At 69.5% G+C, this 56,205-nt stretch carries 58 protein-coding genes, 1 tRNA gene and 1 pseudogene (1 of these 60 only partly in view); 13 read left to right on the top strand and 47 right to left on the bottom strand.

The window, feature by feature from the left end; genetic code table 11:
- The 7 genes from dhaM to nucS all read right to left on the bottom strand — a co-directional run.
- Nucleotides 1–482 carry the 5' portion of a dihydroxyacetone kinase phosphoryl donor subunit DhaM gene (dhaM, locus tag AB0878_RS42435; RefSeq protein WP_366587606.1) on the bottom strand. The gene continues 193 nt to the left of window position 1, outside the view, so 482 of the gene's 675 nt are visible here — the first part of the coding sequence; the start codon lies at nt 480–482; the stop codon falls past the left edge of the window.
- A complete protein-coding gene (dhaL, locus tag AB0878_RS42430; RefSeq protein WP_366587604.1) occupies nt 479–1,105 on the bottom strand; it encodes a dihydroxyacetone kinase subunit DhaL in 627 nt (208 codons plus the stop codon). Before dhaL ends, dhaM begins: the two co-directional genes overlap by 4 nt.
- Nucleotides 1,105–2,106 carry a dihydroxyacetone kinase subunit DhaK gene (dhaK, locus tag AB0878_RS42425; RefSeq protein WP_366587602.1) on the bottom strand — a complete coding sequence of 334 codons (1,002 nt, stop codon included), beginning with the start codon at nt 2,104–2,106 and terminating at the stop codon, nt 1,105–1,107. Before dhaK ends, dhaL begins: the two co-directional genes overlap by 1 nt.
- A gap of 71 nt (nt 2,107–2,177) precedes the next feature.
- Nucleotides 2,178–3,158, bottom strand: coding sequence for a hypothetical protein (locus tag AB0878_RS42420; protein ID WP_366587600.1), 981 nt, complete (start codon nt 3,156–3,158; stop codon nt 2,178–2,180).
- Between the two features lie 47 nt (nt 3,159–3,205).
- A complete protein-coding gene (locus AB0878_RS42415) occupies nt 3,206–3,502 on the bottom strand; it encodes a hypothetical protein (RefSeq protein ID WP_366587598.1) in 297 nt (98 codons plus the stop codon).
- 13 nt (nt 3,503–3,515) lie between these two features.
- A complete protein-coding gene (locus AB0878_RS42410; protein WP_366587596.1) occupies nt 3,516–5,216 on the bottom strand; it encodes a sodium:solute symporter family protein in 1,701 nt (566 codons plus the stop codon).
- Nucleotides 5,217–5,492: 276 nt separating this feature from the next.
- Nucleotides 5,493–6,152 (bottom strand): endonuclease NucS, encoded by a 660-nt coding sequence (gene nucS / locus AB0878_RS42405; protein ID WP_360594697.1) that lies wholly within the window; start codon nt 6,150–6,152, stop codon nt 5,493–5,495.
- A gap of 37 nt (nt 6,153–6,189) precedes the next feature.
- Here nucS and AB0878_RS42400 point away from each other — a divergent pair, with 37 nt between their 5' ends.
- Complete coding sequence (locus AB0878_RS42400) at nt 6,190–6,729, top strand: NUDIX hydrolase (protein WP_366587593.1); 540 nt, start codon at nt 6,190–6,192, stop codon at nt 6,727–6,729.
- A 6-nt stretch (nt 6,730–6,735) separates the two neighbouring features.
- Here the strand turns inward: AB0878_RS42400 and AB0878_RS42395 are convergent, their stop codons facing one another.
- Both AB0878_RS42395 and AB0878_RS42390 read right to left on the bottom strand, forming a co-directional pair.
- Nucleotides 6,736–7,509: an enoyl-CoA hydratase-related protein gene (locus AB0878_RS42395; RefSeq protein WP_366587591.1), complete on the bottom strand. Its 774-nt coding sequence runs from the start codon at nt 7,507–7,509 to the stop codon at nt 6,736–6,738.
- The gene (locus tag AB0878_RS42390; RefSeq protein WP_366587588.1) at nt 7,482–8,480 is read right to left on the bottom strand and encodes a helix-turn-helix domain-containing protein; all 999 of its coding nucleotides are present in this window, start codon (nt 8,478–8,480) and stop codon (nt 7,482–7,484) included. Before AB0878_RS42390 ends, AB0878_RS42395 begins: the two co-directional genes overlap by 28 nt.
- Nucleotides 8,481–8,551: 71 nt before the next feature.
- Here AB0878_RS42390 and AB0878_RS42385 point away from each other — a divergent pair.
- Nucleotides 8,552–9,093: pseudogene (locus AB0878_RS42385) on the top strand (cysteine hydrolase family protein).
- Here AB0878_RS42385 and ehuA read toward each other — a convergent pair.
- The 7 genes from ehuA to AB0878_RS42350 form a co-directional block, all read right to left on the bottom strand.
- Entirely contained in the window at nt 9,090–9,854 is a 765-nt protein-coding gene (ehuA, locus tag AB0878_RS42380; RefSeq protein ID WP_366587674.1) for an ectoine/hydroxyectoine ABC transporter ATP-binding protein EhuA, read from the bottom strand. The pseudogene AB0878_RS42385 and the gene ehuA sit on opposite strands and share 4 nt — an antisense overlap.
- Before the next feature lie 4 nt (nt 9,855–9,858).
- Nucleotides 9,859–10,515: an ectoine/hydroxyectoine ABC transporter permease subunit EhuD gene (gene ehuD / locus AB0878_RS42375; RefSeq protein ID WP_366587586.1), complete on the bottom strand. Its 657-nt coding sequence runs from the start codon at nt 10,513–10,515 to the stop codon at nt 9,859–9,861.
- The gene (gene ehuC / locus AB0878_RS42370; RefSeq protein ID WP_366587584.1) at nt 10,512–11,222 is read right to left on the bottom strand and encodes an ectoine/hydroxyectoine ABC transporter permease subunit EhuC; all 711 of its coding nucleotides are present in this window, start codon (nt 11,220–11,222) and stop codon (nt 10,512–10,514) included. The genes ehuD and ehuC overlap by 4 nt, the downstream gene beginning before the upstream one ends.
- A gap of 13 nt (nt 11,223–11,235) precedes the next feature.
- A complete protein-coding gene (ehuB, locus tag AB0878_RS42365) occupies nt 11,236–12,129 on the bottom strand; it encodes an ectoine/hydroxyectoine ABC transporter substrate-binding protein EhuB (RefSeq protein ID WP_366587582.1) in 894 nt (297 codons plus the stop codon).
- A gap of 137 nt (nt 12,130–12,266) precedes the next feature.
- The gene (locus AB0878_RS42360) at nt 12,267–12,557 is read right to left on the bottom strand and encodes a DUF6191 domain-containing protein (RefSeq protein ID WP_354883461.1); all 291 of its coding nucleotides are present in this window, start codon (nt 12,555–12,557) and stop codon (nt 12,267–12,269) included.
- A gap of 15 nt (nt 12,558–12,572) precedes the next feature.
- Nucleotides 12,573–13,106, bottom strand: a complete 534-nt coding sequence (locus AB0878_RS42355; protein ID WP_366587580.1) for a hypothetical protein — start codon at nt 13,104–13,106, stop codon at nt 12,573–12,575.
- 65 nt (nt 13,107–13,171) lie between these two features.
- Complete coding sequence (locus tag AB0878_RS42350; RefSeq protein ID WP_366587577.1) at nt 13,172–13,702, bottom strand: hypothetical protein; 531 nt, start codon at nt 13,700–13,702, stop codon at nt 13,172–13,174.
- Between the two features lie 124 nt (nt 13,703–13,826).
- Here AB0878_RS42350 and AB0878_RS42345 point away from each other — a divergent pair, with 124 nt between their 5' ends.
- Together AB0878_RS42345 and AB0878_RS42340 are read left to right on the top strand one after the other, a co-directional pair.
- Entirely contained in the window at nt 13,827–14,453 is a 627-nt protein-coding gene (locus AB0878_RS42345) for a LysE family translocator (protein WP_366587575.1), read from the top strand.
- Between the two features lie 19 nt (nt 14,454–14,472).
- Nucleotides 14,473–15,099 carry a LysE family translocator gene (locus tag AB0878_RS42340; RefSeq protein ID WP_220243804.1) on the top strand — a complete coding sequence of 209 codons (627 nt, stop codon included), beginning with the start codon at nt 14,473–14,475 and terminating at the stop codon, nt 15,097–15,099.
- Here AB0878_RS42340 and AB0878_RS42335 read toward each other — a convergent pair.
- Nucleotides 15,096–16,304, bottom strand: a complete 1,209-nt coding sequence (locus AB0878_RS42335; RefSeq protein ID WP_366587573.1) for an alpha/beta fold hydrolase — start codon at nt 16,302–16,304, stop codon at nt 15,096–15,098. The genes AB0878_RS42340 and AB0878_RS42335 overlap by 4 nt on opposite strands.
- Before the next feature lie 92 nt (nt 16,305–16,396).
- Between AB0878_RS42335 and AB0878_RS42330 the strand changes: the two genes are divergently transcribed.
- Nucleotides 16,397–16,999: a TetR/AcrR family transcriptional regulator gene (locus AB0878_RS42330; protein WP_366587571.1), complete on the top strand. Its 603-nt coding sequence runs from the start codon at nt 16,397–16,399 to the stop codon at nt 16,997–16,999.
- Nucleotides 17,000–17,015: 16 nt separating this feature from the next.
- Here the strand turns inward: AB0878_RS42330 and murA are convergent, their stop codons facing one another.
- On the bottom strand, nt 17,016–18,290 hold the full coding sequence (gene murA, locus AB0878_RS42325) for a UDP-N-acetylglucosamine 1-carboxyvinyltransferase (protein WP_366587569.1): 1,275 nt from the start codon (nt 18,288–18,290) through the stop codon (nt 17,016–17,018).
- A 61-nt stretch (nt 18,291–18,351) separates the two neighbouring features.
- Here murA and AB0878_RS42320 point away from each other — a divergent pair, with 61 nt between their 5' ends.
- Nucleotides 18,352–18,918 (top strand): cob(I)yrinic acid a,c-diamide adenosyltransferase, encoded by a 567-nt coding sequence (locus AB0878_RS42320; protein ID WP_360594672.1) that lies wholly within the window; start codon nt 18,352–18,354, stop codon nt 18,916–18,918.
- Here AB0878_RS42320 and AB0878_RS42315 read toward each other — a convergent pair whose 3' ends face one another.
- From AB0878_RS42315 to prmC, 16 genes are all read right to left on the bottom strand, one after another.
- Nucleotides 18,919–19,353, bottom strand: coding sequence for a DUF2550 domain-containing protein (locus AB0878_RS42315; RefSeq protein WP_220243810.1), 435 nt, complete (start codon nt 19,351–19,353; stop codon nt 18,919–18,921). It abuts the gene before it with no gap.
- Between the two features lie 25 nt (nt 19,354–19,378).
- Complete coding sequence (locus AB0878_RS42310; protein ID WP_366587566.1) at nt 19,379–19,744, bottom strand: F0F1 ATP synthase subunit epsilon; 366 nt, start codon at nt 19,742–19,744, stop codon at nt 19,379–19,381.
- Between the two features lie 114 nt (nt 19,745–19,858).
- Entirely contained in the window at nt 19,859–21,286 is a 1,428-nt protein-coding gene (gene atpD, locus AB0878_RS42305; protein ID WP_360594667.1) for a F0F1 ATP synthase subunit beta, read from the bottom strand.
- The gene (locus tag AB0878_RS42300; protein WP_366587564.1) at nt 21,286–22,221 is read right to left on the bottom strand and encodes a F0F1 ATP synthase subunit gamma; all 936 of its coding nucleotides are present in this window, start codon (nt 22,219–22,221) and stop codon (nt 21,286–21,288) included. Before AB0878_RS42300 ends, atpD begins: the two co-directional genes overlap by 1 nt.
- 11 nt (nt 22,222–22,232) lie before the next feature.
- Entirely contained in the window at nt 22,233–23,870 is a 1,638-nt protein-coding gene (atpA, locus tag AB0878_RS42295; protein WP_366587561.1) for a F0F1 ATP synthase subunit alpha, read from the bottom strand.
- Between the two features lie 62 nt (nt 23,871–23,932).
- Nucleotides 23,933–24,757 (bottom strand): F0F1 ATP synthase subunit delta, encoded by an 825-nt coding sequence (locus tag AB0878_RS42290; RefSeq protein ID WP_366587559.1) that lies wholly within the window; start codon nt 24,755–24,757, stop codon nt 23,933–23,935.
- Nucleotides 24,758–24,764: 7 nt separating this feature from the next.
- A complete protein-coding gene (locus tag AB0878_RS42285) occupies nt 24,765–25,313 on the bottom strand; it encodes a F0F1 ATP synthase subunit B (RefSeq protein WP_366587557.1) in 549 nt (182 codons plus the stop codon).
- A 40-nt stretch (nt 25,314–25,353) separates the two neighbouring features.
- Nucleotides 25,354–25,608 carry an ATP F0F1 synthase subunit C gene (locus AB0878_RS42280; protein ID WP_366587555.1) on the bottom strand — a complete coding sequence of 85 codons (255 nt, stop codon included), beginning with the start codon at nt 25,606–25,608 and terminating at the stop codon, nt 25,354–25,356.
- Nucleotides 25,609–25,666: 58 nt separating this feature from the next.
- Nucleotides 25,667–26,464: a F0F1 ATP synthase subunit A gene (atpB, locus tag AB0878_RS42275; protein WP_366587552.1), complete on the bottom strand. Its 798-nt coding sequence runs from the start codon at nt 26,462–26,464 to the stop codon at nt 25,667–25,669.
- 522 nt (nt 26,465–26,986) lie between these two features.
- Complete coding sequence (locus tag AB0878_RS42270; protein ID WP_366587550.1) at nt 26,987–27,436, bottom strand: hypothetical protein; 450 nt, start codon at nt 27,434–27,436, stop codon at nt 26,987–26,989.
- Nucleotides 27,437–27,655: 219 nt separating this feature from the next.
- Nucleotides 27,656–28,024 (bottom strand): hypothetical protein, encoded by a 369-nt coding sequence (locus AB0878_RS42265; RefSeq protein WP_366587548.1) that lies wholly within the window; start codon nt 28,022–28,024, stop codon nt 27,656–27,658.
- A gap of 213 nt (nt 28,025–28,237) precedes the next feature.
- Nucleotides 28,238–29,395, bottom strand: a complete 1,158-nt coding sequence (locus AB0878_RS42260; RefSeq protein ID WP_364056465.1) for an MraY family glycosyltransferase — start codon at nt 29,393–29,395, stop codon at nt 28,238–28,240.
- A 107-nt stretch (nt 29,396–29,502) separates the two neighbouring features.
- Entirely contained in the window at nt 29,503–30,153 is a 651-nt protein-coding gene (locus AB0878_RS42255; protein WP_366587546.1) for an L-threonylcarbamoyladenylate synthase, read from the bottom strand.
- A 64-nt stretch (nt 30,154–30,217) separates the two neighbouring features.
- Nucleotides 30,218–32,224, bottom strand: coding sequence for a M6 family metalloprotease domain-containing protein (locus AB0878_RS42250; protein ID WP_366587543.1), 2,007 nt, complete (start codon nt 32,222–32,224; stop codon nt 30,218–30,220).
- 199 nt (nt 32,225–32,423) lie between these two features.
- Nucleotides 32,424–32,816: a VOC family protein gene (locus AB0878_RS42245; RefSeq protein WP_366587540.1), complete on the bottom strand. Its 393-nt coding sequence runs from the start codon at nt 32,814–32,816 to the stop codon at nt 32,424–32,426.
- 41 nt (nt 32,817–32,857) lie between these two features.
- Complete coding sequence (prmC, locus tag AB0878_RS42240; protein ID WP_366587538.1) at nt 32,858–33,724, bottom strand: peptide chain release factor N(5)-glutamine methyltransferase; 867 nt, start codon at nt 33,722–33,724, stop codon at nt 32,858–32,860.
- Between the two features lie 153 nt (nt 33,725–33,877).
- On the opposite strand from prmC, the gene AB0878_RS42235 reads away from it, so the two are divergent.
- Nucleotides 33,878–35,320 carry a hypothetical protein gene (locus AB0878_RS42235; protein ID WP_366587536.1) on the top strand — a complete coding sequence of 481 codons (1,443 nt, stop codon included), beginning with the start codon at nt 33,878–33,880 and terminating at the stop codon, nt 35,318–35,320.
- A gap of 15 nt (nt 35,321–35,335) precedes the next feature.
- Here AB0878_RS42235 and prfA read toward each other — a convergent pair whose 3' ends face one another.
- The 8 genes from prfA to argS form a co-directional block, all read right to left on the bottom strand.
- A complete protein-coding gene (prfA, locus tag AB0878_RS42230; protein ID WP_366587533.1) occupies nt 35,336–36,406 on the bottom strand; it encodes a peptide chain release factor 1 in 1,071 nt (356 codons plus the stop codon).
- A 102-nt stretch (nt 36,407–36,508) separates the two neighbouring features.
- Nucleotides 36,509–36,733 (bottom strand): 50S ribosomal protein L31, encoded by a 225-nt coding sequence (gene rpmE / locus AB0878_RS42225; protein ID WP_220243829.1) that lies wholly within the window; start codon nt 36,731–36,733, stop codon nt 36,509–36,511.
- Between the two features lie 218 nt (nt 36,734–36,951).
- Entirely contained in the window at nt 36,952–38,976 is a 2,025-nt protein-coding gene (rho, locus tag AB0878_RS42220; RefSeq protein ID WP_366587531.1) for a transcription termination factor Rho, read from the bottom strand.
- 418 nt (nt 38,977–39,394) lie between these two features.
- The gene (gene thrB / locus AB0878_RS42215) at nt 39,395–40,303 is read right to left on the bottom strand and encodes a homoserine kinase (protein ID WP_366587529.1); all 909 of its coding nucleotides are present in this window, start codon (nt 40,301–40,303) and stop codon (nt 39,395–39,397) included.
- Nucleotides 40,300–41,355 carry a threonine synthase gene (gene thrC / locus AB0878_RS42210; protein WP_366587527.1) on the bottom strand — a complete coding sequence of 352 codons (1,056 nt, stop codon included), beginning with the start codon at nt 41,353–41,355 and terminating at the stop codon, nt 40,300–40,302. Before thrC ends, thrB begins: the two co-directional genes overlap by 4 nt.
- On the bottom strand, nt 41,352–42,662 hold the full coding sequence (locus AB0878_RS42205; RefSeq protein WP_366587525.1) for a homoserine dehydrogenase: 1,311 nt from the start codon (nt 42,660–42,662) through the stop codon (nt 41,352–41,354). Before AB0878_RS42205 ends, thrC begins: the two co-directional genes overlap by 4 nt.
- Nucleotides 42,663–42,704: 42 nt before the next feature.
- A complete protein-coding gene (gene lysA, locus AB0878_RS42200) occupies nt 42,705–44,135 on the bottom strand; it encodes a diaminopimelate decarboxylase (protein WP_366587523.1) in 1,431 nt (476 codons plus the stop codon).
- Nucleotides 44,136–44,138: 3 nt separating this feature from the next.
- Nucleotides 44,139–45,803 (bottom strand): arginine--tRNA ligase, encoded by a 1,665-nt coding sequence (gene argS / locus AB0878_RS42195; protein WP_366587521.1) that lies wholly within the window; start codon nt 45,801–45,803, stop codon nt 44,139–44,141.
- Nucleotides 45,804–46,055: 252 nt separating this feature from the next.
- Between argS and AB0878_RS42190 the strand changes: the two genes are divergently transcribed.
- Both AB0878_RS42190 and AB0878_RS42185 read left to right on the top strand, forming a co-directional pair.
- Nucleotides 46,056–46,883 (top strand): DUF3105 domain-containing protein, encoded by an 828-nt coding sequence (locus AB0878_RS42190; protein WP_366587671.1) that lies wholly within the window; start codon nt 46,056–46,058, stop codon nt 46,881–46,883.
- A 7-nt stretch (nt 46,884–46,890) separates the two neighbouring features.
- Nucleotides 46,891–47,610: a DUF305 domain-containing protein gene (locus AB0878_RS42185; protein ID WP_366587519.1), complete on the top strand. Its 720-nt coding sequence runs from the start codon at nt 46,891–46,893 to the stop codon at nt 47,608–47,610.
- A 63-nt stretch (nt 47,611–47,673) separates the two neighbouring features.
- Here the strand turns inward: AB0878_RS42185 and AB0878_RS42180 are convergent, their stop codons facing one another.
- The 4 genes from AB0878_RS42180 to AB0878_RS42165 all read right to left on the bottom strand — a co-directional run bounded on the left by AB0878_RS42180 (nt 47,674) and on the right by AB0878_RS42165 (nt 51,581).
- Nucleotides 47,674–48,276 carry a flavin reductase family protein gene (locus AB0878_RS42180; RefSeq protein WP_366587516.1) on the bottom strand — a complete coding sequence of 201 codons (603 nt, stop codon included), beginning with the start codon at nt 48,274–48,276 and terminating at the stop codon, nt 47,674–47,676.
- Between the two features lie 82 nt (nt 48,277–48,358).
- Nucleotides 48,359–49,174: an MBL fold metallo-hydrolase gene (locus tag AB0878_RS42175; RefSeq protein WP_366587514.1), complete on the bottom strand. Its 816-nt coding sequence runs from the start codon at nt 49,172–49,174 to the stop codon at nt 48,359–48,361.
- 175 nt (nt 49,175–49,349) lie between these two features.
- Nucleotides 49,350–50,270 carry a cation diffusion facilitator family transporter gene (locus tag AB0878_RS42170; protein ID WP_366587512.1) on the bottom strand — a complete coding sequence of 307 codons (921 nt, stop codon included), beginning with the start codon at nt 50,268–50,270 and terminating at the stop codon, nt 49,350–49,352.
- Between the two features lie 186 nt (nt 50,271–50,456).
- Complete coding sequence (locus AB0878_RS42165) at nt 50,457–51,581, bottom strand: epoxide hydrolase family protein (protein WP_366587511.1); 1,125 nt, start codon at nt 51,579–51,581, stop codon at nt 50,457–50,459.
- Between the two features lie 115 nt (nt 51,582–51,696).
- On the opposite strand from AB0878_RS42165, the gene AB0878_RS42160 reads away from it, so the two are divergent.
- Nucleotides 51,697–51,769 (top strand) — tRNA-Arg (locus AB0878_RS42160).
- Nucleotides 51,770–51,845: 76 nt separating this feature from the next.
- Nucleotides 51,846–53,645 (top strand): tyrosine-type recombinase/integrase, encoded by a 1,800-nt coding sequence (locus AB0878_RS42155; RefSeq protein ID WP_366587509.1) that lies wholly within the window; start codon nt 51,846–51,848, stop codon nt 53,643–53,645.
- A gap of 526 nt (nt 53,646–54,171) precedes the next feature.
- On the opposite strand, the gene AB0878_RS42150 is transcribed toward AB0878_RS42155, so the two are convergent.
- Nucleotides 54,172–54,693: a hypothetical protein gene (locus AB0878_RS42150; RefSeq protein WP_366587507.1), complete on the bottom strand. Its 522-nt coding sequence runs from the start codon at nt 54,691–54,693 to the stop codon at nt 54,172–54,174.
- Nucleotides 54,694–54,934: 241 nt separating this feature from the next.
- Between AB0878_RS42150 and AB0878_RS42145 the strand changes: the two genes are divergently transcribed.
- Both AB0878_RS42145 and AB0878_RS42140 read left to right on the top strand, forming a co-directional pair.
- The gene (locus AB0878_RS42145; protein WP_366587505.1) at nt 54,935–55,315 is read left to right on the top strand and encodes a hypothetical protein; all 381 of its coding nucleotides are present in this window, start codon (nt 54,935–54,937) and stop codon (nt 55,313–55,315) included.
- A gap of 533 nt (nt 55,316–55,848) precedes the next feature.
- A complete protein-coding gene (locus AB0878_RS42140; RefSeq protein WP_366587503.1) occupies nt 55,849–56,175 on the top strand; it encodes a helix-turn-helix domain-containing protein in 327 nt (108 codons plus the stop codon).
- Nucleotides 56,176–56,205 lie beyond the last annotated feature (30 nt).

The raw sequence follows: 56,205 nt of genomic DNA, 5'->3' as shown, positions 1-56,205 counted from the left end.
CGGACCAGGACGGCCGCGGGGCGGGCGTGGAGGCCGACCTCGTTCGTCAGGGTGAGTTCCTTCTCCTGGGAATCACCCGGAGCGTCCACTGCGGCGAGGTCCGGGGACAGGCCGGCGCCGGCGGCGGCCGAGGCCACCGCCTTGCGGTCGGCGCCGGACTGGGCGGCGACGGCGGCCGCGATGGCGCCTTCCACCAGGGGGCCGTCGGCGACGACGGCGGCGGGGCCGCCCGACAGGGACTCCACCGCGAGCTCCGCCGTCATCTGCGCGCTGCCCAGGTCGTAGAGCAGCACCACGCCGTCGCCGGAGTCGGCGCGCTGGGTGGCGGCCACGACTTCGTCGTAGTCGGTGCCGATGCCGCCGCCGTCGGGGAGGCCGCCGGCGGGGATGATGCGGACGTCGGGGGCCATCTGGGCGGCCAGGTCGGCCAGGCCCTCGGCCAGTTTGGCGCTGTGCGAGACGAGCACGATCCCCACGGTCACCGGGCGGCCTCCGCGAACGCGCGCAGCAGCAGCGCCGTGGAGCGGGCGCCGGGGTCCATGTGGCCAACGGCGCGTTCGCCCAGGTACGAAGCGCGGCCCTTGCGGGGCACCAGGTCCACTGTGGACTCGGCACCGCGGTCGGCCGCGTCGGCCGCCGCGGTCAGCACGTCCGCGATCGAGGCGTCCGCGGGGCAGGCGGCGGCCGCGGAGACGGCCGGGATCAGGGCGTCGACCATCGTCGCGTCGCCGCCCACCGCCTTGCCGCGGGCCTGCACACCGTCCAAAGCGGCCTGCAGCGCGGCCACCAGCAGCGGCACGTCGACCGAAGCCGCGTCCCCGAGGCGGGTCGACGCACGCAGGAAAGCCGTGCCGTACAAGGGTCCCGCCGCGCCGCCGACCTTCGAGATCAACGTGGTGGCCGCCAGCTTCGCGACGCCCGCCGGGGTGGCGGGCACCTCCGTCTCCAGTGCGGACACGATCGCGGTGAACCCACGGGTCATGTTCTCGCCGTGGTCGCCGTCGCCGATGGCGCGGTCGAGCTCCACCAGCTCGGAGCGGTGCTCGGCCACGACTTCGGCCGCGGCTCGCAGCGCGGCCGCGACTCCTTCGGAAGAACAACCCATCAGATCCCCCACCGCAGCGCGGGCGTCCACACGGGCGCGTCCCACAGCTCGGTCAGCTCGTCGTCCAGCTTCAGCAGCGTCAGGCTCATCCCCTGCATCTCGAGACTCGTGATGTACGGGCCGACCAGCCTGCGCTCGACCACGATCCCACGCTCGGCCAGCAGCCGCTCGGCGATGCCGTGCGCGAGGTAGAGCTCCACCAACGGTGTGGCGCCCATGGAGTTCGTGAACAGCAGCACCTTGTCGCCCGACTCGTACGGCAGGTCCGAGACGACGGCCTCGACCATCCGCGCCACCAGCGCGTCGGCGGGCTCGGCCGGGATGCGCTCGCGGCCCGGCTCGCCGTGGATGCCGATGCCGAACTCGATCTCGTCCGGCCCCAGGTCGAAGCTCGGCTCGCCGACGTGCGGCACGATCGGCGCGCTCAACGCCACCCCGATCGACCGCACCTGCCCGATGACCTTGCGCGCCAGCGCCTCCACCGTGTCGAGCGAGTCGCCCCGCTCCGCGGCCGCGCCCACGATCTTCTCCAGCAGCACGGTCCCGCCGACGCCGCGGCGGCCGGCGGTGTACGTGGAGTCCTTGACCGCGACGTCGTCGTCGATCACGACGCTGCGCACGTCGAGGTCCTCGGCCGCGGCCAGCTCGGCGGCGGTCTCGAAGTTCAGCACGTCACCCGTATAGTTCTTGACGATCAGCAACGCACCGGACGGCCCGGTCGTCGCGGCAACCGCGGCCTGCACCCCGTCCGGCGTCGGCGACGTGAACACCGCGCCGGGGACGGCCGCGTCGAGCATGCCGCGCCCGACGAACCCGCCGTGCAGCGGCTCGTGGCCGGAGCCGCCACCCGAGATGACGGCGACCTTGCGCGGCACCGGCGCGTCGGCCCGCACCACGACGGCCGGGTCGTCCCGGACACGAAGGATGTCGGCGTGGGCGACGGCGAGACCTCTCAAGGACTCCGCGACCACGGTCGCCGGATCGTTGATGATCTTCTTCATGGCGGGCCTCCGACACATCGGCGTGGTGGATGCCCCCAACCTAGCCGCCGAACCCGGCCCGCCGCCAAGGTTCAGGGCCGCGGCAGGTTCCCGGCGACGCTTTTGGCCAGCGTGGTCGCCGTCGCACACGGGTCACCCATGCCCGGCTTGAGGTCGTAGTCGGTGAATCCCACCTGGACGACTTCCACGTGGTCGCCCTGCCACGGCCGGTGCTGCCACTCGACCTTGCAGTCCGTGCCGGCCGTGCCCTTCTTCGCGTACGCCTGGTTCGCGCCACCGACATCGGCCTTCAGCCAGCCGTCACCCTCCAGCGGCGGAAGGGCCGGGAAGAACATCACCGTGATGTTCGGGCTGTTGCCCCACTGGCAGCTGTGCAGCCCGGTCGCGCCGCCCTTCGTGCCCTTGAGCACGGTGTCCACGGCGGACTGGTCCAGCACCGCGCACGCGTCGGCCGTGAGCACGGATCCCTTGACGTCCGGGTATTTCTGTGGCGAGTTGTGCAGCTTGTCCACGGCGGGCGCGAGCAAGGTTCGTCCCGCACGACACGGATCGCCACCCGGGTAATCGATCTCGAACGCGACGCCGAGGCTCGGGTCACGCGAGGTGAGGGCGCTGACCTCGCACGAACCGCCGGTGGTGTCGGGCACCTCGACCTGCGGCAGTCCGCCGACCTGGCCGGTGGTCTTGTCCGAGGCGAACAGCACGATCGCACCGAGCTGCACGTCGACCGAAAGCTCCTTGCCGCCGGCGTCGCGCACCTTGGTGCTGCACTCGTCGAACCGCACGCTCGACGCCGCCGGCTCACCCTCGGGTGTGCCGAGTGCGGAGAGCGACGCGGTGTCGAGGAACTGGCACGGCAGCACCGGACGCAGCGCGCCGGTGGTGACCGCCGCGTCGGTGATCGGGCCACTGCCACCGTCCCCGCTCGCGGCGGGGACGGTGGTGCGGGGGAAGTTCTCCTTGCCCAGCTGCGGGCCACCGCAGGCCGTCAGGACGAGAACACCGGCCGCCACCAGGGCAAACAACCGGCCGAGTTTGAGAACGTGCGCCACGCGGAGCACGGTAGCGGCAGCCGGCCCCGGCTGTCCGGACAACCCGCCTATCCGGCGGACGGCGGTTCGGTGGTCTCGTCCTCGTCCGGCTGGTCCGTCTGCTCCGGCACGACGATCGGCCGCAGCCGTGCCCACAGGACGAACAGCGCCGTGAAAATCAGCAGGGCGATGCCGGCCCACAGGTTGATGTTCACCCCGGCCGCCTTCACCCGGTCGGCCTCGGTGTCGAACGCGGCGCCCATGACCGTGAGGATGATGCCGTACACGCCGGTCAGCAGCGCGATGATCAGGCGGATGTCGAACGCGCCGGCCTTGCGCGAGCGCGGCGTGGATTCCGTTGCCATGACGTCATCCTCCCTAGAAGGCGAAGTTCAGGATGATGGTGATCACCGCTGCGATCCCGGCCAGCAGCACCGGCTTGCGGTACCAGCCCGCGTCTTCGCCGGTGGTCTCGTGCTTCAGCGAATCGCGCGGCGTGAGCGAGTAGACCAGGCCCACCAGCTCCGACTCCGGCTTGGGCGGCGTCAAGTAGGTGACACCCACGCTCACCACGATGTCGACGACGAACGCCGCGATCGCGGCCACGAAGCTCACACCCTGCCCCGGCAGCGTGAACACCTCGAGCTTGCTCATCACGAAGATCGCGATGGCCGCGAGTGTGCCGAGCACCAGGCCCGACCAGCCGGCCGCCTTCGACATCCGCTTCCAGAACATGCCGAGGATGAATGTGGCGAACAGCGGCGCGTTGAAGAACGAGAACAGGGTCTGCAGGTAGTCCATCAGGTTCGAGTACGTCGACGCGATGAACGCCGTGCCGATCGCCAGGACCGTCGCGACCATGGTCACCACGCGGCCGGTGTTCAGGTAGAACTTGTCCGGCCGGTTCTTCACGATGTAGGTCTGGAAGACGTCGTAGGTGAACACCGTGTTGAACGAGCTCAGGTTCGCCGCCATACCGGCCATGAACGACGCGAGCAGGCCCGCGATCGCCACGCCGAGGATGCCGTTCGGCAGCACGTCGCGCATCAGCAGCAGGAGCGCGTCGTTGAACGTCGCGCCGCTGGGCGCCGGCTTGCCGTCGAGCAGCGCCTGCTTGTTCGCGCCCTGCAGCTCGGTCACGGTGATCGCGGCGACCATGCCCGGGATGATCACCACGAACGGGATGAACATCTTCGGGAACGAGCCGATGATCGGCGTCCGCCGCGCGGCCGACATGCTCTTCGACGCCATCGCGCGCTGGACCTCGACGAAGTTCGTGGTCCAGTAACCGAACGAGAGCACGAACCCGAGGCCGAACACGAGACCCAGCACCGACAGGAAGTTGCTGCCGAAGCCGGTCAGCTGGTTGCCGGGCCACGAGTGCGTCTGCGCGACGCCACCGGGGCTGTTGGTCACCTTCTCGATGAGGCCGTTCCAGCCGCCGACCTTGTACAGGCCGACGATCGTGAGCGGGATCAGCGCCGCGAGGATGACGAAGAACTGCAGCACCTCGTTGTAGATGGCCGCCGAGAGGCCACCGAGCGCGGTGTAGGTGAGCACGATGACGGCCGCGATGATGATCGAGACCCAGATCGGCCAGCCCAGCAGCAGGTTCACGACGCTGGCCAGCAGGTACAGGTTCGCGCCGGCGATGAGGATCTGCGCGAGCGCGAAGCTGGCGCCGTTGACCCAGTGGGCCGCCGGGCCGAAGCGGCGGAGCATGAATTCGGGAACGCTGCGCACCTTGGAGCCGTAGTAGAACGGCATCATCACGACGCCGAGGAACAGCATCGCGGGGATCGCGCCGATCCAGAAGTAGTGCGCCGTCGGCAGGCCGTACTCGGCGCCGTTGGCGGACATGCCCATGACCTCGATCGCGCCGAGGTTGGCCGAGATGAACGCCAGGCCGGTCACCCACGCCGGGAGCGAGCGCCCGGACAGGAAGAAGTCGAGACTGCTCGACACCTGCCTGCGGGCGAGATAGCCGATGCCCAGCACCAGCACGAAATAGAACGCCAGCTCGATGTAGTCGATCGCACTCGCGTCGAGCCGCAGGTTCGCGTCGGCAAGGACCTCCACGCGAGCCACCTCCGAATCAAACAATTTCCCACAGGAAACACCAGCGTCCTGTTAGATCCGGACAGTACTGCATGGATTCCGAGGCGGCACCCCGACACGGGAGATCAGCGAGAAGCCCTTCGGCTCACGGCGGTGACCTGGGCAAACGCGGACACCCGGCGAGTGTGATCTTGACGGCTCGCGCGCCGCTGACCGGCACCTCACGAACGCGCAGGGGCGATCACCAGCCGGCGAGCGCGTCCACTGAGGACGGTCGCCGGCCGTGGCCCCGGTGGCTCAGAACAGGCGGAACTCGTCCGATTCGATGCCGCGCAGCGCGTCGTAGTCCAGGGTCAGGCAGCGGATGCCGCGGTCTTCCGCGAGGGTACGGGCCTGGGGCTTGATGATCTGCGCGGCGAAGACGCCCTGCACGGGGGCCAGCAGCGGGTCGCGGTTGAGGAGCTCGAGGTAGCGCGTGAGCTGCTCGACGCCGTCGATCTCGCCGCGGCGCTTGATCTCCACGGCCACCGACTTGCCGTCGGCGTCACGGGCCATGATGTCGACCGGGCCGATGGCGGTGGGGAACTCGCGGCGCACGAGGGTGTAGCCGTCGCCGAGGGTCTTGATGTGCTCGGCGAGCAGTTCTTGCAGGTGCGCTTCCACGCCGTCCTTCTGCAGGCCCGGTTCGGCGCCGAGCTCCTGCTCGTGGTCGTGGTAGATCTCGTCGATCGAGATCACGAGCTTCTCGCCCTGCTTGTTCTCGACGATCCACAGCTTGCCGTCCTCGATGAGCCAGCAAGGCGGGCTCATCCAGTTCAGGGGCTTGTACGCGCGGTCGTCCGAGTGCACGGACACCGAACCGTCCGACTTGACGAGGAGCAGGCGCGTGGCCATCGGCAGGTGGGCGGTGAGGCGGCCGGCGTAGTCGACCTGGCAGCGAGCGATCACGAGACGCACCCGCCGAGGGTAGGACAGGCTCGGCGATACTGGGCGAGTGGACCCCATTCAGCGTGTCGCGACCCGTGAGGTGTACCGGAACAACTGGATGACGGTGCGCGAGGACGCCATCCGCCGCGCCGACGGCAGTGAAGGCATCTACGGCGTGGTCGACAAACCGACCTACGCCCTGATCATCCCGATGGACGGCGACCGCATGCTGCTCGTCGACCAGTTCCGCTACCCCGTCGGTGAGCGCCGCTGGGAGTTCTGCCAGGGCACGGCCCCCGACCTCGCCGAGACACCGCCCGCCGAACTCGCCTGCCGTGAGCTGCGCGAGGAAACGGGCCTGCGCGCCGAGACCGTGACGGAGATCGGCCTGCTGGAAGTCGCGCCCGGCATGTCGAGCCAGCGCGGCCACGTCTACCTCGCCACGGACCTGACCGAGGGCGAGCCGGAACGCGAGCTCGAGGAACAGGACATGACCACGGCGTGGTTCACCCGCGCCGACGTCGAGAAGATGATCTCGACGGGCGGTATCACCGACGCGCAGTCGATCGCCGCGTACACGCTCTTGCTGCTGCACGAGCGTCGCTGAGCCCTCTCAGTCGGGCCACTCCGCCTTGCGCTTCTCCAGGAACGCCGCCATGCCTTCCCGCGCGCCCGGCAGCTGCGACGCCGAGGCCATGACCTCCAGCGCGATGGCGTAGGCGTCGGCTTCCGGGCGGTCGAGCTGGGCGTACAGCGTCTGCTTGCCCATGGCCTTGCTCGCCCGGCTGCCGCGCGTGGCCCGTGCAAGCAGGGCGGCGACGGCGTCGTCCAGCTCCTCGTCCGGGACGACGGAGTTGACCAGACCCCAGTCGTGCGCGGTGGCGGCGTCGACGACGTCGCCCGTCAGAGCCAGCTCCATCAGGCGCTTGCGGCCGATCGAGCGCGCCACCGGGACGGCCGGGGTGTGGCAGAACCAGCCGCCCTTGCCGCCGGGCAGGGCGAACCCCGCGGACGACGCGGCGACGGCGAGGTCGCACGAGGCCACGAGCTGGCAGCCCGCCGCGGTGGCCAGGCCGTGCACGCGAGCGACCACCACCTGCGGCAGCGACTGCATCGTGCGCATCAGCTCGGTGCACAGCGTCAGCAGCTCGCGCACGCCCATGAGGTCGCGCGCGGCGACGTCGCCGAAGTCGTGGCCCGCGGAGAAGACCGGGCCGGCCCCGGCGAGGACGATGCCCGTCGCGTCGGTGGTGCCGGCTTCGCGGAACGCCGCGAGCAGCTCGGTCAGGTGGTCGGCGGACAGCGAATTGCGCCGCGCGGCGCGGTTCATCGTGATGGTGATCGTGTCGCCGTCGCGCTTCACGAGGAGGTGCTCGTACTCGGCCATACCCCGACCGTAACGCCGCCGGGCGCGGAACGGAACGTGCGCCGGTACGAATCGGGCCCGACGCCGATCTCCGCGCGCAGCCGGCGGCGCAGGTTGGACGCCGTGCCCAGCCCCGACCGCTGCGCGACGCGCTCCACCGGCAGCTCGGTGGTCTCCAGCAGGCGCTGCGCCAGCCGCACCCGTTGCCCGCGCAGCCACCGGCCCGGCGTGACGCCCGTGGCCGCGGCGAACTCGCGGTGGAATGTCCGCTCGCTCATCCCGGCGTGGCCGCACAGGTCGGCCACGCCGATCTCGTCGGCCAGCCGGGCCAGCGCCCAGTCCATAGTGGACGAAAGACCCGGCCGGGACGGATCCGTGGGCAACGGATTCTCGACGTACTGACGCTGGCCGCCTTCCCTCGCGGGCGGCATCACCAGGCGCCGCGCGAGTTTCGCCGCCACGTCCGCGCCGTGGTCGCGGCGCACGAGGTACAGGCAGAGGTCGAGACCGCCGGCCACGCCCGCCGAGGTGAGCACGCCGTCGGAATCGGTGTACAGCACATCGCGCTGCAGCTCGGCCCTCGGCGCCGCGACGGCGAGCGCGTCGAGGTCCCACCAGTGCGTCGTCGCGGGGCGGCCGTCGAGCAGGCCCGCGGCCGCGAGCGTGAACGCGCCGGAGCACAGGCCCGCCACCGTCGCGCCCGAGCTGTGGGCTCGGCGCAACGCGGCCGACGCGGCGGGCGCCACCGGGGCGTGCGGATCGTCGCGGCCCGGCGCAACGACGAGGTCGCAGCCGTCGAGGCCGGACAGTCCGTTTGTCGGCGTGACCTCGCCGAAGGGGGACAACGGGATGCGCCGCCGGCCCGCCCCGCACAGCCGCACCGTGAACGGGCCGATCCCGCTCGCGCTGCGGTCCTGCGCCCAGACCTCGGCGATCACCCCGAGGTCGAACACGCGTGTCCCTGGCAGGAGCAGCACCCCGATCGTCCGCATGGCAGAAAAGTACCGGATCGCGCGCCTTCTGCCACTCCCTCGACGCCGGCGGCCCGGCAAGACTCGACGGCATGACCGCACTCATCCTCATCGACGTCCAGCGCGGGTTCTCCGACGAGCAGTACTGGGGCCCGCGCAACAACCCCGGCGCGGAGGCCAACATCAAGGCCCTGCTCGACGCGTGGCAGGAGCGCCGCCTGCCCGTGGTCCTCGTGCACCACGACTCCGTGCACGCCGATTCGCCGCTGCGGCCCGGCCAGCCGGGCAACGACTTCCTGCCCGAGCTCGACGGCGCCCGCCCCGACCTGGTCTTCGGCAAGAAGGTGAACTCGGCCTTCCTCGGCGACGTCGACCTCGACGCCTGGCTCAAGACCCACGGCATCACGAGCTTCGTCCTCGCCGGGATCCAGCCAACTTCTGCTGCGAGACCACGGCCCGCATGGGCGGCAACCTCGGCTACGACGTGACCTTCGCGCTCGACGCGACCTTCACGTTCGACCTGCCCGCCCTCGACGGCACCACCGTGACGGCCGACGAGCTCACCCGCGTCACCGCGGCGAACCTGCACAACCAGTTCGCCACGGTGAAGTCCACCAAAGAAATCCTGGGCTAGCGCCGGTCGATCACGGCACGGAGGAACTCCTTCGTGCGTTCGTGTTCGGGCGCGGTGAACAGCTTCTCCGGTGGCGCCTCCTCCAGCACCCGGCCGTGGTCGAACATCATCACCCGGTCCGAGACGTCCTGGGCGAACTGCATTTCGTGCGTCACGCACAGGATGGTGATGTCCGTGGTCGACGCGATGTTCCGCAGCACCCGCAGGACGTCGGCGACGAGCTCCGGGTCGAGTGCCGACGTGACCTCGTCGAGCAGCAGCACGTCGGGTCGCATCGCGAGCGCCCGGGCGATCGCGACCCGCTGCTGCTGCCCGCCGGAGAGCCGCGTCGGGTGCGCGTCCGCCTTGTCCTCGAGCCCGACGAGGCCGAGCAGCTCACGGGCCCGCTGCTCGGCTTCGGCCGGCGCCACGCCGAGCGATCGGACGGGTGCCTCGGTGATGTTGCGCAGCACGTTCATGTTGGGGAACAGGTTGAACTGCTGGAACACCATCCCGATCCGGCGCCGCATCACCCGCAGGTGCTTCTCGTCGGCCGGCACCAGCCGGTCGCCGCGGCGCACGTGGCTCAGGCACTCGCCGCCGACGTCGATGGTGCCGCCGTTCACCCGCTCCAGGGTCATCAGCAGACGCAGGATCGTCGTCTTGCCGGATCCGCTCGGGCCGATCAGCGAGACGAACTCCCCCGGCGCCACGGTGAAATCGAGCTCGTCGAGCACCACGTGGTCCCCGAACTTCTTGACCACACCCGAGAACCGGATCATCGCGTCAGACTCGTTCGGCACGGCGTTCCCATCGTCGGACCAGCACGGAGGCCGGCAGGCTCACCAGCAGGAACAGCACCCCGGCCAGGGTGTAGGGCTCGACGACGCGGAAGGTCTCCGCGCCGACCTCCTTGGCGCGGTTGAGCACGTCCAGCACGCCGATCGCCAGCAGCAGCGGCGTTTCCTTGAACATCGAGATGGTGTAGTTGCCCAGTGCGGGCAGCACCCGCGGGATCGCCTGGGGCAGCACGACGGCCGTCCACACCCGCGACCGCGGCAGGTTCAGGGCGGTCGCTGCCTCCCACTGTCCTTTCGGGACGGCTTCGATCCCGGCCCGGTACACCTCGGCGGTGTAGGTCGCGTAGTGGACACCGAGGGCCACGACACCCGTGACGAACGCCGACATCTTGAACCCGGTCAACGGCGGCACCAGCCAGTACAGCACGAAGACCTGGATCAGCAACGGGGTGCTGCGGACGAACTCGATGAACAGCCACACCAGCCGCGACAGCACCGGGATCCGGGCCCGGCGCAGCAACGCCAGCACCAGGCCGAGCGCGTACGCAAGGGCCGACCCGAGCAGCGTGAGCTCGACCGTGACCAGCAACCCCTCCAGCAGCAAGGGGATCGCGTCGGCGGCGGCCTGCCAGTCCCAGTTCACCCGGCACCCCCGCCGCCCACGGTGAGGTCCAGCTCCGTGCGCCGCACCGGCGCCCGGCCGAGCCGGCGCGCCGCCCAGCGCTCCAGTGCCCGCATGCCGGTCGTGATCACGACGGCGAGCAGGAGGTAGAGCACCAGTTCGGTGCCGTAGATCCAGCCGATGTCCGCGCCGAACACCGGGCGCAGCAGCTCACCGCGTTCGGTGATCTCGCCCGCGGAGATGAACGACAGCAGCGCGGTGCTCTTGAGCAGCTGGATGAACAGGTTGTTGAACGGCGGCAGCATCTCGGCGAACGCCTGCGGCAGGAGCACCCGCACCATCCGCTGCGCCGGTGACAGGTTGAGCGCGACCGCCCCTTCGTACTGCGCCCTCGGCACGGACCGCACGGCGCCGCGCACGACCTCGGCGCCGTACGCCCCGTGGTTCAGACCCAGCACCAGGATGCCGGCGAACAACGGCACCAGCTGGAACCCGACCAGCACCGGCAGCACGAAGAACAGCCAGAACAGCTGCACGGCCTCGGACGTCCCGCGGAAGACCTCCACGTACACCCGGGCCACCCCGCGGACCGACCGGCTCGGTGAGAGCAGCGCGAGCCCGGCGACGAGCGAGAGGACGATGGTGAGGATGATCCCGCCGACCGCGGCCTCGATCGTCGTGGTCAGGCCGGCGAGGATCGCCGAGACGATGTGCGGCACGTTCGACACGGCGCGCCGCCCGTCACGCGGCGCAGAGCCGCTCGGTCGTCACGTCCGGCTTCGGCAGGTTCGCCTGCGTGAAGCCGAAGGGCGTGACGATCCTCGTCCACTCCCCGCTGTCGTGCAGCTTCTTCAGCTCCGCGTTGAACGCGTCGAGCAGCGACTTGTCGGCCGTGCGGAAGACGAACCCGCCCGCGGAGATCACCGGCTTGCCGTTCTCGACCGGGTCGAACCCCGGGGTCACCTCGGCGGCCGCGCCGGGGTTCTTCTTCAGCACGTCCTTCAGCGAGATGTCGGTGAGCGCCGCGGCGTAGACGCGGCCGTCGACGACGGCCCGCAGCATGTTGTCCTGGGAGTCCAGGGTCTCGATCTGGCTCTCGGGCACGCCGGCGCTGGTGGCGTAGCCCTTCTCCACCGCGGCGGAGAGCACCGCGACCTTCACCTTCTTGGCCGCGATGTCCTCGAACTTCAGCACCTGCTGCGGGTTGCCCGCCGGCACCAGCAGCGCGGTCAGCGCCGAGTAGTCCGGGATCGAGAACGCGGCCTGGCCGCAGCGTTTCGCCGTGATGTTCATGCCCGCCGCCACCACGTCGTACTGCTTCGCGTTGAGCGCCGGGATCAGCTGGTCGAAGGAGACCGCGCTCGCCTCGACGGTGTCGATCCCCATGTTCCGGAATACGACTCGCGCAACTTCAGGGGCCTCGCCCGTGACTTTTCCGCTTTGATCGGTGAATCCATAGGGGGATTCGTTGGCGATTCCGATTTTGATCTTCTTGGCGGACTGAGCCGCCTGCAACGTGTCACCGGACGACGTCGACGTACATGCCGACAGCACCATCGGACCACCCAGTACAGCTGCTCCCACCAGTACGGATCCCCGGAAAAACTGCCTTCGCGACCATTCGTCGTGCTTCATCACAGCACCTCGTTTCGATCACATTTCCGTGCGTCGAACGTAGGTGTCCACCGGGAACGTGGCACGCCAAGAGCAGCCAATACGCGCCAGCCGTTACCGTAAATTGACCGGTTGGAACAATGCGTGTTCGAAAGCTTTCAGTCCGTGGCCCGTTTGTCCTGGTTCACGGGACGCACGATCGCCACGCCGCGGTCCAGGTCGATCATTCCCAGCGGTGGCGCACCCTGGGCGTCCTGGTCGAGGGTCATCTCCACGGAGTCGCGGTGCTCGAGCTCGTTGCGCTTGGTGCCGTAGAGGAACGAGGTGACCTCGTCGAGGTACGTCGAGGACAGCCTCCGCTTGAGCCGCGACGGCTTGCGGCCCGGCCGCACTTCCCACGCGCCCACGATCACGAGCAGCAGCGTCGCGGCGGGCAAGGCGATCGACATGATGACCTGCACGTCTCACCCAACGCGCGAAGGGCGGGCCGCGTTCCGCGCAATCAGGCCGGCGAGCTGCGCGGCGTCACGGACGGCGACCAGCTCGGGCAGCATCGGGTGCCACGCGGGCCGCGGCCGGTACTCCTGGTCCTTGACCCAGTCCCACCAGCCGGGGCTGAAGTCGATCGTGCCGAGACCGTCGCCGAGGTCGTGCACCCGCGGCACCCCGAGCGCCGCCAGCGGCACCCAGCGGAATTCCGACCCCGCCCCGCCGTGCGCGACGAACACCAGCCGCCGATCGGTGACGACGCAAGTCGTGACGGCCAACAGCGCGCGGCGCTCCTTCGGCCGCTCGACCGCGAACCCGGCCACGAGCGCGATCACGATGACCCACGGGTAGAAGGCCACGTTCAGCACGTCGAACCAGGCGATCACGAAGCCCCCGCCCACCACGAGGACCGCGAGCACGACCCACCAGTAGAAGTCGCGGAACCGCCGGTGGTACCGCTGCGGGCGGCCGGACCACAACACGGTCTCGCCCTCTTCGATCGGAAACATCGCGCCCTCCCTCTTCCGGAATGAGCACGCTGCCCGGTTCGCCCGGGTTGCCCCGCGCGGCGAACTCACCCGTGGATCGAGGAGTGCCCCGCGGTGCGCGAGATGAGCTCGGCGACCTGCTGTGCGTCGCGGATGGCCACCAGTTCCGGATGGATCGGGGCCAGACCCGGGGACCGCCACGGGTGCCGCCGGCGCATCCACCGCGTCACCGACCGGCCGAAGGCGACGGTGCCGACCCCGTCGCCCAGCTCGTGCACCCGCGGCGAGCCGAGCAGGGCGATCGGGACCCAGCGGAAATCGTCGCGGTGCGACCAGTGCAGCACGAGGATCAGCCGCCGGTCGGTCACGATGTACGAGAGCGCGGCGAACCGCTTGGACCGCACCGAGCCGACGTTGGCCGCGAAGCCGATCGCCGGGACGATCGAGAAGTACCAGCTGATCCACGGTTCGTGGTCCGGGTAGAACGCGACCAGCAGGCTCAAGCCCGCCACCAGGACCACGACCGGCACCCACGGCAGGTAGTCGCCCAAGCGCCGGTGCCGTCGCCGCGGCCCGCCGGTCCACAACACCGTTTCGCCGTCGTCGATCGGATTCATCGTGGCCTCCCCCAGTCCCCGCACTGAGCACGCTGCCGGATTCGCCGAGGTTGCCCCGCGCGGCGAAGGGCTGTGACCGAAATCCGCGAGACTCCGCCGAAAGCGCCGATTACCCTGGAACAACGTGACTTGGAGTGGGTACGGCAGTTATCTCGTCATCGTGGTCCTCATCGTCCTGGCGCCGGGGCCGGACACGATGGTGATGCTGAAGAACGCGTTGTCCGGGGGTGCCCGGGGCGGGCTGCTGGCGACGGCCGGGATCTTCGCCGGCAATGCGCTGCAGGGCACGGCCGCGGCGCTCGGGCTCGGGGTGGTCATCGCGCGGTCGCAGCCGGTGTTCGTCACGCTCAAGTGGCTCGGCGCGGCCTACCTGGTGTTCCTCGGTTTCCAGGCGCTGCGCGGCGCGTGGCGCGGTGACTACGCCACCGTCGAGGAAACGCAGCGCAAGCGCACGAGCAGCTTCCGGCGCTGGCGCGAGGGGTTCCTGTCCAACGTGACGAACCCGAAGGTCCTCGTCCTCTACCTGTCGGTGCTGCCGCAGTTCCTCGACCCCGTGCGCACCACCACGTGGGACGCGCTCGTGCTCGCCTACACCGTGGCGGTGCTGGGCACGGTGTGGCTGCTGGTGCTGCTGTTCTTCGTACACCGCGTGCGCGCGTGGCTCAAGCAGCGGAAGGTGCGGCGCGCGCTCGACGGCGTGACCGGCACCGCGCTGGTCGGGTTCGGGGCGGCCCTGGCCCTGGAGTCCTGACCCGGGCTAAGTTCGCCGCATGACGTGGGGTGTGTACGGCGGGTTCCTCGCCATGATGGTGGTGCTCGCCGTGGCGCCCGGGCCCGACAGCATGGTGGTCCTCAAGAACGCCCTGTCGGGCGGCGCCCGCGGCGGGGCGTGGGCGTGCGCCGGCATCGCCGTGGCGAACTTCCTGCAGGGCACGCTCGCCGCGCTCGGGCTCGGGGCCGTGATCACCAACTCGCGGCCGATCTTCGAAACCGTGAAGTGGCTCGGTGTCGCCTACCTCTGCTACCTCGGTTTCCAGGCGCTGCGCGGCGCGTGGCGCGGTGACTACCAGTCGCTCGCCGAGGCGAAACGCGCCCGCCAGAGCGCGTTCCGCCGCTGGCGCGAAGGATTCCTCTCCAACGTGACCAACCCCAAGGTCCTGGTCCTCTACCTGTCGGTGCTGCCGCAGTTCCTCACGCCCGGCGTCACGACCACCGGCGACGCCCTGCTGCTCGCCTACACCGTCGCCGCCGTGGGCGCGGTCTGGCAGGTCCTGCTGCTCCTGCTCGTGCACCGCGTACGCGGCTGGCTCGAACGCCGCCGGGTGCGCCGCACCCTCGACGGCGTGACCGGCACGGTCCTCATCGGCTTCGGCGTGGGGCTGGCGCTGGAGGCCTAAAGGGTCTCGTCCAGCCAGTCGTAGACGCGGGCCGTCGCGAGCCGCTGCGCGCCGACGTGGCAGTGGGCGTCCGCGCCTTCCTCGGCGGTGAACGAGAGCAACGTCTTGGGGCCGGTGAGCCGTTCGTAGAGGCGGCGGGGTTCGGACTGGGTTTCGCCGTCTCCATTGAAGAACAGGTCGTCGGTGGCCTCGCAGACGAGCGTCGGGCACTGGATGCGTTCGGCGATGCCGCCGTCGAGCGTGTAGGTGAGGTACTTCGCGAGGAACTCACGGTCGGTCGCCGCGCCCATCACGTACCGGCCGTGGTCGGTGGCCCAGCGCAGCGTGGGGCTCGCGGCGCGGCCGGCGGCCAGCAGCCGGTCGAGCTCCTCGTCCTCCGGCGCGTTGGCCCGGCGTTCGATCTCCGCGCGGTCCCACGGCAGGAACGCCGTCACCGCCGAGCCGGCGTCGAACACCCCGTCCACGGCGACGACGGCCTTGATCCGCGAGTCGAACGCCGCCGCGCGGGGCGCGAGCATGCCGCCGAGGCTGAGGCCGAGCAGCGCGACCTTGTCCGGGTCGACCCCCGGGTCGGCCAGCGCGAAGTCGAGCACCGGGCCCACCACGTGCTCCCAGTCGGGCCGGAAGACGAGCCCGTCGCGGTGGATCGCACTCGGCTGGCCGGGGCCGTCGAACGCCAGCACGTGGTAGCCGCGCTCCTGGCCGCCGGCGCCGCCGAAGAAGTGCACCTCCTCCGCGCTGCCGTCGAAACCGTTGTGCGCCAAGAGAATCGGGCGACGGCCGGTGCCGGGCGCGCGGTAGAAGTAGCCACGCAGCACGTGCCCCTCGTACGGGACCTCGACACGTTCGACGCCCGCGAACCCTTCGATGGCGCGGTGGAAGCACTCGACGCTGCGGTCGTAGGCGTACGCGATGCGCGGGTCGGCGGGGTTGCCGTGCAAGAAGAACTCCGCCGAGCGATAGTAGGTGGACGCGCGCAGGTACGCGTCACGGGCGCTGATCGGGTGCGCCTTTTCCGCCTCAGCCGCCAGACGCTCGGCCGCGGCGAGCCACTCGTCGTGCCAGCTGTCGTAGTCGCCGGGCTTGATGCGCGAAGCGGTGGCGACGACCTCGCCGAAGTCCGAGCCGCCGTAACTCGCGTGGCCGAACACGCGGAGCGTCTCGAACCAGAACTGGGGGTCGTCCTCGAACAGCAGCTGCTTCATCGGGCCCTCCTCGCCTTAGGACGATACGGTACCGTCCCGTCGTGAAGCTACACGGGACGGTACCGTCTCGTCCACCCGCTAGGATGCGGACCATGACAACTCGCCGTACGCCCACCGGGGCGGCTGTGCTGCAGCCCGACGTCACGCAGGCGATCACGGAAGCGGTGCTCGACGAGCTCGCGGAGGTGGGTTACGGCCGGCTGTCGATGGAGGCCGTGGCCAAGCGCGCGGGCGTGGGCAAGAGCGCGCTGTACCGTCGCTGGCGCTCGAAGCAAGAGATGATCTCGGCGGTGGTTTCGGAGTTCAGCGTGAGCCGCGCGCCGACCCCGGACACGGGGTCTCTGCGCGGTGACCTGCGCGAATCGATGCAAGCGGTGTACGACTGGCTCACGCACCCGAGGTTCGCGCGGATCCTGCCGGACCTCATCGCCGAGGGTGCCCGCGATCCCGAACCGGCCGACGACCTGCGCACTCGCATCGGCGGCCCGCGCCGCGACGCCGCGCGGCCGCTGTTCGAGCGGGCGATCAAGCGCGGTGAGCTCCCGGCCGGCATCGACGTCGAGCTGGCCATGGACCTGCTCGCGGCGCCGATCTACTGGCGCCTGGTGGTGCGCCGCGAGCCCCCGGGCCCGGATTTCCTGGACCGGGTCGTCGAGCACGTGCTCCGTGCGATCGACGCCCGGCCCGTGAACTGACTGACCGGTGAGCTGACTAGGCGCGCTCAGGCTCCCCCGTCACGCGCTCGATGCGCGCGCCGAGGCGGTTGAGGTTCTCGACGAAGTGCGGGTAACCGCGGTCGATGTGGAAGACGTCCCAGACCTCGGTGACGCCCTCAGCGCACAGACCGGCGAGCACGAGCCCGGCGCCGGCGCGGATGTCGGAGGCCCAGACCGGCGCGCTGGAGAGCTGCTCGACCCCGCGGACCACGGCGTGGTGGCCGTCGGTGCGGGCGTCGCCGGAAAGCCGGATCATCTCTTCGATGAAGCGGAACCGGGCCTCGTAGACGTTCTCCGTGATCATCGACGTGCCCTCGGACACGGCCGACAGCGCGACCGCGAACGGCTGCAGGTCCGTGGCGAAACCGGGGTACGGCAGCGTCACCCAGTCGACCGCCTTAGGCCGCTCGGGCTGCACGACGCGGAAGCCTTTCTCGTCGAACGTGGTCACGTCCGCGCCGGCGAGCCGCAGCTTGTCCAGCACCAGGTCGAGGTGGTGCGGGTTGACGCCGCGCACGGTCAGGTCGCCCCGCGTCATCGCCGCGGCGAACGCCCAGGTGGCACCGACGATCCGGTCGCCGATCACGCGGTGCTCGGTCGGGCGCAGCTGCTCCACCCCGTGCACGGTCAGCGTCGACGTGCCGGCGCCCTCGATCTTCGCGCCCATCTCGGTGAGCATCGTGCAGATGTCGGCGATCTCCGGCTCGCGCGCCGCGTTGTCGATCACCGTCGTGCCCTCGGCCAGCACCGCGGCCATCAGGATGTTCTCGGTGGCGCCGACGCTCGGGAAGTCGAGCCAGATCTGGGCGCCGACGAGGGATTCCGCGTTCGCGACCACGCAGCCGTGCTCGATGGTGCTGGTGGCGCCCAGCTTGCGCAGGCCGTTCTGGTGCATGTCCAGCGGCCGCGAGCCGATCGCGTCACCGCCGGGCAGCGCGACGACGGCCTTCTTGAGCCGCCCGACCAGCGGTCCCAGCACGCAGACGGACGCGCGCAGCTTGCCCATCGCCGCCGAGTCCGCGCGGTGCGACAGCTCGGCCGGCGTGGTGATGCGCGCCGTGTCGCCGTTGATCTCCACCTCGCAGCCGACGCTGCGCAGGACGTCGCCCATCAGGGGCACGTCGAGGATCTGCGGGCAGTTCGTGATGGTGGTGGTGCCCTCGGCCAGCAGGGCCGCGGCCATCAGCTTCAGCACGCTGTTCTTGGCTCCGACCACGTCGACCTCGCCGACCAGCCGTGCCCCGCCGTGCACGTCGAAGTGCTCGCTCATGGCCGCCAATCATGCCCTCTCGCCCAGTTTCGGCACACGCGGGGCCGGTAGAGTCGGGCACATGGTCGTTCGCATCAACCGCGTCTACACGAAGGTCGGCGACAGCGGCACCACAGCGCTGGGCGACGGCTCGCGGATCCCCAAAACCTCGCCCCGCCTGGGCGCTTACGCCGACACCGACGAGGCCAACTCCGTCATCGGGCTGGCCATCGCGATGGGTTCCCTGAGCGACGAAATCGCCACGGTGCTGCGGCGCGTGCAGAACGACCTGTTCGACGTCGGCGCGGACCTCTGCCTGCCGATCCAGGAAAATCCCCCGTACGAGCCACTGCGCATCACCGAGGCCTACCTCGAGCGCGTGGAGGGCTGGTGCGACGAGTTCAACGAGCGGCTGCCGAAGCTCACGTCGTTCATCCTGCCGGGCGGAACGCCGGGCGCGGCCTACCTGCACCAGGCGCGCACGGTCACGCGGCGCGCGGAGCGCTCGGCGTGGGCGCTCGTCGAGGCGGAGCCGGACACCACGAACCCGATCGCCGTGAAGTACCTCAACCGGCTGTCCGACCTGCTGTTCATCCTCGGCCGGCTCGCCAACCCGGACGGCGACGTGCTGTGGAAGCCGGGCGGCTGATCAGGACGCGTGCGGCAGCATTCGTCCCGGCGGAGCCGACTCCAGCCAGGACAGGAACCCGGTGAGCGCGCCGGGCCCCATCGCGATCTCGATCGCCTCCTGCGTGGGCGACTCACACCGCAGGACCGTGGATCCCTCGGGCACCGCGTACGCCTCTGTGCCGGACGGGTCCCGCCGGTCGGCGATCTGCATGCTCTCGCGCTGGAACACGCGGTCCGGGCCGCTGCGCAGGCTCCAGACGCGGTACCAGACGAACTCGTCGCCCTCGTAGCGCCCGAGCCCGAGGTGCCAGCTGGCACGCGGGTTGTCCGGACGCCACCGCAGCGCGACGCTCACGCCACCGCCGCGGCGCATCCGGATCCACCGCTGGCCGTACCAGGCCGCCAGCACGGCGAGCACGATCAGGAGCCCCAGCACCACGATGGCGATCTTCACGGCCCGGCTCCTGCTCGTCGCTCGATCAGACTGACTGACCGGCCGCGCGGAGCTGGGCTGTTGCCCTCGTGCGCTCCGCCTCGTCGTCCGCCGTCAGCGCCGCCTTGGCCGCGTCGACGTCGATCTCGTCGGAAAGCTCGGCGCTCTCGGCGAGCACGCTCACCCCGGTGGCCGTGACCGACAGGAAACCACCGTGCACCGCGGCGGTGAGGATCTCGCCGTCGGTCGTGTTCACCTTGACCACACCACCCTCGACGAGCTGGCCCAGCACCGGCTCGTGGCCGGGCATGATGCCGATCTCGCCCTCGGTGGTCTGCGCCACCACGAAGGTGGCGGTACCCGACCAGAGCCGGCGCTCCACGGCCACCAGCTCCACGGACATCTCAGCCACGTAGCACTCCTTCGCTCGGGGTGTCACCACCGAGTGTAATAGGTCCGGCTTCGGTTACGAGAACGGCGGGGGCGGGTGTCCACAGTGGACCCAGCCCCCGCCGCGCTCAGGAGATCACTTCTTGGTGATTTCCTTGTACTTCTTCTCGAGGTCCTCGAGGCCACCGATACCCAGGAACGCCTGCTCCGGGTAGTGGTCGAAGTCGCCCTTCGAGATGCGGTCGAACGACTCGATCGTCTCCGACAGCGGCACGGTCGAGCCCGGGATCTGCGTGAACGCCTCGGCGACCAGCATGTTCTGCGACAGGAACCGCTCGATGCGGCGCGCGCGCTGAACGGTGAGCTTGTCCTCTTCCGAGAGCTCGTCCATACCGAGGATCGCGATGATGTCCTGCAGTTCCTTGTACTTCTGCAGGATCCGGATGACCTCGGAGGCGACGCGGTAGTGGTCCTCGCCGACGATGGCCGGGTCGAGGATCGTCGACGTCGACGCCAGCGGGTCCACCGCCGGGAAGATGCCCTTCTGGAACACCGACCGCGAAAGCTCGGTGGTGGCGTCCAGGTGGGCGAACGTCGTCGCCGGGGCCGGGTCGGTGTAGTCGTCCGCGGGGACGTAGATCGCCTGCATCGAGGTGATCGAGCGACCACGCGTCGAGGTGATCCGCTCCTGCAGCTGACCCATCTCGTCGGCCAGCGTCGGCTGGTAACCCACGGCCGAAGGCATGCGGCCCAGCAGGGTCGACACCTCGGAACCGGCCTGGGTGAACCGGAAGATGTTGTCGATGAACAGCAGCACGTCCTGGTTCTGCACGTCGCGGAAGTACTCCGCCATCGTCAGCGCGGACAGGGCGACGCGCATACGCGTGCCCGGCGGCTCGTCCATCTGGCCGAAGACGAGGGCGGTGTCGTTGATGACGCCGTCCTCGGACATCTCCAGGAAGAGGTCGTTGCCCTCACGGGTGCGCTCGCCGACACCGGCGAACACCGAGGTACCACCGAAGTTCCGGGCGACGCGGGTGATCATCTCCTTGATGAGCACCGTCTTGCCCACGCCGGCACCGCCGAACAGGCCGATCTTGCCACCCTGCACGTACGGGGTCAGCAGGTCGACGACCTTGAGGCCGGTCTCCAGCATCTCCGTCTTGCCCTCGAGCTGGTCGAAGGGCGGCGGGTTGCGGTGGATGCCCCAGCGCTCGAGGTCCTCGCCGTAGCCGGGCTCGTCGAGGCACTCGCCGAGGGCGTTGTAGACGTGACCCTTGACCTTGTCGCCCACCGGCACCGTGATGGGACCACCGGTGTTGGTGACCTCGGCACCGCGGACGAGACCGTCCTGCGGCTGCAGCGAAATCGTGCGGACGAGGTTGTCACCGAGGTGGCTGGCGACCTCGAGAGTCACGGTCTTGCGCAGCTGCTCGAACTCGATGTCGACCTTGAGCGCGTTGAACTGGTCGGGGACGGAACCGCGCGGGAACTCGACGTCGACGACCGGCCCGGTCACCGAGACGATGCGCCCCTTGGCGCGCGGGGCTTCAGTACTGGTCATCAGTCATCACTTCCTGCTGCGGTGAGCGCGTTCGCGCCACCGACGATTTCGGAGATCTCCTGGGTGATCTGCGCCTGGCGGGCCTGGTTCGCCTCCCGCGTCAGCGTGTTCACCAGGTCGTTCGCATTGTCCGACGCGGCCTTCATCGCGGTGCGGCGGGCTGCCAGTTCGGACGCGGCCGACTCCAGCAGCGCCGAGTACAGGCGCGTGTTGATGTACTTCGGCAGCAGCGCGCCCAGCAGCTTGTCGGCGCTCGGCTCGAACTCGTAGCTGGGGAGCAGCTCGCCGGCGGGCTTCTGCTCCTCACCCTCGGTGTACTCGACCTCGAGCGGGGCGACCCGCTTGGCGATCGGGCGCTGCGTCAGCATCGAGACGAACTCGGTGTAGACGACGTGGATCTCGTCGACCCCGGCGAGCGCGCCCGGCGCACCCGCTTCGGTGCCGGCGAGGAACGACTCCACCAGCGTCTCCGCCGCCGCGACCGCGTCGGTGTACGCCGGCTGGTCGGAGAAGCCCGTCCAGCTGTCGACGACCTCGCGGCCCCGGAACCGGTAGTAGTTCAGGCCCTTGTTGCCGGTGACGTAGACCTCGGGCTCCTTGCCCTCCTCACGGAGCAGGGCGAGGAGTTCCTCGGTCGCCTTCAGCACGTTGGTGTTGTACCCACCGCACTGGCCCTTGTCGCTGGTGACGACGAGGACCGCGGCCCGCTTCGGGTTGGGGCGCTCGACCAGGAGCGGGTGGTCGAGGTTCGCCGCCGCACCGGCCAGCGCCGAGAGCACCTTGGTGATCTCGTCCGCGTACGGCCGGGAAGCGGCGACCTTCGCGCGCGCCTTCGTGATGCGCGCGGTGGCGATGAGCTCCATCGCCTTCGTGATCTTGCCGATCGACTTGGTCGCCTTGATGCGCGACCGAAGTTCCCGGAGTTGTGCGGCCATGAGCTATCAGCTCACTTCTTCGGGGCGGGCTTGTTGACCTTGACGGTCTCCTGCCCGACCTTGTCGGCGTCCATCGCGTCGGCGTTCGACTCCAGGGGCTTGCCCTCGGAGGTGGTGAACTCCTTCTTGAACTCGTTCACCGCGGCCACGAGCGCGTCACGCGTGTCGTCCTCGAACTTGCCGCTGTCGCGGATCGCACCGAGGACCTCGGTGTGCTTGCGGCGGGCCGAGTCCAGGAACTCCTGGTTGAAGCGGCGCACGTCCTCGGTCGGGACCGAGTCGTAGTGGCCGTTGGTGCCCAGCCACACGGTGCAGACCTGCTCCTCGACCGGGATCGGCGAGTACTGCGGCTGCTTGAGCACCTCGTACAGGCGGGCACCACGCTCGAGCTGCGCCTTCGAGGCGTCGTCGAGGTCCGAGGCGAAGGCGGCGAACGCCTCCAGCTCGCGGTACTGCGACAGGTCGATGCGGAGCGAGCCGGAGACCGACTTCATCGCCTTGACCTGCGCGGCACCACCCACGCGGGACACCGAGATACCCACGTCGATGGCCGGGCGCTGACCGGCGTTGAACAGGTCCGACTGGAAGAAGCACTGACCGTCGGTGATCGAGATGACGTTCGTCGGGATGTAGGCCGACACGTCGTTGGCCTTCGTCTCGATGATCGGCAGGCCGGTCAGCGAGCCGGCACCCAGCTCGTCCGACAGCTTGGCGCACCGCTCGAGGAGACGGGAGTGCAAGTAGAAGACGTCGCCGGGGAACGCCTCGCGGCCCGGCGGGCGGCGCAGCAGCAGCGAGATCGCGCGGTAGGCGTCGGCCTGCTTGGTCAGGTCGTCGAACACGATCAGGACGTGCTTGCCCTCGTACATCCAGTGCTGGCCGATGGCCGAGCCGGTGTAGGGGGCGATCCACTTGAAGCCGGCCGAGTCGGAAGCCGGAGCGGCGACGATGGTCGTGTACTCCATCGCGCCCGCGTCCTCGAGCGACTTCTTGACCGACGCGATCGTGGAGCCCTTCTGGCCGATCGCGACGTAGATGCAGCGGACCTGCTGCTTCGGGTCGCCGGTCTCCCAGTTGGCCTTCTGGTTGATGATCGTGTCCACGGCGACGGCGGTCTTGCCCGTCTTGCGGTCACCGATGATCAGCTGGCGCTGGCCGCGGCCGATCGGCGTCATCGCGTCGATGGCGGTGATGCCGGTCTGCAGCGGCTCGGACACCGGCTGGCGCTCGACCACCGAGGCGGCCTTGAGCTCCAGCGGACGCCGGGTCGTGGTCTCGATCTCGCCGAGCCCGTCGATGGGCGCGCCCAGCGGGTCGACGACCCGGCCGAGGTAGCCGTCGCCGACCGGCACGGACAGGACCTGGCCGGTCCGCTTGACCTGCTGGCCCTCTTCGATCGTCTCGAAGTCGCCGAGGATGGCCGCACCGATCGAACGGGCGTCCAGGTTCAGCGCCACACCGAGGACGCCGCCCGGGAACTCGAGCAGCTCGTTGGCCATGGCCGAGGGGAGGCCCTCGACGTGGGCGATACCGTCACCGGCGTCGGCGACCACGCCGACCTCTTCCCGGTTCACATCCGGGGCGTAACTCGAGACGTAGTTCTCGATCGCACTGCGGATCTCGTCCGAGGAGATCGTCAGCTCCGCCATTTCGTTCCCGCTCTCGCTTCTGTTCTGTCCAGTGTGCAAAGTCTGTGGTGCGGGCGCACCCGTCAGGCGCGGCTCAGCCTGCGGCGGACCGCCGCCAGCTGGCCGGCCGTGCTGCCGTCGATGACCTCGTCGCCGACGCGGACGACGAGCCCGCCGCCCAGCCGGGGGTCCACCTCGACGTGCAGCGCGAGGGTCCGCCCGTAGATGCCGTTGAGCTTCGACCCGAGCTGGGTCCGCTGCTCTTCGGTGAGAGCGTTGGCGCTGGTCACGTACGCGACCGAGCGCTCACGCCGTTCCGCGGCCAGCGCGACCAGCTTGTCGAGCCCGTTGCCGACCCCGCGCCCCTTGGCGCGGCGCACGACCTGCTCGACCAGGGTCTCGGTGACCACGTCGACCTTGTCCGCGAACAGCCCGCGGACCAGGGTCCGCTTGGCGTCGGCGGGAGCGGCCAGGTCGGACAGCGCGGCCTCGAGCTCCGAGGAGCCCGAGACGATCCGCGCGACCTGGAACAGCTGGGACTCGACGGTCTCGACGTTCCCGGTCTTCTCGGCGGAGGTGAGCAGCGCCGAGCGGCCGAGGGACTCGATCCCGTCCACCAGCTCGCGAGGGCTTGACCAGCGGCTGCCCGCCACGGCGTCGAGCACCTTCAGGGCCGGCTCGCTCAGCTTCCCGTCGAACAGCCGGCGGACGAGGCCCTGGCGGCTCTCCGGGCTGGCCGAAGCGTCGCTGACCGCCCGGCGCAGGCCGATTTCGCGGTCAAGGAGGTCGACGACCGAGAGCAGCTCGTCCCCGACCGTCGCGGGGTCGGTACCCGCGTCGGCCAGAACCTCGCCGAGACGGGTCTCGGCGAGGTCGAGCGCTTCACGGCTCGCAGCATGCAGCGTCATCTCTGGTCTACTTCCCCGCTCCGTTGGTGGCGGTCTCCAGTTCCGACAGGAACCGGTCGACGGTGCCGCGGCGGCGCACCTCGTCCTCGAGCGACTCGCCGACGATGCGGCTCGCCAGCTCCACCGCGTTGCGGCCCATGTCGGCCCGCAGCTCGGCGATGATCTGCGCCTTCTGGGCCTGCAGCTGGGCCTGCCCCTGCGCGACGATCCGCTGGGACTCCGACTCGGCCTCGGCCCGCAGCTCCGCCTTGATCTGCTCGGCTTCGAGCCGCGCGTCGTCGCGGATCTTCGCGGCCTCGGACCGGGCCTCGGCCAGCTGCGCCTTGTACTCGGCCAGCGCTTCTTCGGCTTCGGCCTGGGCCTTCTCGGCCTTCTCGATGCCGCCTTCGATCTTCTGCGCCCGCTCCTCGTACGCAGTCTCGAAACGCGGGACGACGTACTTCTTGAGGATGAACAGCAGGATCAGGAAGGCGACGATGCCGAGGATCAGCTCCGGGATGTCCGGGATGATCGGGTTGGAGCCCTCGGCTGCCAACACCAACTCAGTCTTCAGCACAGCGTCTCCTTTGGATGAGAGATGAGCAGTTCACTCAGCTCTAGGCGGAGGCGATGAAGTAGATGACGATACCGATCAGGGCGAGCACCTCGGTGAGCACGAAGGTCGAGAAGCCGATGCCCTGCAGCTTGCCCTGGGCCTCCGGCTGACGCGCGGTGCCGTTGATGACCGCGGCGAAGATCAGGCCGATACCGATGCCCGGGCCGATCGCGCCCAGGCCGTAGCCGATTGCGGCGAGGCCCTTGTTGAGGTTCACGGTCTCGGCGGCGGCCTGGGCCAGAACGATGTTGCTCACGTGCGTTTCCCTTCACTTCGGTCCGCGCACTCACGCGGATCGGGGGCTTGTGTGTTTCTCAGTGCTCCGACGCCAGCGCGGCGCCGATGTACCCGGCCGACAGCAGGGCGAAGATGTAGGCCTGCAGCACCTGGATGAAGGCCTCGAGGAAAGTCATCAGGATTGCCAGGACCCAGCCCAGGATCGACACCGGCTTGAGCGCCCAGCTCGAGGTCTCCGTGAGCAGGAAGGTGCCGCCCAGGGTGAACACGATGATGATCAGGTGGCCGGCGAACATCGCGGCGAAAACACGGATGGCCAGCGTGAGCGGCGTGATGAAGAACTTCTGAAAGAACTCGATCAGGCCGTAGAGCGGAAGCACGAACTTCGGGATCCCGGCCGGCGTCAACTGGTTCTTCAGGTACCCGCCGAGGCCGAACTTCTTGATGCCCACGTAGTGGTAGACCGGGTAGACCACCAGCAGCGACATGGCGAGCGGGAAGCCGATCCGCGCCATGGTCGGGAACTGGAAGAACGGAATGATCCCGAAGAGGTTGTTCAGCAAGATGAAGGTGAACAACGCGAGAACCAACGGGATGAACGGCTTGAACTCTTTCGAGCCGATCTGCTGCCGCGTGATGTTGTTGCGGCTGAAGTCATAGAGGGACTCTGCGATGAACTGGCCCTTGGTGGGCACGATCTTCAGCTTGCGCGAAGCCACCAAGAAGTAGCTGGCGACGATGACCACAGCGATGATCACCAGCAGCTTCGGTTTGTTCAAGCCCCAATCGCCAGACCCCAAAAACGGCGGCAGCTCGAAGGCATCAGTACCAGGGGGCGTGAAAGTCGCACCCTCGGTCAGTACCAGCGCGATCACTGCGCTCCTCCCGGTTCTCCCGGCCGGCGTTCACTCCGCCGGGGGAATCGTCACGATCTGGACTTAACGTACCCGATGCACACGAGCACGCTGGAGGCGGCCGGACCCACCGCGCAGTGAATGATTCTCATGCCCTGCACAGAGGTTGGCTCGCAAGAGCACTGCCCTGCAATCCACTTCGGACCAGCGGGCTGAGGAGGCGGAACCACCGGGCGCCACACTGCTGGTCGCGGTTCGTTTGAGGGAGTGCGCGGGCGAGGCCGCCACCCTTGACGCGGACCCTACCAGCAGGTCAATCGGTGCCGTACACGCGTACTTCATACCAACCGATCAGCTCAGGACTTAGGTCCCGAGTCCATCCGGGACCCAAGTCCGGGACGCGCGCGACCGGTTTCACGACACCACAGGTGGAGGCCTTGCCCGATCGCGGCGAGCACCCGGAAGTCGGACTATGTGTTTCAGGTCACACCCGGTTGCCGCAGCGCGCTCTCACTACGAGTAGCCGAGGGTCCCCAGCACCGGTCAGGACGGGAGGATCGTCGGGATCTTGGTCTTGCGGAAGGCCGCGAACTCGGCCGCGGCGGACAGCAGGATGGCCACGATCATGGTGAGTCCCAGCGACAACGGGTGCAGCGCGGTCACGCCCTTCAGCAGCGAAAGCGCCGCGAACAACACCACGACCTTCACGACGTACCCACCGAGCGCGATGACCATGACGAACATCGGGTCCTGGCCCGCGCTGAAGCGCATCAGCCCCAGCGTCGACAGCATCGCCAGCATCGCGAGCGCCGCGCCGACCAGCGACCCCAGGAATCCGTGCAGGCCGAACACGATGCTGAACACCACGATGCACACGAGCAACGCCGGCGGCGTGACCAGCAGTGAAGCCCTCGTCATCGCGCGAGCAGCCTGCAGCACCACCTTGGCGTGCGGGTTCTCCGTCGCTTCGGTCGAGGTTTCGGTTTCGCTCACAGCTGGGCTCCCTACTCGGTTCGGCATCGAGTGTAGAGAACCTGGTGGAGGGCTTCCTGAACCCCCGGCTCGCGGCTTGGTCGCGCATACAGCTGCCCGAGTTCGCGCAAGCGCGAACCCGGGCAGCGGAATTCATTTCGACGACCGGATGATCCGTCACGGAATTGGCAGGTAGCTATTCACCCGATCAGCCTGGCGGTACATTTTGTGGAAAGCGATTCACGCAGGCCACGTTTGACCCGGATTGGTGCACGTCTGACCGTTCCAGTCCAAGCTGTACGTGGTGGTGACACTGACCTTGACCGTCTGGCCCGGGCCGACACACGCAATGGTGTTGTTGACGAGTACGAAGCGGGCCAGAACTTGGACCGACCGACCGTCGTTCGTGCAGTGGTGATAATACCGGCTCCAGTCCGCCCCGGTCGCCCCACAGCCGTGACCGGCAGATGAGGTCCAGTTGACGGCACCGCCATCGATCCTCGCAGGTCCCGGTACCGTCGACGTGGCGGCGGAGCTGACGCCGGGAACAGCCGTCATCATCGCGCCGGCAGCAAGCAGACCCAGCGCAGCCTTGGACATCGTCTTCATTTCGATTTCCCCTCCCCATTCGACAACCGAAATGAGGCGAAAAGAGCAGAACCAAAACACGCCGAAGGCGCCAATAAACGCCTGCGGACTCCCCAGTCCCCCTCTAACCCCTCACATCGAAGATTAGCCGCCGAAAGTGATCATGGTCAACACTTCGCGGGCTTTCACCCGATCGAGGAGTCATTCCTGAAAAGCGAAACCAATTCGCGAAATTCAGCCCGCGGAACGGTGCCGCGCCCTCAACCGGGGCACCAGGGACACCAGTACGGCCACCACGAGACCCGCCCCGATGACCCAGAACACGGCCGTGTCGTCGAACAACGTCACCGACACGGCGCCGAAGGCCAGGATGCCGGCCCACAAGTAGATGAGCAGGACGGCGCGGCGCTGGGAGTGGCCGATCTCGAGCAGGCGGTGGTGGAGGTGCATCTTGTCGGCCGCGAAGGGGCTTTCGCCGCGGCGGGTGCGGCGGATGACGGCCATCACGAGGTCCAGGACGGGCACGAAGAGCACCGCCACGACCACGACCAACGGCGACAGCAGGGCGAGCGCGTCGGAAGCCGAGAAGCGCGTGTAGCTGACGCGGCCGCTCGCGGACGTGGTCGCGCCGGCGAGCATGAGGCCGATCATCATGGAGCCGGAGTCGCCCATGAAGATCTTGGCAGGTTGGAAGTTGTACGGCAGGAAGCCCAGACACGCGCCGGCCAGCGTCGCGGCGATCAGGGCGGGTGGGTAGGTGCCGAAGTCGCCGCCGGTGCTGTCGAGCAGGCCGAGGGAGAAGGCGCAGGTGGCCGTCGCGGCGATGAAGCCGAGGCCGCCGGCGAGGCCGTCGAGGCCGTCGACGAAGTTCATCGCGTTGACCATCACCACGACCATCACGACGGTCAGCAGCGCGCCCTGGTTCTTGTCCAGCACGAGAACCGAGCCGAACGAGTCGCCGGTGCCGCCCCACGGCACCCAGAACGACACCCACTGCACGCCGAACAGCACGAGGATCCCGGCGCACATCACCTGGCCGGCGAGCTTCGTCCACGCGTCGAGCTCGAACCGGTCGTCCAGTGCGCCGATGAGGGAGATGACGCCGGCCGCAAGCAGCACGCCGACGGAGTCGAGCGAGGCGTCGAACCCGTGGCTCAGCGCGGGCAGCTGGTGCGCCAGGCCCATCGCCGCGGCCACGCCCAGGTAGATGCCGACACCGCCCATGCGCGGAATCGGTGTCACGTGGACGTCGCGGGCGCGCGGGTTGGCGATCGCGCCGATGCGGATCGCGACGCGGCGGACGACGCCGGTGAGCAGATAGGTCACCGCCGTCGCGGTCAGCGCGACGAGGAGGTACTCCCGGATGGGGAGAAGTCCTTGCACAGGGGGCATGACCGCGTCACGCCTGCCGGGGGGTCCGAGTCACCGCGTCACGCTACCGCGACCGGGTGTCACGCCGTTCAACGGAGCCTCCCGTCCGCGGGGCCACTGTGGACCGCTCAGGCGAGCGACTCGACGGGCACGCCCATGACCTCGGCGATCGCCGCGCGCGTGACCGCGCCTTCGCGCAGCACCACCGGATTCTCACCCGTGAGGTCCACGATCGACGACGCCACGGCCTCGCCGCTCGAACCGCCGTCGAGGTACACCGACACCGAGTCGCCCAGCTGGTCCTGCGCCTCGGCCGCGGTGGACGCCGGCGGGCGGCCGGAGACGTTGGCGCTCGACACGGCCATCGGGCCGACGTCGCGCAGCAGCTCCAGCGCCACGGGGTGCAGCGGCATCCGCAGCATCACCGTGCCGCGCGACTGCCCGAGGTCCCACTGCAGGCTCGGCGCGTGCGGGAGCACGATCGACAGGTCGCCCGGCCAGAACGCCTCCACGAGCGCCCGTGCCTGCGGCGGCAGGCCGAGCACCAGACCGTCCACTGTGGACCACGAACCGACGAGCACGCCCACGGGCATGTCCGGGCCGCGGTTCTTCGCACGCAGCAACGCCTGCACGGCGCCCGCGTCGAAGGCGTCGGCACCGATGCCGTAGACGGTGTCGGTCGGCAGGACCACCAGCCGGCTCGACCTCACCGCCGACGCCGCGGCGGCCAGCCCTTCGGCCCGGGATTCGCGCTTGCTGCAGTCGTACACCGCACTCATGCCGCGAAGCCTAGCCCTCGTCCCCGGCACCCGAATGCGGTGGTCAGGTGCCGGGGACGCGGGGTCAGAACCCGATGGCCGTGCAGGTGGTGGTGCTCGTCTTCGCGGGATCGCTCACCGACGTGGCCGTGAGCTTGACCCGCGCCGTGTACGGCGCGCCAGGTTCCCGTTTCGCGTAGGCGGCGATCTGGGCGGTCTGCCCGAACTTCGCCGTCGCCAGCTCGTTGGGCAGCCGGACCTCCCAGCCCTTCGCGTCGGTACTCGCGCTCAGCCGGTAGGTGTCGCTGTCGTACGGTGCCTTCGCCCCGCGCGCGGAGCCGGTGTTGAGCAACCGGAAGTCGCACGTGGCGAGCCCGCCCTCGGTGAAGGCGGGCAGCGCCGGCCACAGGTGCGCACCGCGCGCCTGCGGGCCCGAACCGTCGAGCGAGGCGACGGTGACCGTGTACGACAGCACACCGCGGCGGTCCCGTGCGAGGTCGGTGACCAGGAAGTGCAGCCGGTTGGCCTCGTCGGTGTACTCGTACGCGCCCGAGGCGCCCGTGCCGGCCTTGAACGCCGCGTCGTTGAGCTGCCGGTAGTCGCCGACGGTGATCTTCACCGGCGTGCCGTCCGGCTTCACGTAGTCGGTGAGACCGATGTCCTGCGGGTTCGCGTCGACGACCCACTCGAACGGCGCCGCGTCGCGGTTCTTCGTCTTGGTCAGCAGCACGCCGGAGTCGGGCAGGAACGAGTCCGCGCCCATCCGGTCGACGACCTCGAGCGTGTAGTTGTCGTAGCCGCCGCCGTCGCACAGCGGGTCGGTGTTGCGGTCGCACTTGGGCGACTTGTCGCCGCCCGGCAGCGCGATGTTCAGCCCCGTGTACGCACCCGGTTCCGGAGCTGACTCCCGCGCGGTGATCCGAGCCGTGACAGGGCCGGTCTCGGCGAGCTGGTCGCGGTCGAGTTGCAGCACGTCGGCCGGGTCGACGATGCCGAGCTTGACCTTGTTGCGCAGCATGTGGTGCGCGCCCATCGAGCCGCCGTCGGTCGCCGGGATCTGCCAGCGCGTGTGCGGGCCGCCAGGGCCGTTGAAGCTGCCGCGCGACAGCATTTCCCACGGGCCGCTGTAGTCACGCTGGCGCGGCACGCTGAACGGGTTGTTGTAGTTGTCGCCGATGCCCAGGATGTGGCTGAACTCGTGGGCGTAGGTGCCCTGACCGGACGATTCGGCCTGCGTGGACGAACCGCTCTGCGCGTTGGGCCAGATGCTCGACGCCGAGGCCCACGACGTCCACGGGACGTAGCGCGTGTCGGCCCAGTTGGGCAGGGTCTCGTCGCCGGGCGGGCCGAACTCGTCCGGCACCGCGTCCTGGGTGCCGAACTTCATCTCGCCGAACTCCTGCCACGTCGAGCTCTCGTCCTGGCCCGCGGAGAGGAAGAAGACGAAGTCGAACTGGTCGGCCAGCGCACCGACGTCGGCCTTCCACGCGGCGCGCGCGTCGGTTCGCAGGTCGCGGTCGCACGTCGAGCCCTGCGGGCACGCGTTGTCCTGGAACTCCATGCCGTACTCGAAGGACTTGCCCGGCATGCGGTAGGGCCCGAACGCGGTGAGGTCCACACCGAACCGGCCGCCGGAGTCCTCCATCCAGTACTCGTTGATGGTGTGGCCGTGGTTGAGGGTTTCCGGCTTGTTGAGGAAGTCCTGGTAGTACTGCGCCACGTCCTCGCGGGCGAGGTTGCCGGCCGACGGGCCGGGGTTGCCGAACACGGTCGAGTGCGGCGGCTTCGTGACCACGAAGTCCTCGTCCGGGTAGTCCGCGAGCACGACGGCGCCCTTGAACGTGCGCTCGGTGGGTTCGAGCGACGGGTCGGCCCAGTTCGTACCGGGGACCTTGCGGTAGTCGTTCCACGTCATGGCCGCTTGGTCGACCCAGTGCGCCGAGTCGAGCGGCGCGGGCCAGCCGCGGGTGAACGTGTCGGCGTTCGCCGTGCCGGCGGTCAGCCCGGGCAGCAACGCGACGGCCGCGACCACCGCGGCCACCTTGGAGACGCGCCTCGTCGTGCGCCGGGCAGGGATCCAGGAGGGTCTCATCCACACTCCCCTTCACGATCGGGCCGCCCCGGGGCGGGCGGGCCCGAAGATCGACGGTATTCAGTCGACCGCGAATCGTTAGGGTTGCGAACGAAATCCGCCCCATTGCCTCACGACGAAAGTCGGACAGAGGTGCCGTACCGGCCGAACGTGTCGTTCGAACGGCAGACGGGGACGAGCCGGGCGTGGTCCGGCCGGTTCAGCCTGGGGCCTCCACCGCGTCGACCCGGCGGCGGAGCAGGCAGAACTCGTTGCCCTCCGGGTCGGCCAGCACGTGCCACGACTCCTCGCCCGTCTGGCCGACGTCGGCGAAACGGGCGCCCGCGGCGAGCAACCGCTCGAGTTCCGCGTCCTGGTCGCGGTCGGTCGGGTTGACGTCGAGGTGCAGCGGCAGTTTCCCGTGCTTCGGCTCATCGGTGCGACTGAACACGAGCGTCGGCAGCGGGCCCCCAAAGCCGCCGGGCGGGCCGATCTCCAGATCGCCGTCGTCCTCCCAGCCGAGTTCGACGTAGCCGAGGACCTCGCACCAGAAGTCCCCCAGGCGCTGGGGGTCGGCGCAGTCGATGACGAGTTCGGTGATCCGGCAGGCCATGCGCGAGAGACTACGGCGAACCGCGCCGGTTCCGCCCGGTTTCAGCCCAGACGGCGGGCGGTGACGTAACGGGCCCGGCCCGTGAAGTCGGGGTGGTCCTCGACCGCGGTGAGCACGCGGCGCGCCCGCACGAGCGCCGGGACGGCCGACCCGTGGGTGTCGTCGTGCTCGATGGCCAGGCCGCCGCCGGGACGCAGCAGGCGGGCGCCGGCCGCGATGGCGTGGCGGATCACCGCGAGGCCGCTCTCCTCGGCGAACACCGCGCGCGCCGGGTCGTGCTCGGCGACCTCCGGGGGCACGGGCGTGCCCTCGGGGACGTACGGCGGGTTGCAGACCACCAGGTCGACGAGGCCGTCGAGCTCGGCGAACATCGTCGGGTCGGCGATGTCGCCCGAGTAGAGGCGCACGGGGGTGTCGCCGGCGTCGGAGTGCACGTCGGCGTTGTGCCGGGCCCACGCGAGCGCCTGCGGGTCGACGTCCACGGCGTACACGACGGCGTCCGGCCGCTCGTGCGCCAGCGCCAGGGCCAGCGCGGCGGACCCTGTGCACAGGTCGACCACCACGGGGAACTCGCGCCCGTGGAGGAACTTCAGGCCCCAGTCCAGCAGCAGCTCGGTCTCCGGCCGCGGCACGAACACGCCGGGGCCCACGTTCACCGTGATGTTGCCCAGCGCGGCCCACCCGGTGAGGTACTGCAGCGGGATCCGCTTGGCGCGCTGCGCCACCAGCTGCCCGATCGCCTCGATCACCGGCGGGTCGACCAGCGGCACCATCGGCAAGCGCCCGCGATCGACCCCGAGCACGTGCGCGGCGATCAGGTCCGCGTCCGTCCGCGGTGACTCCACGCCCGCCTCGGTGAGGATCCGGGTGGCCTCCATGATGGCCAGGCGCAGCGGCTGCCGATTCACAAGTCGTCCTTCACGTCGTCGAGCCTGGTGTCCAGGGTATCGAGAGTGCGGCCGCCGGGGGCCGCGCCGGGCCGAACCGAACGGTGGGCCCCCATCGGGCGGCCGGGGCGGAGCCCCGAACCGTCACGGAACGGCACAACCTACACTCAGCCGGTGCGTTCCAGGGAACTCCGCTTCGGTCTCGCAGTCTTCCTCGCGTCACTGGCCCTCCTGCTGGTCCGTTTCCTGGTCCCCCGGCCGATCGGCATGGCGGACAACGGCGACGGCTGGCGCTTGCTCTGCAAGCTCGGCGGCAAGCAGCTCGACCGCCCCTCCGAAGGCTTCGTCCGGTTCAGCTACGGCACCGGCGTGCCGTGCACGAGCGACTACGTCTCCAGCCAGACCTGGCTCGACTGGCTCGCGAACAAGATCGGCCACGTGCTCGGCACGGACGCGATCCTCAACCTGCTGGTGCTCGGCGTGGGCACGTGCGTGCTCGTCGCCGTCGCCATCACGGCCACGGTGCTCGGGCTCGACCTCGGCCGCCGCGGCCGGATCGTCGCCACGGTGCTCCTGCTGCTCGTGATGGGCGACTCGGCGTTCTTCGGCTACTTCGCCTCCAGCCTCAGCGAAGGCGCCGCGTTCCTCGGCATGCTGCTGATCGCCGGCGGGCTGCTGCTCATGCATCGGCAGCGCAACTGGCGCTACGCGGGCGCGGTGATCACCGTCCTCGGTGGACTGATCGGCATCAACGCGAAGTCGCAGACGCTGCTGCTCATCCCCGTCTTCGTGCTCGCGGTACTGCTCGTGAAGCCCAAGGACGCGCGCGGCAAGGCTCGCTGGGCGCTGCCGCTCGCGGTGCTCGTGCTCGTGGGCGGCGGGACGCTCGCCGTGCAGTCGCACGGCGACCCGGCCAACGCGGAATACCGCGAGGCCAACATGTACAACGCCATCTTCGACTCCATTGTGGACGGCAAGCACGACACGAACGCCGACCTGGCGGCGCTCGGGCTGCCGCAGTCGTTCGCGAAGTACATCGGCACCGGGTGGTGGAGCCCCGGCGCCGCGTGGACCGACCCGCTCTACCCGCAGTACCGCGACAAGATCAGCCGCCGCAACGTGCTCGCGTACTACGAGTCGCACCCCGTGCGCGTCGCGCAGATCCTGCAGCAAGGCGGCGTGAACACGCTCACCGCGCGTCCGGACAACCTCGGCAGCTTCGGTGAGCTCTCCGGACAGCCGCGGCTGTCGAAGGAGTACCGCGTGCCGGTGTTCTCCGGGCTCGCCGCGCTGGCCGCGCCCGCGGGGCTGTTCGTGCTGATTCCCCTGTGGCTGCTGATGATCTGGGCGGCGGTGCGCGCTTTCCGGCGCGGGCGGCGCGAGTACGGCCTCGTGGTGCTGATGCTGACGTTCTTCGCCGTCGGGCAGCTCGGGCTGTCCGCGCTCGGTGAAGGCGTGGAAGGTGTGAAGCACCAGCTGCTCACGCTGTTCCCGACCGTGCTGGCGCTCGCGTTCGCGATCCTCAGCCTGCTGCCGCGCGCCGAAGAGCCGCCGAAGCCGCAGATGGAGCGCGAAGACGACGAACCGCTGACCGAGGAGATCGCGGCCGTCGTCTGAGGCGGCCGGCCGGGCTCAGCCGGACTGCGCGGCCAGGCGCTCCTCGCGGTCGGCAGTCGCCAGGGCGTCCAGGACGCCGTCGAGGTCGCCGTCGAGGACCTGGTCGAGGTTGTAGGCCTTGTAGTTCACCCGGTGGTCCGAGATGCGGTTCTCGGGGAAGTTGTACGTGCGCACGCGCTCGGAGCGGTCGACGGTGCGGACCTGCGAGCGGCGGGCGTCCGAGGCCTTCGCGGCGGCCTCTTCCTCGGCGATGGCCTGCAGGCGGGCCTGCAGCACCTGCAGCGCGCGGGCGCGGTTCTGGATCTGGGACTTCTCGTTCTGGCACGAGACGACGATGCCGGTCGGCAGGTGCGTGATGCGCACGGCCGAGTCGGTGGTGTTCACGCTCTGGCCGCCGGGGCCCGACGAGCGGAAGACGTCGATGCGCAGGTCGTTCGGGTCGATTTCGACCTCGACCTCTTCGGGCTCGGGGTAGATCAGCACGCCGGCGGCGGACGTGTGGATGCGGCCCTGCGACTCGGTCGCCGGCACGCGCTGCACGCGGTGCACACCGCCCTCGAACTTCAGGCGCGACCAGACGCCGTCCACGTCGGCCGTCTTGCTCTTGATCGACAGCGTGACGTCCTTGAAGCCGCCCAGGTCGGAGTCGGTGGAGTCGAGGACCTCGGCCTTCCAGCCGTGGCGCTCGGCGTAGCGCAGGTACATGCGCAGCAGGTCGCCCGCGAACAGGGCGGACTCCTCGCCGCCTTCGCCGGACTTGACCTCCATGACCACGTCGGAGCCGTCGTACGGGTCGCGCGGCAGCAGCAGCTCCGTGAGGCGGGACTCGAGGTCGGGGATCTTCGCGGCCAGCTCGTCGGCCTCCTCCGCGAACGCCGCGTCCTCGGCCGCCAGCTCCCTGGCCGCGGCGAGGTCGTCGCGCGTCTGGTCGAGCTCCCGCACTGCGCGCACGACGGGGCTCAGCTCCGCGTAGCGGCGGCCCAGCTTGCGGGCCTTGGCCTGGTCGGCGTGCACGGCCGGGTCCGCCAGCTGCTCTTCCAGCTGGGCGTGCTCCGCGAGCAACCCCTTGAGCGAAGTCGAATCCACTTCCGCGCCTTCTTCCCGGCCTAGTACCACCAACGACAGAATTTCACCGACGGACAGCAAACGGCGCCCACTCGCACGTGCGAGTGGGCGCCGTGGGCGAAGCTACTTGGCGTCGTTCTTCTGCCGCTTGCCGTAGCGCTTCTCGAAGCGCGCAACCCGGCCACCGGTGTCCATGATCTTCTGCTTGCCGGTGTAGAACGGGTGGCAGTTCGAGCAGATCTCGACGTGGATCGCGCCCGAGTCCTTGGTGCTGCGGGTGGTGAAGCTGTTCCCGCAGTTACAGGTGACCTGAGTCGTCACGTACTCAGGGTGAATACCGCTCTTCATGGTGTCCTCTCTCGTTGGCCCCGGGTCCCCAGGATCGGGGTGAACCGGTGCCGGACTTCAGCGGGTCATTGTGCCAGACAGGCTGACGGTGAGTTCAACCAACCCTCCTGGCCTGGTATTCCTCGGCTCCGGCGCCGTCGGCCCCCAACGCCGTGAAGGGCACCTTCCGGGAACGGATTCGCGGAAGGTGCCCTTCACGGACGGTGAAGCGGTGGAGCTCAGTCCTCGTCGTTCGCGCCGAGGGCCGTCTTCGAGACCTGCATGAGGAACTCGATGTTGGTCTTCGTCTTGCGCAGGCGCGAGATCAGCAGGTCGATGGCCTGCTGCGAGTCCAGCGCGTGGAGCACGCGGTGCAGCTTGTGCGTGACGGCGAGCTCGTCCGGCGAGAGCAGCAGCTCTTCCTTGCGGGTGCCGGACGGGTTGACGTCGACCGCCGGGAACACGCGGCGCTCGGAGATCTTGCGGTCGAGCTTGAGCTCCGCGTTGCCGGTGCCCTTGAACTCTTCGAAGATCACCGTGTCCATCGTGGAGCCCGTCTCCACCATCGCCGTGGCGAAGATGGTGAGCGAGCCGCCGTTCTCGATGTTGCGCGCGGCACCCAGGAAACGCTTCGGCGGGTACAGCGCGGTCGAGTCGACACCACCGGACAGGATCCGGCCCGACGCGGGAGCGGCCAGGTTGTAGGCGCGGCCGAGGCGGGTGATCGAGTCGAGCAGCACCACCACGTCGTGGCCCATCTCGACCAGGCGCTTGGCGCGCTCGATCGAGAGCTCCGCGACCGAGGTGTGGTCGGCCGGCGGGCGGTCGAAGGTCGAGGCGATGACCTCGCCCTTCACGGACCGCTGCATGTCCGTGACCTCTTCCGGCCGCTCGTCGACCAGCACGACCATGAGGTGGCACTCGGGGTTGTTCGTGGTGATCGCGTTGGCGATGTCCTGCATGATCGTGGTCTTACCGGCCTTCGGCGGCGACACGATCAGGGCACGCTGCCCCTTGCCGACCGGCATGATCAGGTCGATCACGCGGGTGGTGAGCTTGTGCGACTCGGTCTCGAGGCGCAGGCGCTCGTTCGGGTAGAGCGGCGTCAGCTTGGTGAAGTCGGGGCGGCGCTTGGCCTCGTCCGGCTCCAGGCCGTTGATCGAGTCGACGCGCACCAGCGGGTTGAACTTCTGCCGCTGCTGCTCGCCGTCCCGCGGCTGGCGGACGACACCGGTGATGGCGTCACCGCGGCGCAGGCCGTACTTGCGGACCAGCGAGAGCGACACGTACACGTCGTTCGGCCCGGCGAGGTAGCCCGAGGTGCGCACGAACGCGTAGTTGTCGAGCACGTCCAGGATGCCGGCGACCGGCAGCAGGACGTCGTCCTCGCGGATCTCGGTGTCCGGCGAACCGCCTTCGGCGCGCCCGCCCCCGCTCCCCCGGCGACGGCGGTCGCGGAAGCGACGGCCGCGACGGCCGCCCTCTTCGTCGTCCTCCGGGCCCTGCGAACGGTTGTCCTGCTGGCCGCGGTTGCCACCGTCCTGCTGGTTGTTGCGCTGGCGGTTGTCGCGGTTGTCCCGGTTGTCCGAGCCACCGCGGTTGTTGTCGCGGCCACCCTGACGCTCGGCGCGGTCACCACGGTCGGCACGGTCGCCCCGCTGCTCGCGGTCGCCCCGCTGGCCACCGTCACGCTGCTGGCCGCCGTCACGCTGCTCGCGCGGCTCACGCTGGCCGTCGGGCGCGCCCGCGGCCCGGTTCGAGCCGCGGCGGCGACGGCTGCGGCCGCCTTCCTCCTGCTGCCCGTCGGAGTTCTGCTGGCCGCCATGGTCATTCTGCGCGGGCTTCTCGGCCGGCGCCTCGGCCACGGGAGCCGAACCGTTGGTCTCGGCCTGCGGAGCCGGCGCCGCCTCGGCAGCCGGGGTCTCCTCGCGCTTCTTCTCGGCCCGGGCCGGCTCTTCGGTCTTCGCGGCCTTCGAGGCCTTGGGAGCCGGAGCGTCGCCGACGCCGTCGAGCGGGAGAGTCTCCGCCGTGGCGGTGCGCTTCTTGGTCTTGCCCTGCCGCTCGCGGATCGCGGCGATCAGGTCACCCTTGCGCATCCCCGTGGTCTCGCCCACACCCAGTTCGCCCGCCAGCTGGCGGAGCTCGGCGATGACCATCCCCGACAGGCCCCCGGTGCGGCGCTTCGGAGCGGCCGCGGCCCCATTCGTCTCAGCGGCCGCGGCGGGGGTCTCCACGTCGCCGCTCAACAGATCGGTGTTGCTCACACATGTCCTTCCTGACCGATCCACGCCTCCAGGTGGATCAGCGGACTGCCGCCGATCGCGTCTGATCGCGAAACGGCATTTGCTTCCGATGCGGGCGAGTCGCGCCTAGCCGTGCGGAACACAGCGAGAGCGTCGCCAGCACAGGGGTGTTTGCCTCCCCCAAACGGAGGAAACGGAATTCGGCACCGCGCCGAAACCGGAAACCCGCCTGCGTCCCTCCGCGTCCCGCTTGCCAGGCGGAGCGGATCTGGCGGATCGACGAAGGATGCGGACCGGAGGCTCGCGAGGAGCGAACAGGACCGGCATCGGGTGCGGAAACGCACGGTGATCGAACGCCCCCGAGGGTAGACCGCCCTGTGGGCGGGTGCAACAACCACCCCCCGCGTGGCGCACGTTCCGCCCGCCACGTGACCGGGCTTTACTGAGCCGCAACCTGAACACCCGTCAGGTCCACGCCCAGCTCGGCGACGTCGAAACCCTCAACGTCGCATTCCGGCGGCAATATTCCCGTCGTGGTGAGAGCGAGCACCGTGGGACCGGCACCGGAGATCGTCGCCGCCACCCCGTGCGCACGGAGCGTGCGCACCAATTCGGAGCTCGCGGGGTACGCGCCGGCCCGGTATTCCTGGTGCAGCCGGTCTTCCGTGGCGGCCAGCAGCAGCTCGGGCCTGGTCGTCATGGCGAGCACCGAAAGCGCGGTGCGGCCTGCGCTGTGCGCCGCGTCGGCGTGCGGAACGTGCTGCGGCAGCAGGCCGCGCGTGGCGTCCGTGGACGACTTCAGCGCGGGGATCGCCACCACCGGGCGGATCTCGGTGCTGGGCTCCACGCGTTCGGCGTGGAAGCGCCCGTTTTCACTCCACGCCACCACGAGCCCGCCGAGCAGGCTGGCGGCCGCGTTGTCCGCGTGGCCCTCGAACTCGGCCGCGAGTTGCAAGGCGTCGTCGTCGAGCGGAACGCCCGCCAGCGCGTAACCCAGCGCGACGCCGGACACCACGGCGGCCGCGGAGGAACCGAGCCCGCGCGCGTGCGGGATCTTGTTGAAGCAGCGCAGGTGCAGGCCCGGCGGGCGCACGTCGAAGTGCGCGCACGCGCGGCGGATCGCCCGCACCACGAGGTGCGTCTCGTCGGTGGGGACGTCGGCGACGCCGCCGGCGCCGGCGTCGACCACCTCGATCTTGAGGCCGTCCTCGGTGACCTGCAGCTCGACGACGTCGTGCCACGCCAGGGCCAGTCCCAGCGCGTCGAATCCCGGGCCGAGGTTGGCCGTCGAACCCGGCACCACGGCCCGGAACGACGCGCCCACCGGCAGGCCCGAGGATCCCGTCATCGCAGGTCCAGTGCGGCGGCGACCGCCGTGGGGTCGACGGCGAGCGGCTCGACCTCGACGTTGCCCTCGAGCGCGGTCGCGGGGTCCTTGAGGCCGTGGCCGGTGACCGTGCACACGACCGTGCTGCCCTTCGGCAGCCGGCCGTCGGCGGCGGTGGCGAGCAGGCCGGCGACGCTCGTGGCCGACGCGGGCTCCACGAACACGCCCTCACGCTGAGCCAGCAGGCGGTAGGCCTCGAGGATCTTCGCGTCGGTGATCGCCTCGAACAGGCCGTCCGACTCGTCCTTCGCCTTCACCGCACTGGCCCACGAAGCGGGGCTGCCGATGCGGATCGCCGTGGCGATGGTGTCGGGATCGGACACGGGCTCACCCAGCACGAGCGGCGCGGCGCCGGCCGCCTGGAAGCCGAACATCCGCGGGGTGTTCTTCACCACACCGTCTTCGGCGTACTCCGAATACCCGGCCCAGTACGCGGTGATATTGCCCGCGTTGCCCACCGGCAGGCAGTGGATGTCGGGCGCCTGGCCGAGCGCGTCGCAGATCTCGAACGCGGCGGTCTTCTGGCCCGCGATGCGCACCGGGTTCACGGAGTTCACCAGCGTCACCGGGTAGTCGGCCGCGGTCTTGCGCGCGAGCTCGAGGCAGTCGTCGAAGTTGCCGTCGACCTGCAGGATGCGCGCGCCGTGCAGCACGGCCTGCGCGAGCTTGCCCATCGCGATCTTGCCCTGCGGCACGAGAACCGCGCAGGTGAGACCGGCGCGCGCGGCGTAGGCCGCCGCCGACGCCGACGTGTTGCCCGTCGACGCGCAGATCACGGCCTTGAGCCCGCTCGCCAGCGCGTGGGTGATGGCCACGGTCATGCCGCGGTCCTTGAACGAGCCCGTGGGGTTCGCGCCCTCCACCTTGAGGTACACCGTGCAGCCCGTGAGCTCCGACAGGTGCGCGGCGGGCAGCAGCGGGGTGTTGCCCTCGCCGAGCGTCACCACCTGCGCGCCGTCCGGCACGGGGACGCGGTCGCGGTACGCCTCGATGATCCCGGGCCACGCACTCATTGGTCTTCGCCTTCCACACGCATCACGCTGACGACTTGGTGCACCACATCGAGCTTCGCGATTTCGTCCACAGTGGACTGCAGCGCCGCGTCTGGCGCCAGGTGGGTGACCACCACGAGGCTCGCCGTGTCGTTGGCGTCGCGCTGGCGCACGGCGGCGATGCTCACGCCGTGGCCCGCGAACGCTTGAGCCACCTGGGCAAGCACGCCCGCGCGGTCGGCGACGTCGAGGCTCACGTGGTAGCGCGTGGGTGTCTGGCCCATCGGGCGCACGGGCAGCGCGGCGTGCGCGGACTCGCGCGGGCCGCGGCCGCCGACCACGCGGTTGCGGGCCACGGCGACGAGGTCGCCCAGCACCGCGCTCGCCGTGGGGGCTCCGCCGGCACCCTGGCCGTAGAACATCAGCTGGCCCGCCGCGTCGGCTTCCACGTACACGGCGTTGAACGCTCCGCTGACACCCGCGAGCTGGTGGCTGCGCGGGATCATCACCGGGTGCACGCGCGCCGAGACGGACTCGGCGCCGTCGTCGGCCGTCACGCGCTCGCAGATGGCCAGCAGCTTCACCGTGCGGCCCAGCACGCGCGCGGCGACCAGGTCGGCCGCCGTGACGTCGGCGATGCCCTCGCGGTGCACGTCCTTCGCCGTGACGCGCGTGTGGAACGCGAGCGAGGCGAGGATCGCGGCCTTGGACGCGGCGTCGTAGCCGTCGACGTCGGCGGTCGGGTCGGCCTCGGCGTACCCGAGGCGGCCGGCCTCGTCGAGCGTCTCGGCGTAGCCCGCGCCCGTGGTGTCCATGGCGGAGAGGATGTAGTTGGTGGTGCCGTTGACGATGCCCATCACACGCGTGATGCGGTCGCCGGCCAGCGATTCGCGCAGCGGGCGCAGCAGCGGGATGGCGCCGGCCACGGCGGCCTCGAAGTACAGGTCGACACCCGCGGCGTCGGCGGCCTCGAACAGGTCGGCCGAGTGCTCGGCGAGCAGCGCCTTGTTGGCCGTGACCACGGCCTTGCCGGCGCCCAGCGCCGCGAGCAGCCAGCCGCGCACCGGCTCGATGCCGCCGACCAGCTCCACGATCACGTCGACGTCTTCGCGCACGACGAGCGCGGCCGCGTCGTCGGTCACCAGCTCCTGCGGCAGCTCGGGGTGCTTGTCGGGGCGGCGCACGGCGATGCCCGCGAGCTCCACCGCGGCCCCGGCGCGCGCCGCCAGCTCGTCCGCCTGCTCGGTGAGCAGCCGGACGACCTCGCTGCCGACCGTGCCGCAGCCGAGGAGGGCGACCCTGATGGCCCGTCGGTCCGATGGAGACACGCCTTTCGGAGACACGCCTTTCGGAGACACTGTGGACACTTCTCAAACCTCCAGGCGCAGCATGTCGTCCGTCGTCTCCCGCCGCAGCAGCACGCGGGCGCTGCCGTTGCGCACGGCCACCACCGCCGGGCGCGGCTGCCGGTTGTACCCGCTCGCCATCGAGTAGCAGTAGGCACCGGTCGCCGCGACGGCCAGCAGGTCGCCGGGAGCAAGAGTGTCGGGTAGCCAGCAGTCTCGGACGACGATGTCGCCGGATTCACAGTGTTTTCCCACGACTCGGGACAGAGTGGCGAGAACGGGCTCCTCGCCTTCGCTCGCGGAGCGCGAAACGACCCGGCAGTCGTAGACCGCGTCGTAGAGCGCCGTGCGGATGTTGTCGCTCATGCCGCCGTCGACGCTCACGTAGCGGCGGGTGCTGTTGTCACCCAGCGCGACGTCCTTGATGGTGCCGACCTCGTACAGCGTGATGGTGCCCGGGCCGGCGATCGCGCGGCCCGGCTCGCCCGCGATGCGCGGAATGGGCAGGTCGGCGTACGCGCACTCCTTGCGCACGATCTCGCGGATCTGCGTGATCATCTGCGCGGGCGGCGGCGGGTTGTCCTTCTCGGTGTAGGCGATGCCGAAGCCACCGCCGAGGTCCACGAGGTTGAGCTGCTCCAGCAGCTCGCGGCCGTGCTCCTTGGCCAGGTCGGCGAGCAGGCCGACCACGCGGCGCGCGGCGACCTCGAAGCCGTCGGCGTCGAAGATCTGCGAGCCGATGTGGCTGTGCAGGCCCACGAGCTTGAGCGACGGCGCGTTGAGCACGCGGCGCACGGCTTCGGCCGCGTCGCCGGAAGCCAGCGAGAAGCCGAACTTCTGGTCCTCGTGCGCGGTCGCGATGAACTCGTGCGTGTGGGCCTCGACGCCGACGGTCACGCGCACCAGCACCGCCTGCACGACCTCGCGGCGCGCGGCGATCTCGGCCAGGCGGGCGATCTCGTAGTACGAGTCGACGACCACGGTGCCGACGCCGGCCTCGACCGCCGCGTCGAGCTCCGCGAGCGACTTGTTGTTGCCGTGGAAGGTGATCCGCTCGGCCGGGAAGTTCGCGCGCTGCGCCACGGCGAGCTCGCCGCCGCTGCACACGTCGAGGCTCAGGCCCTGCTCGGCCACCCAGCGGGCGATCTCGATGGACAGGAACGCCTTCGACGCGTAGTGCACCAGCGCCGGGTCGTCGAACGCCTCGGCGTAGTCGGCGCACCGGGACTTGAAGTCGGCCTCGTCGACCACGAACAGCGGCGTGCCGTAGGTCTCGGCGAGGTCGCGCACGTCCATGCCGGCGATGCGCACGATGCCGTCGCCGGCGCGATAAGTGTTGCGCGGCCACACTTTCGCGGGCAGCTTGTCGAGCTCTTCGGCGCTCGCGGGCGGGAACCCGGAGGCGTCGGCATGGGGGTAGACGTCGGCGTGGCGGGGGCCCGCGGGGTGCGCCATTTCTTACATCCGTTCCGGAGCTGAGACACCGAGCAAGGACAGGCCGTTCGCCAGCACCTGGCGGGCGGCCTCGCACAGGGCGAGCCGGGCGAACGTGAGAGGGGTGGCCTCTTCGTCGCCCTGCGGCAGCACGCGGCCCACCGTGTAGAACTTGTGGTACGCGCCGGCCAGCTCCTCGAGGTAGCGGGCGATGCGGTGCGGTTCCCGCATCTCGGCGGCGCGGCGGACGGTGGCGGGGAACTCGCCGATGGTGCGGATCAGGTCGCCCTCGGCGGGCAGGGTCAGGAGTCCGAAATCGACCTCCGCCGCGTCCTTTTCGGACTTCAGCCCGAGGTCGGCGGCGTTGCGCTGCAAGGAAGCCAGCCGGGCGTGCGCGTACTGCACGTAGTAGACCGGGTTGTCGTTGCTGTGCTTGCGCAGCAGATCGAGGTCGACGTCCAAAGTGGAGTCTACGGAGTAGCGGATGAGCTCGTAGCGCGCCGGGTCGACGCCCACCGCCTCCACGAGGTCCTCCATCGTGATCACGGTGCCCGCGCGCTTGGACATGCGCACCGGCTTGCCGTCGCTCACGAGGTTCACCATCTGGCCGATGAGGACCTCGACGGTGTCCGGGTCGTCGCCGAACGCGGCCGCGGCGGCCTTGAGGCGCGCGATGTAGCCGTGGTGGTCGGCGCCGAGCATGTAGATGCACAGGTCGAAGCCGCGGTTGCGCTTGTCCTTGAAGTAGGCGAGGTCGCCGGCGATGTAGGCCGGGTTGCCGTCCTTCTTGATGACGACGCGGTCCTTGTCGTCGCCGTATTCGCTGGACTTGAGCCACCAGGCGCCGTCGGCGAAGTAGAGGTTGCCGGAGTCCTTGAGCTGCTGCACGGCGGCGTCGACGGCGCCCGACTCGTGCAGCGAGTTCTCGTGGAAATACACGTCGAAGTCGGTGCCGAACTCGTGCAGGCTCTGGCGGATCTCGGTGAACATGAGCTCGATGCCGACGCGGCGGAACGTCTCGTGCCGCTCGGCCTCGGGCTGGGACAGCGCGCTGGGCTCCTGCTTGAGGACCTCGGCGGCGATGTCGTTGATGTAGCCGCCGGCGTAGCCGTCCTCGGGAGCGGGCTCGCCCTTGGCGGCGGCGATCAGGGACCGCACGAACCGGTCGATCTGGGCGCCGGCGTCGTTGAAGTAGTACTCGCGCGTGACGTCGCCGCCCTGCGCGGCCAGCACCCGGCCCAGCGCGTCGCCGACCGCGGCCCAGCGCGTGCCGCCGAGGTGGATCGGGCCGGTCGGGTTGGCCGAGACGAACTCGAGGTTGATCTTGCGGCCGGTGAGCGCGTCGCCGCGGCCGTAGGCCTCCCCCGCGGCGAGCACCTGGCGCACGACCTCGCCCTGCGCGTCGGCGGCGAGGCGGAAGTTGAGGAACCCCGGGCCGGCGACCTCGGCCGCGGCCACGCCGTCGGCGGCCGCCACGACCTCGGCCAGCGCCTCGGCGAACTCCCGAGTCTGGAGACCGGCCTTCTTGGCCACCTGGAGCGCGAGGTTCGTCGCGTAGTCGCCGTGGTCGGGGTTGCGCGGGCGTTCGATGGTCACCTGCTCCGGCAGCACGGCGGCGTCGACGCCTCGGGCGTCGAGCACCTGCACGGCGGAGGCGCGGACCAGGTCGGCGAGAGCGGCGGGAGTCACTCGCCGAATTCTAGGTGTGCCCAGGTCGGACGCTTACGCCGGTCCGACCTGCAGTTGTCGCACGTCACCCGGGAGTGATCGTGAGAGGTGTTCACGGTGATCAGACGTCCGGTCTCTACACTGGCCGACGGGCAGGGTCCGTCCGGATCCCTCCATCATCTCACGAGGAGATCGCGGCAAACCATGGCGAAAGGGACAACCAGTAAGAAGGGGACGTCCGCCGGCGGCTCGCGCGGCAAGTCCGCGAACGCGGTGAAGGCCGCGCGCGGCAAGTCCGTCGTCAGCAAGAAGGGCACTCCGTGGGGCACCATCGTCGGTGTCGTCGTGGTGGTGGCCCTCCTGGCCAGCGTCGTCACCTACTACATGGTGAAATCCGCTCCGCAGCGCGACCAGAAGTCCCGCGAGGAGGCGGCCGCGTCGTTCGCGCCGACGGCCAGTGACCCCGACCCGTCCAAGAAGATCCCGGGCGTGATCACCGCGACCTACACCGGTTCGGTGCACGTGCTGCCCACCGAGCGAGTGGCGTACGACCACAGCCCGCCCTTCGGCGGCCCGCACGACGGCAACTGGGCGGCCTGCAACGGCGTCGTCTACCCGACCGCGGTGCGCACCGAGAACATGGTCCACACGCTGGAGCACGGCGCCATCTGGATCGCCTACAACCCGGACCTCGTCAAGGGTGACCAGGTGGACCTGCTGGCCGCGCGCGTCAAGGGCAAGACCTACATCTCGATGTCGCCCTACCCCGGCCTGGACAAGCCGATCTCGCTGCAGTCGTGGGGCCACCAGCTCAAGCTGGACAAGGCCGACGACCCGCGCATCGACGAGTTCATCGCCGCGCTGCGGACGAACCCGAACGGCGTGTACCCCGAGATCGGCGCCTCGTGCGACGCGCTCGGCCCGGGTCAGTTCGACCCGAGCAACCCGCCGCCGTTCGACCCGAGCAAGCCCGGCCCCGACGCGAAGCCGATGAACTACGGCGGCAGCTCCGGCGCCGTGCCCGAGGGCGGCATGCAGCAGGGCGCCCCGGGCCAGCCCAGCGCGCCCGTCTCGGCGCCGTCGGCCCCGGCGGGACAGTGATCTCACGGTGAGCACCGAAGCCGACCTCGAACCGGACGTCGACGAGCCCGGCGAGCGCCCCGCGTGGTCGCGCTGGGTCGTCATCGGCGGGTCGATGCTCGCCGTGCTGCTCATCGGCGCGGCGATCGGCGTGTTCGCCGCGCGGCTCACCGACGGCAGTGACGCCGCGCCGGCGACCCCCGGCGCGGGTTCGGTCGAGGTCGGCTTCGCCCAGGACATGTCGACGCACCACCTGCAGGCCGTGACCATGGCCAACTGGGCCCGTGACCACAGCACGGACCCGGAGGTGCGGCAGCTCGCGTTCGACATCGAGTCGTCGCAGACCGAGCAGGTCGGGCGCATGAAGGGCTGGCTCATGCTGTGGGACCAGCCCGAGCAGGCGCCCGGCGCGTACATGACGTGGATGACCGAGCCGATGGGCCACGCGGGCATGCAGATGCCCACCAGCTCACCGGCCAACGGCGCCCCGATGCCCGGCATGGCCACCGACGCGGAGATCGCCAAGCTGCGCTCGCTGACCGGCCGCGCGATGGACGTCGACTTCCTCCAGCTCATGCTGCGCCACCACCAGGGCGGCACGGCGATGGCGGAGTACGCGCAGGACCACACGAGCATGCCGGCGGTGAAGGCGTTGTGCCGCAGCATCCTCGTGTCGCAGGGCGCGGAGATCAACCAGATGAAGCTGATGTTGCGGGCGCGCGGGGCGGCTCCGCTTCCGGCGTCCTGAGTTTCTTGCCGGGGGCCGCTCTCGTGTGTCGGGAGCGGCCCCTCTTCTCTTTCCGGTTCCAGTCTATTTGCGGTTCCAGTCGGCGAACCGGATGCGCGGGATCTCCTTGACGTCGCCGACGGTGCCCCACTCGTCGCCGCCGAGGCGCGCCAGGGGCCGCAGCCGCCCGATCACGGGGTGGTCGCCGTCGAGCACCTCCTCGGCCACCGCGACGTGCACGACCCGGCCGAACACCACCGTCGACGTGCCGAACCCGACCGTGCTGTGCAGCTCGCACTCGAACGCCACCGGCGACTGCGCCACCCGCGGCGGCTTCACCTTCGTGCTCGGCTCGCGCGTGAGCCCCGCGGCGTCGAACTCGCTGTGGTCGGGCGGGAAGTCGGTGCCCGTGTCGTTGATCTTCTCGAACAGCTGCTCCGGCGCGAGGTTCACCACGAACTGCCCGGTGGCCTCGACGTTGCGCAACGTGTCCTTCCGCCCCACCGACGTGAACTGCAGCACCGGCGGCGCGGCCGAGGCCACTGTGAAAAACGAGTGCGGCGCCAGGTTGTCCACCCTGCCCGACGTACTCGACACCCACGCGATCGGCCGCGGCACCACGGTGGCGGTCAGCAGCCGGTAGAAGGCGAACGGGGCGACGTCGGCGGGATCGAAGTCCTTGCGCATGGCTCTTGGTCTACCAGGTGGCCGCGGTGGCCGAGGTCCGCACCTCGGCCACCGCGCCCCGGCTGCTGCTCAAAAGGCGGCGTCAGGACTGCTTGCCCACGACGTTCCACTCGCCCGGTTCGGCCAGGGCGAGCACGTGGGCCAGGCCGGCGTCGTCGAACGCCGGCTTGAAGGTGTCGATGCCTTCGGAGAAGTGGGCCCAGCCCTGGATGTGGGCGGGCAGGACGGTCTTGGCGCCGAGCACCGCGGCGACGGCGGCGGCGCGTTCGGAGGTGAGCGTGAGGGGGCGGCCGTCGAACTTCGCGGCGACGCGGGCGGCTCCGGCGAAGAGGACGGCGACGTCGATGGGCCCCGCCTTGTCGGCGATCTCGGCTGCCACGCGGACGGACGCGTTGTCGCCGCTGATGTACACCGTCGGCAGGTCGGTGCCGGACAGCACGAAGCCGATCACCTGGGAGTTGATGTAGCCGGTGTCGTCGCGGTCGCCGTCGGCGGGGCCGTGTTCGGCCGGAACGGCCTGCACGGTCAGGTCGCCGCCGCCGTCGCCGCGGGGGAGGGTGATGGTGTCCCAGGCTTCGAGGCCACGGGTGTTGGCTCCCAGCAGCTTCGCGGAGTTGGCGCCGGTCAGGACCGTTTTGGCGGCGAGGGCGTATTCCTTGCCCTTGACGTCCAGGTTGTCGAGGTGGGCGGCGTGGCTCACGAGCACGACGTCGACGTCGCCGAGCCCGGCCTCGTCGACGGCCGGGCCCTCGAGCTTGGTCAGGTAGGCGTGCGGGCCCGGCTCGTCGAACGTCGGGTCCACCACGAACCGCAGGCCCGCGATGTCGACGACGGTGGTCGGCCCCCCGATCACGCCGATCCCGAACTCCTGCCGCTGCGAACTGATGCGCTCACTCACGAGCATTCCCCTTGGTGGTCTGTTCCGCAGGCGCGCTCATGCCCGTCTGCTTATCCTTTGCGCCGCTTGAAGATTGCCCCGAACCGCGGGTACCGGCCACCGGTGACCGGGTCAGATCCCGTCGGATTCGGCTCAACTCCACGCGGCGCGTTCGCCCGTCCCGGGTGAAACCCGGCTACCAGGACAGTTCCTGGCACCGGCGCGCGCACTGCGGTCCTTCGACCTGCAACGTCGCGTGGTTGATTGAGTACCGGGCCGCCAGCAGGTCCTGAGCCTTGGTGAGCACGGTGGACTGCTCGGCCTCCTCGTTCATCGTGAGGTGCGCCGACGCGACCTCCATGCCCGAGGTGAGCGTCCAGACGTGGAGATCATGGACGTCGGAGACGCCCGGCAGTGCCGCGAGCTCCGTGCTGATCGCGCCGACGTCGACGGTGTTCGGGGCGTGCTGGAAGAGGATGCGCAGCGCGCGGCGGGCCAGCGTCCACGTGCGGGGCAGCACGAACAGGCCGATGGCGACACCGATGATCGGGTCGGCGTAGCGCCAGCCCGTGGTCAGGGTGATCGCGCCGCTGATCAGCACACCGACGGAGCCGATCAGGTCGGCGAGCACCTCGAGGTACGCGCCGCGGACGTTGAGGCTTTCGCGCGCGCCCGAGCGCAGCACGAAGAACGACACGATGTTGGCGACCAGGCCCGCGCCGGCGGCCAGCAGCACCGGCAGGCCGGCCACCTCGGGCGGGTCGGTGATGCGGCCGATGGCCTCCACCAGCACGTACCCGGCGACGCCGAACAGCAGCACCGCGTTGCCCAGCGCGGCCAGCACCTCGGCGCGGTACATGCCGAACGTGCGGCTGAGCGTCGGCCCGCTGCGGCGCGCCAGGACGATCGCGGTGAGCGCCATGCCGACGCCCAGGACGTCGGTGAACATGTGGGCGGCGTCGGAGATCAGGGCCAGCGAGCCCGTGGTGAAGCCCACCACGAACTCCAGCACCATGAAGCCCGCGCCGATGACGAGGGCGATCAGCAACGCGCGCAGGTAGCGGCCGGAAGCGCTCGCCGGGGCGGCGGTGTGCCCATGGCCGTGTCCGTGGCCCATGCCGTCGCCTCCCCTCGTTTCCACAGGTCACCGCAGGTGCAGAGCCTGTTTCGAGGCTCCTTTCGCAATATATAGTCGCATGCGCATATGTGCAATACAGGCAAGCCTAAGTTCACTGTAATCGGGCACACAGGCGGATACCCATCCCCCGGATGAGCACTCTCGCCTGGTGGGAAACCGGCGGTATCAGCGCACGAGACGGAAGAACCCGCGCACCTGCTCGACGAGCGACTCCGGCTCCTCCATCGCCGCGAAGTGACCGCCGTGCGGCAGCTCCTCGAACCAGCGCAGGTCGGTGAACCGCAACTCGGCCTCGCGGCGCGAGGGCCGCGTGATCTCCTTGGGGTACAACGAAATCCCGGACGGCGCGGTGATCTTGCCCCGGAACCCGGTGCCGAAGCTCTCCCAGTACAGCCGCGCCGACGACGTGGCCGAGGCCGTGAACCAGTACACGGAGATCGCGTCGAGGATCTGGCGGCGGGTCAGCGCGTCTTCCGGGTGGCCGTTGTTGTCGGTCCAGGCCCAGAACTTCTCGGCGATCCAGGCGGCCTGGCCGGCGGGCGAGTCGGTGAGGCCGTAGCCGAGCGTCTGCGGGCGCGTGGACTGCTGGCCGGAGTACCCGCGGCCGGTGCGGCCGAACTCCTGCGCCGCGGCGAGCGCGGCCTGCTCCTCGGGCGTCGGGTCGTCGAACTGCCCCAGCGGCGCGGCCGCCATGTTCACGTGGACGCCCGCCACCCGCTCCGGCGCGACCTCGCCGAGCGCGCCGGTCACGGCCGAGCCCCAGTCGCCGCCCTGCGCGCCGTAGCGCTCGTAGCCCAGCGAGACCATCAGGCTGTCCCAGGCCCGCGCCGTGCGCTCCACACCCCACCCGGCCTTCGCCGGCTTGTCGCTCCACCCGTACCCGGGCAACGACGGCGCGACCACGTGGAACGCGTCCGCCGGGTCTCCCCCGTGGGCGCGCGGATCGGTGAGCGGGCCCAGCACGTCGAGGAACTCGAGCACCGAGCCGGGCCACCCGTGCGTGATCACCAGCGGGAACGCGTCGGGCTCGGGCGAGCGGGCGTGCACGAAGTGGATGCCGAGCCCGTCGACGGTGTCGCGGAACTGCGGGAACGCGTTGAGCCGGTCGGCGAAGCCGAAGTCGTAGTCCTCGGCCCAGGTGCGGCACAGCTCCTGCGCGTAGGCCAGCGGCAGGCCCTGGGACCAGTCGGCCACCGTCTCGGCCTCGGGCCACCGCGTGCGCCGCAACCGTTCCCGCAGGTCCGCGATGTCGGCCTCGGTCACGTGGGCCTCGAACGGTTCCGCTGCCACCCCTGCTCCCTCCGTCGGCAAGATCAACGCTAGCAGTGTCGGCCCCGAAGGTGACCCCCTGCGGAACACCGGGCGAACCGGGGTGCGCTAAGCTGACGTGGTCGCGCAGCGATGCGCCCTTGTAGCTCAGGGGATAGAGCACTGCCCTCCGGAGGCAGGTGTCGCAGGTTCGAATCCTGCCAAGGGCACGCAGGTCAGACCCTCCCACGGACCATCGTGAGGAGGCGACGTGGAACCGTTTGTGGAACGAACGGTTCTATTGTCATGTCCATGGCCCGATCATCTTCCACCACTGGCGCGATCAAGCGCCGTCAAAGGGGTGGTCTCTACCTACTGCCCAGTGGTGCTGTGCGCGCACGGGTCGCGAACGGCAAAGACCGCATCACCGGGAAGCGCCTGTACCTGGAGGAGACGATCCCGGCAGGCCCCGACGCCCTTGACGAGGGCGAAAAAGCCCTCCGTCGGCTCATCACCCAGGTCGACGAGAAGAAGGCCCCTCAGACGAGGGCGACCGTCAACCAGGTCATCGACGCCCACATGCCCTACGCGAAGGTGTCGGAGAGCACGCGGCGCACCCTTATCCGGTACGCCAACAAGCACATCCGTCCGCTGATCGGCGAAGAGCAAGCCGGCAAGGTCGACGCCGAACTGCTCGACCGGTACTACGCCGAACTCGCCCGATGCCGAGACCACTGCACGAAGCCCTTCACCGAGCACCGCACACAGCGCAAGCACACATGCGACGCTCGCTGCGGGCCGCACATCTGCAAGCCACTCGCCGACTGGAGCATTCGGAAGATCCACTTCTTCCTCTCCGCCGCCTTCGAGACCGTCCGCCGCTGGACGTGGGTGAGCATGAACCCGATCGACCTCGCGAGACCTCCGGCCGCGCCACAACCCGACCCGCAACCACCAACCCCCGAAGAAGCAGCGCTGCTCTTGAACGCGGCCTGGCAAGATGTGTTCTTCGGCACGCTGGTTTGGGTGGCGTTCACCACCAGTCCTCGCCGAGCGGAGCTGTGTGGCCTGCGGTGGAAGCACTTCGAACCGAAGCGGGCACGGCTGGCGTTCCACCGCAACATCGTCCAAGACGGTGCCGACATCTGGGAGAAGGACACCAAGACCGGGCAGAAGCGGCACATCGCGCTGGACGAGCAGACCAACGCATTGCTGATCGACTACCGCGATTACTGTGAAGAGCAGGCCAAAAAGCTCGGACTGAAGATCACGAGAGAGTCGTTCATCTTCTCCCTCACGACCGACGGAAGTCAGCCCTACCGCCCCGAGACGCTGACCCAGCGGTACAACCGGCTCGCGCAACGACTCGGTATCGAAACGACGTTCCGACGCGTCCGCCATTACTCGGCGACGGAACTCATCGTCGCGGGTGTCGACATCCGCACCGTCGCCGGCCGCCTCGGCCACTCAGGCGGCGGAACCACGACGCTCAAGGTTTACGCGGCCTGGGTCAGCGAAGCCGACCAGCGGGCGTCGAAGACGCTGCTGGAGCACGTTCCACCGCAGCCGCCGGCGCGGGTGTCCGCCACCGAGCGAGCCAAGACGGCGCCGAGCGCCCCGTACGAGGAGATCGCCGCCGCCATCCGACGTCGCATCCTCTCTGGGGAGATCGCGGACGGCTCCGTCGCACCGTCCATAAAGGAGGTCGCGGCGACGTTCAGCACGAGCATCGGCACGGCCCACCGCGCGGTCGGCTTGCTGCACACGTGGGGCCTCCTGAGCCCAGCGGGCCGAGGGATCAGGCCGACGGTCATCAACACCGGCGAGAACCTCAGCCCTGCCCAGGAGGGACCCGCGGAACCGCCGCTCGAAGAGGCAAGTAAGCCACGCGAACTCACTATGATCAACCTCACCCTCCTGCGCAACGGCGACCGGATCAGTTCCTTCTCCGCCCAAGCGGACCCCCATGACCCGTCCCAACTCAAGCGTCTGCTGATCGGCGCTGCCCGACGAAGAGGACACGAAGGAGGGACCTTCGACGACTACGAGCTCGAGATCCGCAACAGCGGCAGCCCTGAGCTCGTCAGCACCTTCGTCGTCCTGTAAGCGTTACGGCAAACGGGCAACACCCTTGACCATTGAAGAAAAGCAGCGACCACGACTAAAGACCGATCGCTGTCCCGTCCAGCATGCAGCGGAGGAACCAGGCGTGTCCGAGCCCTTGGACTTCGCGACCTACAACATGTGGAACAGCATCGCCCGGGCCGGGAGGGCGGCCGACGCACCCATCCTGGCTCGCAGCGCGCATTCGAACGTGTCGCGGTGGACGGAGCAATCCTCGTCGCAACCCGGCCGGGAAAGCGATGTTCGACTTGCCCGATCCTGGCCAAGCACCAGCCGCCCGGCTTCCCGGTCCTCAGCGAGGTCCACCCTTATCTTTTCGCCGAGGTTCTCAGCGGGGCGTTGGGACCTCGACCGCTCTACCCGTGCGCGGAATGCGCGGCCGTCTACCGGGTAATGCCGACTGATCTCCGCGCACGCCGCGTGATGCGAAGGTCCTGACCTTGGCGCATTCGGACCACAGACTCATTCCTCATCCTCGCGAAGCCTTTCGAGAAGGTCGTCAATAAGCTCAGGTGTTGCGAATATCCGACTCAAGTTCAATGATCCACTTCAGAAGCCGGTGGCTCGCAAATTTCGTGGAACGCGTCGAATAGGTCACTTCTCGTAGGGCTACTCTTGTCGAACCCGCCGCTTCTGCGATGACGTTTACTGCTTCGTGGACAATTTCGGGCCTCGCCTGATCGAGCATCGCTGCCGCGATCAGAAGGCTGCGCGCGTGAGCATTCTTCGGCCGCAGCAAGGGCTCTATTTCTACTGGCCGTCTCACTCTCCGGCGCTTCCGAATGCTACCGATGCGTGCCGGCAATCCATCGAAGACAACTGTCGCCAGCTGCTCGGAACCCCAGACAGGGCGCTCCTTGCGTGGAACGTCATGGAACTCAGCCAGTATCTCTCGACGCCGCGGATGCCGATTCCGGTAGATACGCACCAGAACCTGCACGATGAAGGCGGGAAAGAAGCCGAACGCAAGAACAGCGATGACGATGGACCAGATCCCCCAGCCGCTGATCAAGTCGAGAAATTCACTCATCGCGCCATTCCCAGCTTAATCCACGGAAGCGGCTGTCGTGTTGAGCCTTGGCCAGCAGGGCGCCGAGTTCCGCTTTCCCCTTCTCCGTGAGGCGGTAATACCTCCGGGGCGGCCGGCCGGCCGCCTCCTCCCTCGTTTCGCCGACCTACTCATCGTTACTCCTGCTCACGGAACGCTCGTCACTCCTGACACGGAATACATTACGCGATACCCGTAACGAAGATCCCGTAACATGATGCTCGTGACCGGGATGGATGCTGAGTGGCTGCGTCGGGTCTCTCAGCACGCTTTTGGGCAGCGGTACCGCCTCGAACTGATGCTGGCAATCGCCCAGACGGACGACGGTATCGTCTGCCTCACCGACCTGGCGAAGACCCTCGACGTCACGATCAGCAATCTGCAGAGTCCGCTGCGCGCGCTCGTCAACACCGGCCTGCTCAGTCCGCTTCCACGCGGCGACTCGCGTCGGAAGTTTTATATCCGCAACCCCAGCGCCGCCTGGGCCTGGGCCCAGGAACTGAGCGAGCAAGAACGACGCGACGATCGGATGTCCGAGCCGGGACCTGCCGACGCGGGGACAGCAGGCCGAGACGTCGTGCCACCACGACGCGACAGCTCGTAACGCCGACGGCACAACCGGCGGCTCTTGATCTATGCCGACGTCCAGCGCCGCCGAACTCAAACTGTGGGACCGTCCGCCGCATACGGCCGCGAAGCATAGACTGCTGCGCGCCTCGCTTGGTGCTCGATTTCCCATTATCGCCAGTACAATCGGCGCGTCATCTACTACGACGCCTTCGCAGGACCGGGCGAATACAGCAATGGCACCCCAGCACCCGGGTCGCCGATCATTGCGCTCGACACGCTGCTTGGCCATAGCTACTTTCCGAAGATGAGCGGGACTGAGTTCCTGTTCCTGTTCAACGAGAAGGACCGCGCCTGGCCCCGACACCGACGTCCGGACCCGGCGCCGGGTCGTGGCGCGACCACACCCGGCGCGATGCCCCCGCCAGCCCTCCGAGCCGCCGCCGGACCGCGCGCGGCGGGCCCAGAATCACGCCACACTAGTGCCTCATCAAGAAACGTTGACGTTGTCATCGTGTCGTGTGGACATCCGGGCCGGTGATCGCGAGGCTGGCTGTGGAGGTGAGGCTGGTGGCGCGTCAGCCGGAGGTGTTCGCGCGGTCGCTGGAGCCGGAGGAGGCCCAGCGGCTGGTCAAGATCACGAGGTCCGCCCGGGATCGGGTGCGGCTGCGACGATCCGGGATTGTGCTGGCCTCGTCGCAAGGCCGGTCCGCGAAGGAGATCGCGGCGATGTTCGCCGCGACCGAAGGCTATGTGCGGGAGGTGATCCACGCGTTCAACGAGTCCGGGTTCGCGGCGTTGTCCCCAAAATGGAGGGGCGGCCGACCGGCTAAGAGCTTGTCTCATGTGGTTAGTTTTCGGAGTTTCTTCCAGCAGGTCACGGCGGCTGCGAGTTGAAGGAAGGCGAGGAAGTGTGCGGCTTTGCGT

The organism is Amycolatopsis sp. NPDC047767 (assembly GCF_040704195.1).
Taxonomy (GTDB): domain Bacteria; phylum Actinomycetota; class Actinomycetes; order Mycobacteriales; family Pseudonocardiaceae; genus Amycolatopsis.
The sequence above is the reverse complement of the archived record's forward strand: the minus strand, read 5'-3'. Positions and strand labels throughout refer to the sequence as shown.

What these genes read in the sequence shown, in the direction of transcription:
- dhaL (WP_366587604.1), bottom strand. Translation starts at nt 1,105, where the DNA reads ATGGGTTGTTCTTCCGAAGGAGTCGCGGCCGCGCTGCGAGCCGCGGCC.
- dhaK (WP_366587602.1), bottom strand. Translation starts at nt 2,106, where the DNA reads ATGAAGAAGATCATCAACGATCCGGCGACCGTGGTCGCGGAGTCCTTG.
- AB0878_RS42415 (WP_366587598.1), bottom strand. Translation starts at nt 3,502, where the DNA reads ATGGCAACGGAATCCACGCCGCGCTCGCGCAAGGCCGGCGCGTTCGAC.
- AB0878_RS42395 (WP_366587591.1), bottom strand. Translation starts at nt 7,509, where the DNA reads ATGGCCGAGTACGAGCACCTCCTCGTGAAGCGCGACGGCGACACGATC.
- AB0878_RS42390 (WP_366587588.1), bottom strand. Translation starts at nt 8,480, where the DNA reads ATGCGGACGATCGGGGTGCTGCTCCTGCCAGGGACACGCGTGTTCGAC.
- ehuA (WP_366587674.1), bottom strand. Translation starts at nt 9,854, where the DNA reads ATGATCCGGTTCTCGGGTGTGGTCAAGAAGTTCGGGGACCACGTGGTG.
- ehuB (WP_366587582.1), bottom strand. Translation starts at nt 12,129, where the DNA reads ATGAAGCACGACGAATGGTCGCGAAGGCAGTTTTTCCGGGGATCCGTA.
- AB0878_RS42360 (WP_354883461.1), bottom strand. Translation starts at nt 12,557, where the DNA reads ATGTCGATCGCCTTGCCCGCCGCGACGCTGCTGCTCGTGATCGTGGGC.
- AB0878_RS42355 (WP_366587580.1), bottom strand. Translation starts at nt 13,106, where the DNA reads ATGTTTCCGATCGAAGAGGGCGAGACCGTGTTGTGGTCCGGCCGCCCG.
- AB0878_RS42350 (WP_366587577.1), bottom strand. Translation starts at nt 13,702, where the DNA reads ATGAATCCGATCGACGACGGCGAAACGGTGTTGTGGACCGGCGGGCCG.
- AB0878_RS42340 (WP_220243804.1), top strand. Translation starts at nt 14,473, where the DNA reads ATGACGTGGGGTGTGTACGGCGGGTTCCTCGCCATGATGGTGGTGCTC.
- AB0878_RS42335 (WP_366587573.1), bottom strand. Translation starts at nt 16,304, where the DNA reads ATGAAGCAGCTGCTGTTCGAGGACGACCCCCAGTTCTGGTTCGAGACG.
- AB0878_RS42330 (WP_366587571.1), top strand. Translation starts at nt 16,397, where the DNA reads ATGACAACTCGCCGTACGCCCACCGGGGCGGCTGTGCTGCAGCCCGAC.
- murA (WP_366587569.1), bottom strand. Translation starts at nt 18,290, where the DNA reads ATGAGCGAGCACTTCGACGTGCACGGCGGGGCACGGCTGGTCGGCGAG.
- AB0878_RS42320 (WP_360594672.1), top strand. Translation starts at nt 18,352, where the DNA reads ATGGTCGTTCGCATCAACCGCGTCTACACGAAGGTCGGCGACAGCGGC.
- atpD (WP_360594667.1), bottom strand. Translation starts at nt 21,286, where the DNA reads ATGACCAGTACTGAAGCCCCGCGCGCCAAGGGGCGCATCGTCTCGGTG.
- AB0878_RS42300 (WP_366587564.1), bottom strand. Translation starts at nt 22,221, where the DNA reads ATGGCCGCACAACTCCGGGAACTTCGGTCGCGCATCAAGGCGACCAAG.
- atpA (WP_366587561.1), bottom strand. Translation starts at nt 23,870, where the DNA reads ATGGCGGAGCTGACGATCTCCTCGGACGAGATCCGCAGTGCGATCGAG.
- AB0878_RS42290 (WP_366587559.1), bottom strand. Translation starts at nt 24,757, where the DNA reads ATGACGCTGCATGCTGCGAGCCGTGAAGCGCTCGACCTCGCCGAGACC.
- AB0878_RS42265 (WP_366587548.1), bottom strand. Translation starts at nt 28,024, where the DNA reads ATGAAGACGATGTCCAAGGCTGCGCTGGGTCTGCTTGCTGCCGGCGCG.
- AB0878_RS42260 (WP_364056465.1), bottom strand. Translation starts at nt 29,395, where the DNA reads ATGCCCCCTGTGCAAGGACTTCTCCCCATCCGGGAGTACCTCCTCGTC.
- AB0878_RS42255 (WP_366587546.1), bottom strand. Translation starts at nt 30,153, where the DNA reads ATGAGTGCGGTGTACGACTGCAGCAAGCGCGAATCCCGGGCCGAAGGG.
- AB0878_RS42250 (WP_366587543.1), bottom strand. Translation starts at nt 32,224, where the DNA reads ATGAGACCCTCCTGGATCCCTGCCCGGCGCACGACGAGGCGCGTCTCC.
- AB0878_RS42245 (WP_366587540.1), bottom strand. Translation starts at nt 32,816, where the DNA reads ATGGCCTGCCGGATCACCGAACTCGTCATCGACTGCGCCGACCCCCAG.
- rpmE (WP_220243829.1), bottom strand. Translation starts at nt 36,733, where the DNA reads ATGAAGAGCGGTATTCACCCTGAGTACGTGACGACTCAGGTCACCTGT.
- thrB (WP_366587529.1), bottom strand. Translation starts at nt 40,303, where the DNA reads ATGACGGGATCCTCGGGCCTGCCGGTGGGCGCGTCGTTCCGGGCCGTG.
- thrC (WP_366587527.1), bottom strand. Translation starts at nt 41,355, where the DNA reads ATGAGTGCGTGGCCCGGGATCATCGAGGCGTACCGCGACCGCGTCCCC.
- lysA (WP_366587523.1), bottom strand. Translation starts at nt 44,135, where the DNA reads ATGGCGCACCCCGCGGGCCCCCGCCACGCCGACGTCTACCCCCATGCC.
- AB0878_RS42180 (WP_366587516.1), bottom strand. Translation starts at nt 48,276, where the DNA reads ATGCGCAAGGACTTCGATCCCGCCGACGTCGCCCCGTTCGCCTTCTAC.
- AB0878_RS42170 (WP_366587512.1), bottom strand. Translation starts at nt 50,270, where the DNA reads ATGGGCCACGGACACGGCCATGGGCACACCGCCGCCCCGGCGAGCGCT.
- AB0878_RS42155 (WP_366587509.1), top strand. Translation starts at nt 51,846, where the DNA reads ATGTCCATGGCCCGATCATCTTCCACCACTGGCGCGATCAAGCGCCGT.
- AB0878_RS42150 (WP_366587507.1), bottom strand. Translation starts at nt 54,693, where the DNA reads ATGAGTGAATTTCTCGACTTGATCAGCGGCTGGGGGATCTGGTCCATC.